This is a genomic window from Streptomyces luteolifulvus, from assembly GCF_008806595.1.
GTDB lineage: Bacteria > Actinomycetota > Actinomycetes > Streptomycetales > Streptomycetaceae > Streptomyces > Streptomyces luteolifulvus.
Window position 1 is genome coordinate 166,934 of sequence record NZ_VZRB01000012.1, and the last position, 54,625, is coordinate 221,558.

Here is a 54,625-nt window from a genome sequence, read left to right on the forward strand (position 1 = left end):
ACGACCTCGCCCACACGTCCCATGGCCTGGGAGTCGGAGGAGATGATCGAGATGGCGCCCAGGTCGTGGAGGATGTCCTCCGCCCCGATGGTGGACGGCCGGATCCTGGACTCGGCGAAGGCGAGGTCCTCGGGGACGGCCGGGTTGAGGTGGTGGCACACCATCAGCATGTCGAGGTGCTCCTCGGCGGTGTTGACGGTGAAGGGCCGGGTCGGGTTGGTCGAACTGGGCAGCACATACGGCTCGGAGACCACGGTCATGATGTCCGGCGCGTGTCCACCGCCCGCGCCCTCGGTGTGGTACGCGTGGATGCCGCGTCCGGCGATCGCGGCGAGCGTGTCGCCCACGAAACCGGCCTCGTTGAGGGTGTCCGTGTGGAGGGCGATCTGGATGCCGGTCCGGTCGGCGACGGTCAGCGAGGCGTCGATGACGGCGGGGGTCGACCCCCAGTCCTCGTGCAGTTTGAGGCCGAGCGCGCCGCCGCGGATCTGCGACAGCATCGCCTCGTGCGAGACGGTGTTGCCCTTGCCGAGCAGACCGAGGTTGAGCGGGTGATCCTCCATCGCCTCGAACATCCTGGCCAGGTGCCAGGGGCCGGGTGTCACGGTGGTCGCCTTCGAGCCCTCGGCCGGTCCGGTGCCGCCGCCGACCAGGGTCGTGATGCCGGCGGACAGCGCCTCGTCGGCGATCTGCGGGCAGATGAAGTGGACGTGCGCGTCGATGGCGCCCGCGGTGAGGATCCGTCCGTTGCCCGCTATCACCTCGGTCTCGGGACCGATCACCAGATCCGGGTGCACGCCGTCCATGGTGTCGGGGTTGCCCGCCTTGCCGATCCCGGTGATCCGGCCGTCGCGGATGCCGACGTCGGCCTTGACGATCCCCCAGTGGTCGACGATCACCACGCCCGTGACGACGGTGTCCGGAGTGCCGTCCGCACGCGTGGCACGCGCCTGGCCCATGGACTCGCGGATGACCTTGCCGCCGCCGAACACGGCCTCGTCACCGGCGAGTCCCGGCCCGCCGCAGCGGTCCTCCTCGATCTCGATCAGCAGATCGGTGTCGGCGAGCCGGATGCGGTCACCGGTCGTCGGGCCGAACAGGTCGGCGTAAGCGGCTCGGGAGATCTCAGGCATCGAGGGCACCTCCGGTCTCCCCGCGCAGGCCGGGGACGACGCGGGCGCCGGCGAGCGGGACGAGCTCGACGTCGACGGGGATGCCGGGCTCGAAGCGCACGGCGGTCCCGGCGGCGATGTTGAGCCGCTTGCCGCGGGCGGCGGCGCGGTCGAAGTCCAGACCGGGGTTGGCCTCGGCGAAGTGGTAGTGGGAGCCCACCTGGACGGGCCGGTCGGCGGCGTTGAGCACGGTCAGCCGGGTGACCTCACGGCCGTCGTTGCAGACGATCGGATCGTCCGCGAACAGGATCTCGCCGGGAATCATCGAGACCCCCTCAGACGATCGGGTCGTGGACGGTGACGAGCTTGGTGCCGTCCGGGAAGGTCGCCTCGACCTGGACGTCGTGGATCATCTCGGGGATGCCCTCCATGACATCGTCCCGGGTGAGCAGCTTGCGCCCGGAGGACATCAGCTCGGCGACCGTACGGCCGTCCCGCGCGCCCTCGAGGATGTGCGAGGTGATGAGCGCGACGGCCTCGGGGTGGTTCAGCCTGAGGCCGCGGGCCCGGCGCTTGTCCGCCACGTCGGCGGCCACGTGGATGAGCAGCCTCTCTTGCTCGTGCGGGGTCAGTTGCACGTCCCACCTCACAGTCCTCGCTCCGGACCGTGCGGGGTCCGGAATGCCGCAGCCCCGGGTCAAAGTCCCTGGTGGCGTGGATCGGCAGGCTAGTTGGGCGGGGTTTCGGTCACGTTAACCGAGCTGTGACCGCCACACGCGCGTTCACAGGTGCGTGGGCGCGTCCGGCATGCTCATCAGGGCCCGCAAGCCGTTGCGCAGGACGTCGACCGGGGTGGGGCCGAACAGGGACTGCTGTGCGAGGAAGCCGAGCACGGCGGCGATCATCGTGCGGGCGACGTCGTCCGGGGGCACGTCCGCCCGCATCATCCCGGCTTCCTGGTAGGCCTCGGCGACCCGTGCCCAGGCCTGACGCACGGCGCCGTATCCGTCCCGCAGGACGGCCGCCAGTTCGGAGTTGCGCAGTGTCTCCGTCCACACCTGGATGACGAGCCGCGGGAAGGCCGGCTCCCCGTCGACCTTCAGTGACTCCCGTGCCGCGAGCGTCCGGCCGAGGACCGAGGCGACGAGGAGGTCCGGCGGCGGGGGCGGGCTCTGCTGTGCCGCCTCCTCGAAGGCCGCACGGACCTGTCCGAGCACCTCGGCGACGATCGCGGCGATCAGCTCTTCCTTGCCACTGAAGTAGCGGTACACCGCTCCGGCAGACAGGCCGGCCTCCTTCAGCACGTCCTGCATGGACGTGGCATGGAAGCCGTTGCGGGCGAAGCAGAGCGCCGCGGCGTCCAGGATCTGCCGGCGGCGGGCGTCGAGGTGCGCCTGGGATACGCGTGCCATGCCCCCAATTTAAAACGAACGTTCCTTCTTGACAAGACGGGCCGGGCCGCCGCACGGTGGGAGCACACAAAAAACGAACGATCCTTCTTTTTGGCCGCGGGAGGAGAACCCCCATGTCCACCGCTTCCACCACCTCCACCAGGGCTCCCGCCCTGCGCGCGATCGCGGTCGTCGTCCTCGTCCCGCTCCTGGCGGCCCTGGCGCTGTGGGCCTTCGCCTGGCCGAGCGCCCGCACGGCACCCCGGGACGTGTCCCTCGGCGTGGCCGGCCCCGCCTCCGCGACGGCGCAGGTGGAGAAGCAGCTCCAGCAGCACGAAGGCGCCTTCGAGATCCACCGCTACGACGACGAGGCCGCGGCACGGAACGCGATCGAGGACCGGACCGTATACGGCGCGGTCGTCGTCACTCCGCAGGGTCCCGAACTGCTCACGGCGTCGGCCGCGAGCCCGCTCGTCGCCCAGATGCTGCGGCAGGCCGTGGCGGAGCAGGCCGCCGCTGACGGCACACAAGTGAAGACGGTCGACGTCATGGCCACCCCCGCGGCCGACCCGCGCGGCTCGGCCCTCGGCGCGAGCGTGCTGCCACTGGCCCTGGCCGGTCTGGCGGGCGGCGCGGCGGTGACCCTGCTGGGGCTGCGCGGCGTCCGTGCCGTGGCCGCGCTGACGGGCGCCGCCGCCCTGGTGGGCGTGATCGCAGCCGCGATCGCACACAGCTGGCTCGGTGCACTGACCGGCGCCTGGTGGGCGGAGGCCGGGGTGTTCGCACTGTCGACGCTGGCGGTGAGCGCCGCTGTCGCGGGCCTCGCCGCTCTGATCGGCACCGCGGGGATCGGCGTCATGTCGCTCGTCGTGATGTTCCTCGGCAACCCGTTCTCCGCGGCCTCCTCCGCCCCGCAGATGCTGCCGGAGCCGGTCGGGACGATCGGTCAGTGGCTGCCGCCGGGAGCGGGTGCGAGCCTGCTGCGCTCGGTGTCGTTCTTCGACGGTGCTGCGGGGACGGGGCCCCTCCTGACGCTCACTTGGTGGGCCGCGCTGGGGCTGGGCGCCGTACTGCTCGGCACCGCACTCAAGGCGCGTGCCACGAGCACGGAACCCGCCGCCGTGAGGGAACTGGCGACCGTGGGCTGACCCGGCCGACCGCGCCGAACCGGCCGCGCACCCCCGCCTCGGCGGACGGGGGTGCACGGTCGGTCGTTTCCCAGGCCGGCTACGCGGGACCCGACCCCCGATGGTGCGCCGTGATCCCGAAGCGCTGCTGTTCGCGGGGAGGGGACGCGACCTCGCGGACGGTGGAGACGGCGCTGACGACCTGGTCGTCGGCCGGCTGGTCGAGTTCCGCGAGTCGTTCGAGGTCGGCCGCGGAGACAAGGGCGACGAGGGGTTTGCCGTGGCGTGTCACGACGACGCGTTCACCGCCGTACACGACCCGGTTGATCAGGTCGGCGAGCTCAGCCCTGGCTTGCGTCACCGGAATCTCGTAGGCCATGCCCCCATCTTAACGTCATGTACGTCCTGTACATTTTTTACAGACGCCGAAGGAGGGGTAGCCATGACCCGACCGTCCGCCCGTCACGTCCTGCCCGAGTTCACCGAGCGCACGAGTTCCGGAGAGCGGACGCTCGACCCGTACGCGAAGCTGCTGGAGGAGCGGATCGTCTTCCTCGGGGCGCCGATCGACGACACCTCGGCGAACGACGTGATGGCGCAGTTCATGCACCTGGAGCACCACAGCCCGGACCGGGACATCTCGCTGTACATCAACTCTCCCGGCGGCTCGTTCACCGCGATGTCGGCGATCTACGACACGATGCGGTTCGTCGGCTGCGACGTGGAGACGATCTGCCTGGGCCGGGCCGGCTCGTCCGCGGCGGTGCTGCTGGCCGCCGGAACTCCGGGCAAGCGGTTCGCACTCCCCGGTGCGCGGATGGTGATCCACCAGCCGGCCCTGCCCGAGCCCGTGGAGGGACAGACCAGCGATCTTGCCATCCAGGCCGACGAGTTGACGCGTGTCCGCGCCCGCCTCGAGGAGTTGCTGGTACGGCACACGGGCCGCAGCCCGGAACAAGTCGGCGCGGACATCGAACGGGACATGATCATGGACGCGCAACAGGCGCTGGAGTACGGCCTGGTGGACCGGATCATCCCCAGCCGCAAGGCCTCCGGCACCGCGCCCGGCGCGAGGTGAGCCGCCCGATGCTGCCGCCGGAACTGCCGCCGCTGCCCGCCCTGACCCGCGCCGAGGGCGAGTTGATCGACCGATACCTCGATGTGATCGACCTGCTGGGCCGTATCAACCCCGCGCATCACGCGGACACCTACCGCGGACTGCGCGCGGCCCAGGCGCTGGTCGGCAAGGCGGCCGAACTGCGCGACGCACTGGAGCAGATGCACCGGCGGGGCGAGACCGAGTTGCACGCCCCCACGCTGGCGCGTGCGCTGCGTGTGCTGGACGGGGAGCGCCGAACGGCCCGCGTCACCGTGCCCTCGCGCTCGGACAGTTGAGGCATGCTGATCCGTTCCGGGCGATCCGTCAAGATGGCGGAGCGTCCGGAACCGCGTTGAAACGGACCAAATGACGTACCGCTGATTGGAGTAGACGCCCGTCCTTTTCAGGGGCCGCCGCACTTGCACAACACGCGTAGTCCGAGGGCGGAACGGGACACTCCGGTGCTGGTCCGGGGGTGCGCGACCCTCTCAACGCCCCTTCGAACACCAGGGTGTCCACCCGAACGGGTGAGTGGTGAGTAACAACACAAACCCCCGGTTCCGTTGGGCTTTCAGGCCATCTGTGAGTCAAGATCCCTGTCTGACGACAAGCCCCCGCCACAGCGGCGGGGCGGTCCGGGCGGACGCCGAGTCCTGCCGCCGCCCGGATGACCGGTCGACAGGAGTGGATCGGCAGGAGTGGAGGACCCAAGCACGACGGGTCGCCGGAACGGTCATCCCCGCAGGGGAGGTGCCGGGCCGAGCAGCCCTTGGGGTGAAGCCGCAGCCATGCGGCCGGGCAACTTCGCCAGCCCGAATCCGACAGGTCATCCTTCACAGGCGGCTGACGAAGGGTTGCGCATGACTGCGCTCAATCGTGTCCCGTCGCTCATGGTCCGGGCCGGTACGGCCTCGGCCCTCACCATCGCCGCCGTGGGCGGCTCGATCGTGGTCCCCGGTGTCGCCTCCGAAGCCTCGGCCGCGACGATGGCGACGAAGGCACTCCAGGTCGCGGCTTCGAAGAAGGGCTCGCCCTACAAGTGGGGCGCCACCGGTCCGCGGAGGTTCGACTGCTCCGGGCTCACGCTGTACTCGTACAAGAAGGCGGGCAAGTCACTGCCCCGTACGGCGGCCCAGCAGTACAACAAGACCCGCCATATCGCGGCCAGTAGCCGCAAGCGCGGAGACCTCGTGTTCTTCCACTCGGGCTCCAGCGTCTACCACGTCGGCATCTATGCCGGGAAGGGGAAGATCTGGCACGCCCCGAAGACCGGGGACGTGGTGAAGCTGCAGAAGATCTGGACGAGGAGCGTCTGGTACGGCCGGGTCAGCTGACTCTCCCGGGGAGGCGGCGGTCACCTGACAGACCCCGCCTCCCCGGGCCCTCAGGTCGTCGCGGCCTGTCCTACGGCTCCTGCTGCCCCGCCGCCGTCACCGGCTGCTGTCCGGCTGCCGCCGCCGGCTCGGCCGGTGCGGTCCACGGCAGTTCGATGGCGACCGTCTTGCCGCCCTCACGGGTCGGCCGCACTCTCAGCCTGCCGCCGCACTCCGCGGCCAGCCAGCGAATGATCACCATGCCACGGCCGTTGTCCTGCTGGACGGCGGCCGGCAGTCGTTTGGGGAACCGCGGATGGCTGTCGGTGACGCCGATGCGCAGCCGCTCGTCACGGTCGAGCTCGATGTCCACCGTGAAGGTGGGTGACTGACCGAAGGTGTGCTGTACGGCGTTGGTGGCGAGTTCGGAGACGATGAGCCGGATGGTGTACGCCAGTTCCGTGTCCCCGGGCAGCCCCCACTCCACCAGGGTGCCCGTCACGTAGGTGCGGGCCGCGGAGACCGAGGCGGGATTGCTCGGCAGAGTGACGGATGATTCCAGATGGTCTGCCATGGCGACGTCGTCCCTTTCCCACGGGACCGCAGTCCGACACGGAGCGGATGGTTCGAGTACGGTCCCGGACTGGTGCTTCGTCGCCAGACTGCCATTACCGGGCCGGTCACGGATGGCGATCCACCAAGATATGCATATATCTGTCGCTCAAAGCGGTGAACTCTGAGACGGAAGACCGTATTTGGGCGGCCCGGAAGGAGTAAGGAGTTGCGCATGCAGCACGGTCCCGCGGTGCGCCGGCGGAAGCTGGGTGCCGAACTGCGTGCGTTGCGCGCCGGTGCGGCCCTGACCAGCGGCGAGGCGGCCCGACTGGTGGGGTGGCACCAGTCGAAGGTGAGCCGGATCGAGACCGGCGCCAGCGGGGTGAAACCGGCCGATGTGCGGTTACTTCTCGACGCCTACGGTGTGACGGATTCCCAACTACGGGAGTTACTGCTGGTGTTGGCGAGTTCGGACGACGGCGGCGGACGGCATCACTGGTGGCACGCGTACCGCGGAGTGCTGCCGCCGACCTACCGGGACTTCATCAGCCTGGAGTCGCAGGCGAGCGCGATGCGCACACTGGAGACCTCCGTCGTCCCCGGGCTGCTGCAGACACCCGAGTACGCCCGGGAGGTGACCCGGGCCGCGGTGGACGGGCTGGACGACGAACGGCTGGACGCGCTGGTGGAGGTGCGGCTGGCCAGGCAGGACGTGCTGCGGGCTGCGCCTCCCCTGGCGCTGAGCGCCGTCCTGGACGAGGCGGTGCTGCGCCGGGAGGTCGGCGGTCCCGGAGTGATGGCGCGGCAGCTGGCTCGGCTGGTGGAGTCGGCGCGTCTGCCCCAAGTGCGGCTGCAGGTGCTGCCGTTCGCGGCCGGTGCCCATATCGGCGTGACCGGCCCTTTCGTTATCTTCTCATTTTCGCGCACTTCTGATCTGAATGTTGTTGTTCTCGACCACTTGACGAGTAGCCTCTACCTCGAACGGAAAGAAGACGTAGAGGTCTACAGCGAGGCCTTCAACGCTCTTCGGATCCACGCCCTTTCACCCGAGGACTCGTTGGAATACATCGCCGGGATAGGTGACGGCGCGTAAGGAGGCACCATGACCGCACCGCCTCGGAACGTACCCTCCAGCATCGCTCTGCACGGAGTGCGGTGGCTGCGCAGCAGCTACAGCACCGGAGCGAACAACTGCGTCGAGACGGCCCGCCCGCGGACCGGCCCGGGGGCCGGACTGCTCGCCGTACGCGACTCCAAGGACCCGGCCGGGCCCGCGCTGCTCTTCTCCCCCGAGAGCTGGGCGGGCTTCACGGCCGGGATCGGTTCAGATCACTTCTGATCATTTCGGTGCATGCAGCGGGGCCGTGTCACGCCGACTCATGGTCGCGTTGCGCCGATCACATGTACAGCGCGTTCGATCTGCGCCTCGGAGAGGTCCGCGCGGGCGGTCAGCCTCAGCCGTGAGATGCCGTCGGGCACGGAAGGAGGACGGAAGCAGCCCACGGCCAGCCCGGCCGCACGGCAGTCGGCCGCCCATCGCACGGCCCCCTCCGGGGACGGCGCGCGTACGGAGACCACCGCGGCGTCCGGACGTACCGCTTCCAGACCCGCAGCGGTCAGGCGGGCATGCAGTTCGCCCGCCACCGTGCGCGCCCGCGCCGCCCGCTCCGGCTCACGGCGCAGCAGCCCCAGGGCCGCCAGGGCCGCGCCCGCCGCCGCGGGGGCGAGGCCCGTGTCGAAGATGAACGTCCGTGCCGCGTTGACCAGGTGGTCGATCACCCGGGCGGGGCCGAGCACGGCTCCGCCCTGGCTGCCGAGCGACTTGGACAGCGTGACCGTCACGACGACGTCGTCGGCGCCCGCGAGCCCCGCCGCGTGCGGGGCGCCGCGGCCGCCGTCGCCGAGCACACCGAGACCGTGGGCGTCGTCCACGACCAGACCCGCCCCGTGCTCCCGGCACGCCTCGGCGAGCTCGGCCAGCGGGGCGGCGTCGCCGTCGACGGAGAAGACCGTGTCGGACACCGCGACGGCCGGGCTGTCATGCGTCTGGAGTGCCTTGCGCACGGCGTCCGGCTCGGCGTGCGTCACGACCTGTGTGGTGCCCCGGGCCAGCCGGCAGCCGTCGATCAGCGAGGCGTGGTTTCCCGCGTCGGAGACGATCAGCGACCCGTGCGGGGCGAGCGCGGAGACAGCGGCGAGGTTGGCCGCGTACCCGGAGGAGAAGACCAGGGCCGCCTCGAAGCCGCAGAAGGCGGCCAGCTCGCCCTCCAGCTCTGTGTGCAGTTCGGTGGTGCCGGTGACCAGCCGGGAGCCGGTCGCACCGCCGCCCCAGGTGCGCGCGGCGCGTGCCGCGCCCTCGGTGACCTCGGGGTGGCGGGCCAGGCCCAGGTAGTCGTTGCTCGCGAGGTCCAGCAGGGGCGAGTCGGCGGGGCGGGGGCGCAGGGTCCGTACGAGTCCGGCGCGGCTGCGCGCTCGCGCCTGCTCGTCGATCCAGCCGAACGCCATGGGTCCTCCGGGGGATTTGTAGGCAGTGAACAGACCCTAGCGGTACGTTTTGCGACCGAGGATGTGGCAATACCCACACGACCGACGGGCTCGGTTTGTCCGATCTCTCCTTGGCCGACGGCCTCCTTTAGGACAGGATCGGCTCTCATGGACCTGCTGAACACGCTGGTGGACAAGGGGCTTCGGCGCGAGGTGCCGACCCGCGAGGAAGCTCTTGCCGTCCTCGCCACTTCCGACGACGATCTGCTCGATGTGGTGGCCGCGGCCGGCAAGGTGCGCCGCCACTGGTTCGGCCGACGGGTGAAACTCAACTACCTCGTCAACCTGAAGTCCGGCCTGTGCCCCGAGGACTGCTCCTACTGCTCCCAGCGGCTCGGCTCCACCGCCGGCATCCTGAAGTACACCTGGCTCAAGCCGAACGAGGCGTCCGAGGCCGCCGCGGCCGGGCTGGCCGGCGGTGCCAAGCGGGTGTGTCTGGTGGCCAGCGGCCGCGGGCCGACGGACCGTGACGTGGACCGGGTCTCGGACACCATCAAGGCGATCAAGGAGCAGAACGAGGGCGTCGAGGTGTGCGCCTGTCTGGGTCTGCTCTCCGACGGCCAGGCCGAGCGGCTGCGCGAGGCGGGTGCCGACGCGTACAACCACAACCTCAACACGTCCGAGGCGACGTACGGGGACATCACGACCACGCACACCTACGCCGACCGCGTCGACACCGTGCAGAAGGCGCACGCGGCCGGTCTGTCGGCCTGCTCGGGCCTGATCGCGGGCATGGGCGAGAGCGACGAGGACCTGGTGGACGTCGTCTTCTCGCTGCGCGAGCTGGACCCGGACTCGGTTCCGGTCAACTTCCTGATCCCGTTCGAGGGCACCCCGCTGGGCCAGGAGTGGAACCTCACCCCGCAGCGGTGCCTCAGGATCCTGGCGATGGTGCGGTTCGTCTGCCCCGATGTCGAGGTGCGGATCGCGGGCGGCCGCGAGGTCCATCTGCGCACCCTGCAGCCCCTCGCCCTGCACCTGGCCAACTCGATCTTCCTCGGGGACTACCTCACCAGCGAGGGCCAGGCCGGCAAGGCCGACCTGGAGATGATCGCCGACGCCGGGTTCGAGGTGGAGGGCGCCGGCGAGGTGACGCTGCCCGAGCACCGGGTGACGGCCGGCGGCGGATGCGGGACGCACGAGGGCGCCGGGTGCGGGAGCCACTCCGGCGGCGGATGCGGGTCCCACGAGGACGCCGGATGCGGGTCGCACGAGGGGGGCGGTGTGTGCGGTTCCGCCGTCGCTGCCGCACCGGCCGCGCAGGTCAACGAGGCCCGTACGGATCTGGTCGCCGTGCGCCGCCGGGGCGCCGGGACGGATCTCGCGCCCAATGCCTGACCTGAGCGTGCCCGAGCTGCTGGAACTCGACCGGCGGCATGTGTGGCATCCGTACGGCCCCATGCCCGGCCGTCAGGAACCGCTCGTCGTGGAGTCGGCGAGCGGGGTGCGGCTGAGGCTCGCCGACGGCTCGGCCGAACTCGTCGACGGCATGTCGTCCTGGTGGTCGGCGATCCACGGCTACAACCACCCGGTGCTCAACGAGGCCGCGCGGGGACAGCTCGGGCGGATGAGCCACGTGATGTTCGGCGGGCTCACCCACGAGCCCGCCGTACGGCTTGCGAAGCTCCTTGTCGACATGTCGCCCGACGGTCTGGAGCATGTCTTCCTCGCCGACTCCGGTTCGGTGTCGGTCGAGGTCGCGGTCAAGATGTGCCTGCAGTACTGGCGCTCGCTCGGCCGCCCCGGGAAGCAGCGACTGCTGACCTGGCGCGGCGGGTACCACGGCGACACCTGGCAGCCCATGTCCGTGTGCGACCCCGAGGGCGGCATGCACGAGCTGTGGAGCGGGGTCCTCCAGCGCCAGGTGTTCGTGGACCCGCCTCCCGCCGAGTACGAGGAGTCGTACGCGGAGCAGTTGCGCGCGGCCATCGAGAAGCACGCCGGCGAACTGGCCGCGGTGATCGTCGAGCCGGTGGTGCAGGGCGCGGGCGGGATGCGGTTCCACTCCCCCGCCTATCTGCGGGTGCTCCGCGAGGCCTGCGACGCGCACGGCGTACTGCTGGTGTTCGACGAGATCGCCACCGGCTTCGGACGCACGGGCGCGATGTTCGCCGCGGAGCACGCGGCGGTGACGCCGGACGTGATGTGCGTGGGCAAGGCGCTGACCGGCGGATACATGACCATGGCGGCCACGCTGTGCACTTCGCGGGTCGCCGACGGCATCTCGCGGGGCGAGGTGCCGGTGCTGGCCCACGGCCCCACCTTCATGGGCAACCCGCTCGCAGCCGCCGTCGCCTGCGCCTCGATCGAGCTGCTGCTCGGCCAGGACTGGCTCGCGGAGGTCAAGCGGATCGAGGCGGGTCTGCGGGACGGGCTGGCGCCGGCGGCCGGCCTTCCGGGGGTGAAGGACGTACGGGTCCTCGGCGCGATCGGGGTGGTTCAGCTGGACCACAGCGTGGACATGGCGGCCGCCACCCGGGCGGCCGTGCGCGAGGGTGTGTGGCTGCGCCCCTTCCGCGACCTCGTCTACACGATGCCGCCCTACGTCACCGGCGACGAGGACCTGGCACGGATCGCGCGCGGGGTCTGTGCCGCCGCGCGGGAGGGATGAGCGGGAGTGATGAGATGCCGGTAGTGGTGATCACGGGCACGGGCACCGAGGTCGGCAAGACGGTCACGACCGCCGCCGTCGCCGCCGCGGCCCTCGCGGCCGGCCGTTCCGTGGCAGTGCTGAAGGCCGCGCAGACGGGTGTACGGCCGGACCAGCCCGGGGACGCCGACGAGGTCGTCCGGCTCGCGGGCGCCGTGACGGCGACCGAACTCGCCCGCTATCCCGAACCGTTGGCGCCCGCGACCGCCGCCCGGCGGGCCGGCCGGGCGCCGGTGCATCCGCAGGAGATCGCCGAGGCCGCCGCCAAGCTGGCCACCGAGCACGATCTGGTGCTCGTGGAGGGGGCGGGCGGGCTGCTCGTACGGTTCGACGCGGCGGGCGGGACACTTGCCGACGCGGCCGAACTGCTGGCGGCGCCCGTTTTGGTCGTGGCGTCCGCCGGTCTGGGCACCCTGAACACGACGGAGCTGACGGCGCGTGAACTCCGTGCCCGGCGGATCGACGTGCTGGGGATCGTGATCGGCAGCTGGCCCGACGCGCCCGATCTCGCCTCGCGCTGCAACCTCGCGGACCTGCCGGACGTGACCGGCGCTCCGCTGCTCGGCGCCCTGCCCGCCGGGGCCGCAGCGCTTCCCCCCGCCGGTTTCCGCACGGCGGCACCGCACTGGCTGGCGCCCCGCCTCGACGGCACCTGGGACGCGGAGGCGTTCCGGACACGCGAGGCGCCGTAGGCGCCCAAGGGGTCATGCGTCTCGCAGACCGGCATGAACAACGACCACGGCGTGTACGAACAGGTGCGCGACTTCGTCCAGTGAGGCGACGGCGGGGGGTGCGCGGGGTCCGTACGGGGGACAATCGCGGTAGGCCCGTCCTGCTAGGAGGTCCCCATGCCGCTACGGTTCCCCGGCTCCGGCAAGGTGGCGCGGGATCCCGTGCACCACCCGCTGTTCGCCCGGTACTACGCCCGTTTCAGCGTCAGCGCAGAGACACGGATGGGCGTGGGCAAGGTGCGCGACCGGCTGCTCGCCGGGCTGTCCGGCCGGGTGATCGAGATCGGCGCCGGCAACGGACTGAACTTCGCGCACTATCCGAGCGCGGTCTCGGAAGTGGTGGCGATCGAACCGGAGCGTCTGCTGCGGCAGTTGGCGGTGGACGCCGCCCTGCGCTGCGAGGTGCCCGTCGATGTGGTGCCCGGTGCCGCGGAGGCGCTGCCGGTCAAGAGCGAGGCCTTCGACGCGGTGGTGATCTCGCTGGTGCTGTGCAGTGTGCGGGATGTGCCGCGCGCGCTCGGCGAGGTGCGCCGGGTGCTGCGGCCCGGCGGGGTGGTGCGCTTCTTCGAGCACGGCAAGGGCGGCGGCCGGGTCATGCATCTCACCCAGCGCACACTGGACCGGACGCTGTGGCCGTATCTGAGCGGCGGGTGCCATCTGGCCCGGGAACCGGTCGCCGCGCTGCGCGACGCCGGGTTCGAACTGGGGCCCTACCGGCAGCTGCTCATTCCGGAGAAGGGACCGAAGATGCCCTCGTCGTACTGCGTGCTGGGCACCGCCTGGCGCCCCGGCACCGACGAGCGCTGATCACAGACTCCACTGCCGCAGTTCGCGCGCGATGTCCTCGACCGAGACCTCACCGCTCTTGACCAGGCGGGCCAGGTCCCGGACCTGTTCGGGCGAGGTGGCGACCTTCAGGCCGCCGGCCACGAGGTACGCGTACGCCACGGCGCAGGCGAAGAGGGCGTTGGAGCGCTCCAGCGCGGGGACGTGGATGAGGAGTTGGAGCAGCGCGGCGGCGCGCGCGTGCGGGCTGTCGTAGACGGGGACGTCGAATATCTCGGCCTGGTGGCGCGCGACGGCGGCGACTAGGGCGCCCCAGTCGCTGACCTGGGGGTCTCCCGGCGTGTTGTGTTCGGCGAGCATGAGGAGCCAGGCGAGGTCGATTCTGAGGCTGCTCAACGGTTCAGCGACGACCTTCGCGGGTGGCTTCCGCGCCGGGGGCGCGGTCGTCGCCGAACTCCTCGGCGAAGACGGCCTCGTACTGCTTCATGAAGTCGGCGGCGGCCTCCACGAACGTGTGCCCCACTTCCCCGGTGTCCTGTCTGACCAGCTCTTCGATGTAGCGGTTGACGCTCATGCCGCGGGCCAGGGCGCGCTCGCGGGCGGCGCGGGCCGTGCCCTCGTCCACGCGTACGTTCAGCTGGGTCTTCGCCATACCTCGAAGCTAGCGCGGAAGTGCTAGCACAGGCAAGAAGCCGCGGTGCCTGCACAGGCAAGAAGTCCTCCCAGGGGTGGATACCAGCTGTGGGGCCGATCACATTAGGCTCGGCCGAAGCGAGGAATCCGGACATCCGGAGCGAAGAACCACCGAGGAGGCCGTCTTGTCCACACCTGCTGCGGAGCACGCGCCGGGCCGCGCGTCGGCCGACGGCATCGCGGCCCGCGCCCGCGGTCTGACCAAGGCGTACGGCTCGGGCGAGACGGCCGTGCTCGCCCTGGACTCGGTGGACGTGGACATCGCGCGCGGCCGCTTCACCACGGTCATGGGGCCCTCCGGCTCCGGCAAGTCGACGCTGATGCACTGTCTGGCCGGGCTGGACACCGTCTCGGCCGGGCAGGTCTGGCTCGGCGACACCGAGATCACGGGGCTGAAGGAACGCGAGCTGACCCGGCTGCGCCGGGACCGGATCGGGTTCATGTTCCAGTCGTTCAACCTGATTCCCACACTGAACGCGGCCGAGAACATCACCCTGCCCATGGACATCGCGGGCAAGAAGCCCGACGAGAAATGGCTGGACCAGGTCATCGACACACTGGGGCTGCGGGACCGTCTCAAGCACCGGCCCGCCCAGTTGTCCGGAGGCCAGCAACAGCGCGTCGCGTGCGCCCGTGCGCTCGTCTCGCGGCCGGAGCTGATCTTCGCCGACGAGCCCACCGGCAACCTCGACTCACGCGCGGGGCTGGAGGTCCTCGCCTTCCTGCGCGAGGCCGTCGACACACTCGGGCAGACGGTCGTCATGGTCACCCACGACCCCGGCGCCGCCGCCCACTCCGACCTGGTGCTCTTCCTTGCGGACGGCCGGATCGTCGACGAGATGGAGCGGCCCACGGCGGAGGCGGTGCTGGAGCGCATGCGCCTTTTCACCGGGGGAAACCCCCAGACCCCCGGGTTCGATGTGATCCGCAGCCAGGTCGACGACGGCGCCGCTGCCGTCCGGGAGGACTGAACCGGTGCTGAAGGCAACGCTGAGGAGCTTCCTCGCGCACAAGGGACGGCTGCTGCTCTCCGCACTCGCGGTCGTCCTGTCCGTGGCGTTCGTCGCGGGCAGCCTGATCTTCTCCGACACGGTCTCCCGCACCTTCGACCGGCTGTTCGCGTCCACGGCGGCCGATGTGACCGTGGAGCCCCAGCAGGACCTCAAGTCACAGGTACCGACCGGCGCGGCCGAGACCGTGCCCGCCTCGCTCGCGGGCGAGGTGGCGAAGGTCGACGGCGTCGAGTCGACGCACGCGGACGTGTCCGTCGAGAACATCACGGTCGTCGACAGCGACAACAAGTCGGTCGGGCCGACCACGGGCGCCCCCACCATCGCCACGGACTGGTACCTCACCGACCGCAGCCCCGTGGAACTGACCTCGGGCCACGCTCCGCGCGGGGCCGGCGAGGCGCTGCTCGACGCGGACACCGCCGACAAGAAGCATGTCGAGATCGGCGACACGCTCACGGTGATGGCCCAGCCCGGCTCCTTCAAGGTCGAGATCGTCGGCATCGCCACGTTCACCACCACCAACCCGGGTGCGGCCCTGGTCTTCCTCGATCCCGAGACCGCCGCGTCGCAGCTCCTCGGCTCCGCGGACCGTGCCACCTCCGTCTCGGTGGATGCGGCGCCGGGCGTGAGCGACGCCGTACTCAAGGACCGGATCGCCGCCGGGATCGGCACCGGCACCTACGACGTCAAGACGGCCGACGAGCAGGCCGAGTCGTCCGCCGCCGACCTCGGCGGGTTCCTCGACGTGATCAAGTACGTCATGCTCGGCTTCGCCGGGATCTCCGTCCTCGTCGGTGTGTTCCTCATCGTCAACACCTTCTCCATGCTCATTGCCCAGCGCACCCGCGAACTCGGCCTGCTCAGGGCCCTCGGCGCCGACCGGCGCCAGGTGCGGCGATCGGTGCTCACCGAGGCGGTGCTGCTCGGCGTGGTCGGCTCCACGCTGGGGCTGGCGGCCGGCATCGGGCTCGCCTACGGCCTGATCAAACTCATGAGTGTGTTCGGCATGAACCTGAAGACCACGGAGATGGTCATCGGGTGGGCGACTCCCGTGTCGGCCTACGTCGTCGGCGTCGGCGTCACCTTCGTGGCGGCGTACCTCCCCGCCCGGAGGGCGGCACGTGTCTCGCCGATGGCCGCGCTCGCGGACGCCGAAATCGCGGGTGTGGGGCGGCCGTTGACGGTGCGTGCCGTGCTGGGCGCGATCGTCGGGGCGCTCGGCGCCGCCGCCCTCGTGGGCTGTGCCACCGCGACGAAGACGTCCACCTCGGCGTCCCTGCTGGGACTCGGCGTCGTGCTCACCCTCATCGCGACCGTGATCGCGGGCCCGCTGCTGGTGCGCCCGGTGATCCGGGTCCTCGGCGGTGCCTTCCCTGCGATCTTCGGCTCCATCGGCCGGATGAGCCAGCGCAACGCCCTGCGCAACCCCCGCCGTACGGGCGCCACCGCCGCCGCCCTGATGGTGGGCCTCGCCCTGGTGGGCGGGATGTCGGTGGCGAGCGCCTCGATGTCGCAGTCCTTCGACGAGCAGATCGACAAAACCCTCGGCGCCGACTTCATCGTCCAGAACACCAACTTCGTGCCGTTCTCGCAGGAGGTCACCGACCAGGTCCGCGGCACGGAGGGCGTCGGACTCGTCGTACGGCAGCGGTTCGCGCCGGTCGCCGTGACGCTGCCGGACGGCAAGCGGATCGAGACGACCGCTGCCGGCTACGACACCCAGGTCGACGACGTGGCCCGGGTGACGTACGCGGCCGGGGACACGGCGGCCGCGCTGGCGGACGGGAACATCGCGATGGACGCCGGCTTCGCGAAGGACCACGACGTACGCGTCGGCAGCGTGATTCCGGTGGAGTTCCCGGCCGGCCGGAAGACCGAGCTCAAGGTGAGCGCCCTCACCGACCAGGAAGGCGCGGAGGGCTTCGGCATGCAGGGCGGGCTGTTCTTCGGCATAGCCACGGTCGAGAGGTACATCCCCGGCGGCCAGGACTCCGCGCTGTACGTCAACGCGGCCTCCGGCACCGCCCCCGACCAGCTGCGCACCCGGCTGGAGCGGACACTCGACCCGTATCCGCAGGTCCAGGTCCGCGACCAGGCCGACTACAAGAAGCTGGTCCACGACCAGATCGCCGTGCTGCTCTATCTCGTCTACGCGCTGCTCGGGCTGGCGATCGTCATCGCGGTCCTCGGCGTGGTCAACACCCTCGCCCTGTCGGTCGTCGAGCGCACCCGGGAGATCGGGCTGCTGCGGGCCATCGGGCTCGGCCGGCGGCAGCTGCGCCGGATGATCCGGCTGGAGTCGGTGGTGATCGCGGTGTTCGGCGCGGTGCTGGGGCTCGGGCTGGGGCTTGTGTGGGGCGTGTGCACCCAGCAGGTGCTGGCCCTGCAGGGCATGAAGGCCCTCGCGATCCCCTGGGGCACGATCGTCGCCGTTGTGATCGGCTCGGCGGTGGTGGGGATCGTGGCTGCGCTGCTGCCGGCGTTGCGGGCGTCCCGTATGAATGTGCTGGCGGCCATCGCGCACGAGTGAGGAGCCCCGGCCGGCGTTCAAGTCGCCTGCCGCTGGGGAGAGTTCGTGCCGGGATCTTCCGCTTCGGCGGTATGGTCACGGAAAGCGTTCGCCAGGCAGGCCGGCGCTCTGCTTGGCTCTCCCCATGAGCGATCTCCACATCCGCCGCGCCACCCTCGGGGACATCGACACCGTGCTCCGGTTCTGGCGCGACGCCGCGGAAGGAACGAGCATCAGCGACGACCACGACGGAGTGGCCCGGCTGATCGCGACGGACCCCGAGTCCCTGCTCCTCGCGGAACGCCGGGGCCTCCTCACGGGAACCGTGATAGCCGGCTTCGACGGATGGCGATGCTCCGCCTACCGGCTGGCCGTCCACCCGGACCACCGCCGGCAGGGCATCGCCACCGCCCTGCTGGAGGCGGCGGAACAACGGTTCGCCGCGCTGGGCGGACGACGGGTCGACGCCATGGTCCTGGAAGTCAACGAGCGGGCCCACCACACGTGGTCCGCGAGCGGCTATCACCGCGAGGACCACTGGCGGCGCTGGGTGAAGCCCCTCGCCGACTGACCGGCTTTGCCCACCCTTTACCATTGAAGGACTGTTCGATCCTTCATGAAAGGTGTGAGCGTCCGCCCATGGGCGAGCCTCCCCGTACGCACCATCGCGCGTTCCTTCCCTCCCTGCCCGATCATGGGACGGAGGTGACCCGATGACCGAAGTGCTCCTCCTCCTGGTGGCGATCCTGCTCTCGCTGGCCTGCGGCGCCTTCGTCGCGGCGGAGTTCTCGCTCACGACGGTCGAGCGCAGCGAGCTGGAGCGGGCCGTGGAGCGCGGCGAGCGCGGTGCGGCGGGCGCCCTCAAGGCCGTACGGAATCTGACCTTCCAGCTCTCCGGGGCACAGCTCGGCATCACCGTCACCAACCTGATCGTCGGTATGCTCGCCGAACCGTCGATCGCCACCATGATCGCGGGCCCGCTGGAGTCGCTCGGCATCTCGCGCTCCACGGCGAACTCACTCGCCCTGGTGCTCGGTACGGCCCTGTCGACCGTGTTCCTGATGGTCGTCGGCGAACTGGTGCCCAAGAACTGGGCGATCTCCTCACCCCTGGCCGTCGCCAAGCGGGTGGGGAACCCGCAGCGCTGGTTCAGCGCCGCCTTCCGCCCCTTCATCACCCACCTCAACAACACGGCCAACCGCTCGGTGCGCCGATTCGGTCTGGAGCCCGCCGAGGAGCTGGCCTCCGCGCGCGGACCGCAGGAACTGGCGGCCCTGGCCCGGCACTCCGCCAGGGAGGGTGCCCTGGAGGCCGACACCGCCGAACTGTTCGTGCGGACGCTCAACCTCGCCGACCTGACGGCGGAGAACGTGATGACGCCGCGCGTTCAGGTCATCGCCCTGGACGCGCAGGCCACCTGCGAGGACGTGGCGAACGTGACACGGGCGACGGGCCTGTCCCGCTTCCCGGTCTTCCGCGGCAGCCTCGACTCCGTCGTCGGCACCGCGCACATCAAGGACTGTCTGGCGATGCCCGCAGAGCGGCGGACCCGCGTCCCCGTGTCCGAGGTGATGCGCGAGCCGCTGCTGGTGCCGGAGTCGCTCACCGTCGACCGGCTTCTCGACCGGCTGTCCGGCAAACGCACGATGGCCGTGGTGATCGACGAGTACGGCGGCACCGCGGGGGTGGCCACGCTGGAGGACATCGTCGAGGAGGTGGTCGGAGAGGTACGGGACGAGCACGACCCGCACGAGACACCCGACCTGGCGCCGGCCGGGACCGACGAGGACGGCCGCACGCTGTACTCCGCGGACGGCTCGGCCCGCATGGACCAGCTCGCGCGCGTCGGCCTCCGGGCGCCCGAGGGGCCGTACGAGACACTGGCCGGTCTCATCGCGACGCTGCTCGGCCGCATTCCGGCCGTCGGTGACCGCGTGGAGGCGGCCGGCTGGCGGCTCGACGTCGTGGATGCGTCGGGGCGCAGGGCCGCGCGTGTGGTCCTGCACGCGCCGCACGACCAGGACGAGCAGGGGGAGCGATGACCGCCGTACAACTGCTGATCGGCCTGGCGACCCTCGTCGTCAACGCCTTCTTCGTGGGCGCCGAGTTCGCGCTGATCTCGGTGCGCCGGAGCCAGATCGAGCAGCACATCGCCACAGCAGACAAAGCCGGCAAAGGGGCGCAGGGTGACCGGCGCGCGAAGAGCGTGCTGTGGGGCCTTGAGCACGTGTCCGCGCTGATGGCGGCCGCACAGCTCGGCATCACGCTGTGCACGCTGGTCCTGGGTGTGGTCGCGGAGCCGGCGATCGCGCATCTGCTGGAGCCGGTGTTCCACGCGATGGGCGTGTCCACCGGTGCGGGTCACGCCGTGTCCTTCGTGATCGCGCTGACCCTGGCCACGTATCTGCACATGCTGCTCGGCGAGATGGTGCCGAAGAACGTCGCGCTCGCCGAGCCGGTGCGCAGCGCGCTGCTGCTGGGCCCGCCGCTGGTGGCGCTGTCCCGGGCGCTGCGCCCGGTGATCTTCGCGATCAACGCGTTCGCGAACGGTGTGCTCAAGCTGCTGCGCGTCGAGGTCAAGAACGAGGTCACGGCCAGCTTCTCGGATGCCGAGCTGGCCCGGATCGTGCGGGACTCCCGCGAGGCGGGCCTCATCGACGACCGCGCGCGGGAGCGTCTGCACGACGCGCTGGAGCTGGGCCGCCGGCCCGTGCGGGACGTGGTGCTTCCGCTGGAACGCGTGGTCTACGCGCGCGTGGGCGTCACTCCGGAGGAGCTGGAGCGGCTGTCCGCCGAGACCGGGTTCTCCCGCTTCCCGGTGGTGGACGAGGCGCGTCGCATCGTCGGCTACCTGCATGTGAAGGACGCGCTGGACGCCTCCCCGCGGGACGTGCCGTTCCGCGTGGCGGACATGCGGCCGAGCGCCCGGGTCCGGGAGAGCACGCCGCTGGACGACGTCCTCACGGCGATGCGGGGCAGCCGCACGCACCTCGCGGCCGTGCTCGGGGACGACGGGCGGCTGGCGGGGCTGGTGACGATGGAGGACGTGCTGCGCGAGCTGTTCGGGCAGCGGGCGTAGGCGATCCGGCCCCGGGCCGACCGACCGCTGGGTATGCGCCTCGGGTTACCATCTCTGACGCCATGCAGACGCATCCCACGTACTCAAGCCTCGTCGCGGTCGGCGACTCCTTCACCGAGGGCATGTCGGACCTGCTGCCGGACGGTTCGTACCGCGGCTGGGCCGACCTCCTCGCCGGGCGGATGGCCGCCCGCACCCCCGGGTTCAGGTACGCCAACCTCGCCGTGCGCGGGAAGCTGATCGGGCAGATCGTCGACGAGCAGGTCGACGTCGCGGCCGCGATGGACGCCGATGTGATCACGCTGGTCGGCGGTCTCAACGACACCCTTCGCCCCAAGTGCGACATGGTCCGGGTGCGCGATCTGCTGACCCAGGCCGTGGAGCGGCTCGCCCCGTCCTGCGGGCAGCTGGTGCTGATGCGCAGCCCGGGCCGCCGGGGTCCGGTCCTGGAGCGCTTCCGGCCGCGCATGGAGGAACTGTTCGAGGTCGTCGACGACCTCGCCGAGCGGCACGGCGCGCTGGTCGTCGATCTGTATGGCGCCGCGTCGCTCGGCGACCCGCGCCTGTGGGACGTGGACCGGCTGCATCTGACGGCCGAGGGCCACCGCCGGGTCGCGGAGGCGGTGTGGCAGAGGCTCGGCTACCAGCCCGAGGACACCGAGTGGCACCTACCGATGCGGGCGACACCGCCGCCCGGATGGGCCGCCCGCCGGGTCGCCGATGCCCGGTTCGCCCGGCAGCATCTGCTGCCGTGGATCGGCCGGCGGCTCACGGGCCGGTCGTCGGGCGACGGACTGCCGCCGAAGCGGGGCGAGCTGCTGCCGTACGAGGGACCGGCGTAGGCCTCTCATGGCCACGCGGGTGATCAATGTCAGGGGCCGCCTCCACGACCTCGGTCCCCGGCTGGAACGCGCCCCCGACGTCGTCTACGTCGGCCGCCGCTGGACGATGGGCGGCTGGGACCTGCCCCGGCATCCGCTGTACAACCCTTTCGCGTACGACACCCCGACGAGGAAACGCGACGGGACGCGTGCCGAGGTCATGGCGAAGTACCGGGCGTATCTGCTGGAGCGGCCGGACCTGCTGGCCCTCGTGCCCGCGCTGCGCGGCAAGACCCTCGCCTGCTGGTGCGCACCGGAGCTGTGCCACGCCGAGGTGCTGGCGGAGCTCGCGGACGCGCCCGTACGCCCGTCGCGGCCGCCTTCGTAGGTTCCGCCAAACCACCCGGTGGCGCTGGCCTGCAGGAATCGCCAGTAGAATCCGTCTACGTGACTTCTGCGCCCGCCAAGCCCCGCATCCCGAACGTCCTCGCCGGACGCTACGCCTCCGCCGAGCTCGCCACGCTCTGGTCCCCCGAGCAGAAGGTGAAACTGGAGCGTCAGCTCTGGCTCGCCGTGCTGCGGGCCCAGAAGGACCTCGGGATCGAGGTGCCGGACGCCGCGATCGCCGACTACGAGCGCGTCCTCGACCAGGTCGACCTGGCCTCCGTCGCCGAGCGCGAGAAGGTCACGCGGCACGATGTGAAGGCGCGGATCGAGGAGTTCAACGACCTCGCGGGGCACGAGCATGTACACAAGGGCATGACCTCCCGCGACCTCACCGAGAACGTCGAGCAGCTGCAGATCCGGCTTTCGCTGGAGCTGATGCGCGACCGTACGGTGGCCGTGCTCGCGCGCCTGGGGAAGCTCGCGGGTGAGTACGGCGAGCTGGTCATGGCCGGCCGCTCGCACAACGTGGCCGCGCAGGCCACCACCCTCGGCAAGCGTTTCGCGACGGCGGCCGACGAGCTGCTCGTGGCGTACGGCCGGGTCGAGGAACTGCTCGGCCGCTACCCGCTGCGGGGCATCAAGGGTCCCGTCGGTACGGCGCAGGACATGCTGGACCTGCTCGGCGGGGACGCGGCCAAGCTCGCGGAGCTGGAGCAGCGCATCGCCCGCCACCTGGGCTTCTCGCAGGCGTTCGCCTCCGTCGGCCAGGTCTACCCGCGCTCGCTCGACTACGACGTGGTCACCTCGCTGGTGCAGCTGGCGGCGGCACCCTCGTCGCTGGCGAAGACCATCCGGCTGATGGCCGGGCACGAGCTGGTGACCGAGGGCTTCAAGCCCGGCCAGGTCGGCTCCTCCGCGATGCCGCACAAGATGAACACCCGCTCCTGCGAGCGCGTCAACGGTCTGATGGTGATCCTGCGCGGCTACGCCTCGATGACCGGCGAGCTGGCGGGCGACCAGTGGAACGAGGGCGACGTGTCCTGCTCGGTGGTGCGCCGGGTCGCGCTGCCGGACGCGTTCTTCGCGCTCGACGGTCTGCTGGAGACCTTCCTGACCGTGCTCGACGAATTCGGCGCCTTCCCGGCCGTCGTCTCCCGTGAGCTGGACCGCTATCTGCCGTTCCTCGCCACCACCAAGGTGCTGATGGGCGCGGTGCGCGCGGGCGTCGGCCGGGAGCTGGCGCACGAGGCGATCAAGGAGAACGCCGTCGCCTCCGCGCTCGCGATGCGTGAGCGGGGCGCCGAGCGCAACGAGCTCCTCGACAAGCTGGCCGCCGACGAGCGCATCCCCCTCGACCGCGCCCAGCTGGACGCGCTGATGGCCGACAAGCTGTCCTTCACGGGCGCCGCGGCCGACCAGGTCGCCGCCGTCGTCGGCCGCATCGAGGAGATCGTGAAGCAGCACCCGCAGGCCGCGGGCTACACACCCGGAGCGATCCTCTGACGCGCCTGACCCCGGCGGAACTGGAGGCCGCCCGCGACCGTCTGGTACCGGACGTGGCCGCGGACGGCCTCCGCGTGCTGTTCTGCGGTATCAACCCCGGTCTGATGACGGCGGCGACGGGCCACCACTTCGCCCGTCCCGGCAACCGGTTCTGGCCGGTGCTGCACCTGTCCGGGTTCACGCCCAGGCTCATGAAGCCGTCGGAACAACTGGAGTTGCTGTCGTACGGGCTCGGCATCACGAACGTGGTGGCGCGGGCGTCGGCCCGTGCGGACGAGCTGAGCGCGGAGGAGTACCGCGAGGGCGGCAGGCTGCTGGCGTCGAGGGTGACACGGCTGCGGCCGCGCTGGCTGGCGGTCGTGGGAGTCACCGCGTACCGGGCCGCGTTCGACGAGCGCAGGGCGCGGGTGGGCCCGCAGGAGCGGACGATCGGGGACACGCGCGTGTGGGTTCTGCCCAACCCGAGCGGGCTGAACGCGCACTGGACGGCGCAGACGATGGCGGAGGAATTCGGACGGCTGCGGGTGGCGTCCGAGGACTAGCGGGTCAGGGCGGGTCCACCTCGGTGACCACGGCGAGGAGTTGGAACGGGAGTTCCTTGTCCCACTGGGAGACGCCGAGGGCCACCCAACGGTCCGTCTGCGGCGGTCCCCACAGATGCAGGTTCGGCACATGCGCGCAGAGTGAGCCCCAGGGCTCGGGTATGTTCTCGCCGCCCGTCGACCGCTCGAAGACGCTCGCCAGGCTGATGGGGTCCGGTGGCCCCCAGCGCTCGGTCAACCGCTCGCTCAGGCCGTCCCTGTTGCACTCGTACTGTGTCTCCGTCTCCTCCCACTCGGTGCCGTCGTCCTCCCAGAAGTCGCCGCTCGTCAGTAATTCGGCTATGTGATAGCCGGGTCCCCCCGTGCCGACATCGGTCCTGCCGTGCTCCGCGGGGAAGTCCCGGGTGCACAGCAGGTCGACGGTGGCGAGCCAGTGCGCGATGTCCATGTGCTCCAGTAAACCCGCCACCACTGACAATTGGCGGGGCGTCAGTGGCTTTGTGGTGGATGGCGGGTTCAGGCGTCCCTGTGCGGGACGCTCCGCGTCTCCTCGGTGGCCACCTGCCCCGCCTTGTCGGGCCGGAACCAGGTGGGGTGCACCCGGAGCTCGCCGGGGTCCGCCGTGCCGAGTAGCATCCCGCCCATACGCGCACGAGCTGGGAGGACGGGACGTTGGGGCGGCTGACCGGCGGGGACCCCTCGCTGCTGCGAAGGATCAATTCCGCGGTGGTGCTGCACGCGCTGCGTGCCACGGACTGCGCGACGCTCACGGAGATCACCCGGGTGACCGGACTGTCCCGGCCGACCGTCGAAGGCGTCGTCGAGGGGCTCATCGAGGCCGGGCTCGTGGTGGAGAAGGCGGCCGAGGAGGGCGCGGCCCGCCGTCAGGGGCGGCCCGCGCGGCGGTTCCGGTTCCGCGCCGAGGCCGGCCACCTCCTGGGCCTGGAGGTCGGGGCGCACCGTGTCGCCGCGCTCCTGGCCGACCTGGACGGCCGTGTGATCGGCGCCGAGGCCCGGGACGTCGACGAGACGGCCTCGGCGGACCTGCGACTGGAGCTGCTGCACACCGCGGTGGCCGAACTGCTGCGCCGGGCCGGCGTGGCACGCGGCTCGCTGCGCGCTGTCGGGGTCGCCACGCCCGGGATCGTCGAGGCGGACGGCACGGTGCGGCTGGGCACCGCGCTGCCGGAGTGGACGGGGCTGCGGCTGGGCGAGCGGCTGAGCCGTTCCTTCAAGTGCCCGGTCCTGGTGGAGAACGACGCCAACGCCGCCGCCGTCGCCGAGCACTGGAAGGGCGCCGCCACCGAGTCGGACGACGTCGTGTTCGTGCTGGCCGGGCTGAGTCCGGGCGCCGGTGCGCTGATCGGCGGCCGGCTGCACCGGGGGTTCGGCGGGGCGGCAGGCGAGATCGGCGCGCTGCACCTGCTCGGCCGCGAGGCGACTCCCGAGACACTGCTGTCGACCACCGACGAGCCGCTGCACCCGCTCGACGAACAGGCGGTCGCGAAGGTCTTCGCGCAGGCGCGCGAAGGTGACCAGCGGGCCCGTGCGGCCGTCGAACGCTTCATCCAGCGGCTCGTCCACGACGTGGCGGCACTCGTCCTGGCCCTCGATCCGGAAGTCGTCGTCATCGGCGGCTGGGCCGCCGGACTGGACGGCGTGCTGGAGCCGCTGCGCGGGGAGCTGGCGCGGTACTGCCTGCGGCCGCCGAAGGTGGCCCTGTCGCTCCTCGGCGAGGCGGCCGTGGCGACGGGCGCGCTGCGGCTCGCGCTCGACCACGTGGAGGAGCAGCTGTTCGCGGTGGAGGGGACGGTGACCGGCCGCTGACGCAGGGGTGCCCCCGCAGGAGCTCCCTGCGGGGGCACGCACCGTGGGTGGTCAGGAGGCCCGGCGCTCCGGCCCCTCGTGGATCTCCACGCCGCCGGTGTCCCCGAAGGTCAGCCGGCAGGTGTCCGCGCGGTAGGTGGCGACGGAGACCGCGGCGACACGGCGGCCGGCGAAGAAGCGGGTCGTCACGACGAGTACGGGCGCACCCGGCAGCCGGTCCAGCTCCTTGGCGTCGTCCGCCCGCGCCGAGCCGAGCTCGACGGCGCTCTCCCGGCCCTCCAGCTCCAGATGCTGAAGCTCGCGCAGCACCGCACGCGCGCGTGCCGCGCCGGTCGGGGTTTCGATGGCGGGGAGATCGGGCACCGACTGCCCCGGAACGTAGAGCAGTTCGGCGGCGACGGGCTGGCCGTGGGTCGTGCGGGAGCGGCGCACGGTGTGCACGAGCGTGTTGCGGCCGGTCTCCAGCGCGTCGGCGACGGCCGCGGGCGGAGCCTCCACCGTGCTGTCGACGGGCTGCCAGACGGTGTCGCCCGCTCCCGGCCAGGCGTGCTGCTCGGCGCCGACGGCCACGCCCACGCGCGGCGGGGCGACGGTGGTGCCGACCCCGCGGCGCCGCTGCAGCCTGCCCTCGAGTTCGAGCTGTTCCAGTGCCTGGCGGAGCGTGGCGCGGGCGACACCGAAGCGGGCGGCCAGCTCGCGTTCGTTGGGCAGGATCTCGCCCACGCTGAACTCGGAGTCCAGTGCCTCGCTGAGCACGGTCTTCAGGTGCCAGTACTTCGGTTCCGGCACCGTTTCCAGCTGCGTGGTCCCCACCCTGTCCTCCGCGATCGCCGTGGTCCGGCAGCGTTTTAGCGCCCTTGTTTATTAAAGGTTGTTGCACTTCTCTGCGACCATAGGGCGGCCCCCACCCTTGGTCAAGACCAATCACCCCCGTCGCGGAACGGAGCCCTCGCCGGACGGCGCCGTGCCTCAAACGGCGCCCAGTGACCGCAGCTTGTCGGGGTTGCGGATGATGTAGAGGGACTGGATTCGCCCGTCCAGGACGTCCAGTTGGAAGACGCTGTCGGGCTTGTCCCCGGACAGGACCAGCAGTGCGGGCCCTCCGTTGAGCTCCAGGAAGCGGAACGACGGGGCCGGGATGCCCTTCCGTGTCGCGCCGACGATGAAGCGCCCCACCTTGTCGGCCGTCTCCAGGACCCGCAGCGGCGCCTTGGCCTTTCCGCCGCTGTCGCCGACCAGGCGCACGTCCGGGGCCAGCAGGGACATCAGGCCCTCGATGTCTCCCCCGGCCGCCGCGGCGAGGAACCGCTCCGTGAGGTCCCGGCGCTGGACGGGGTCGACCTCGTAGCGCGGCCGCCGCTCCTCGACGTGTTTGCGGGCCCGCCCGGCCATTTGCCGGACGGCCGCCTCGCCGCGCTCCAGCATCGCGGCGATCTCCGCGTACGGGTAGCCGAAGGCCTCCCTGAGCACAAACACCGCCCGTTCCAGCGGTGACAGCGACTCCAGTACGACGAGTACGGCGAGGGAGACGGAGTCGGCGAGGACGGCACGCTCCGCGGTGTCGGCCACGGTGTCCCCGAAGTCGGTCACATACGGCTCGGGCAGCCAGGGGCCGATATAGGTCTCGCCGCGTGCCTTGACCTGGCGCAGCCGGTCGACGGCCAGTCGGGTGGTGATGCGCACCAGGTAGCCGCGGGGTTCGCGCACCTCGGTCCGGTCGGCGCCGGACCAGCGCAGCCAGGCCTCCTGCACCACGTCCTCGGCGTCGGCGACACGCCCGAGCATGCGGTACGCGACGCCCAGGAGGACGGGACGGTGCTCTTCGAAGACGTCGATGTCGGTGGTCACAGCTCCATCCCAGCCGACGCACCCTGTCGTGTCCAGGCGGTATCGGTACGTACGGAGCAGAATGGCCCCGCGGACCGCCGGTGGCCGGCGGCCAGGGTTCCGGGAGGTGGCCATGCGGTACGCGGTACTGGGCACGGGCGAGGTGGGCCGCACGCTCGGCGGCAGGCTGGTGGAGCTCGGGCATGAGGTGATGCTGGGGTCGCGCACGAAGGACAATCCGGCCGCTCTGGAGTGGGCCCGGGGCGCGGGCCCCCGGGCGAGCGCCGGTACGTTCGCGGATGCGGCCGTGTCCGCCGACGTGGTCGTGATCGCGGTCGGCGGGCGGGTGGCGCTCGCCGCGCTGGAGGCGGCGGGGGCGGAGAACCTCGACGGGAAAGTCCTGATCGACGTCTCCAATCCGCTGGCGTTCGAGGAGGGGGAACTGCGGCTGTCCCCCGTCGGGTCGGACAGCGTGGGCGAGCAGATCCAGCGCGCCTTCCCGCACGCGCGCGTGGTGAAGAGCCTCAACACCGTCAACTGCAGGCTGATGGTGGAGCCGGCGCTGGTGCCGGGCGAGCACAATGTGTTCGTCTGTGGCGAGGACGCGGCCGCCAAGGAGCAGGTCACCGGTCTGCTCGGTGAGTTCGGCTGGCCGCCCGACCGCGTGCTCGACCTGGGCGGCATCCGCGCGGCACGCGGTGTGGAGATGTGGCTGCCCCTGTGGCTCAGCCTGCTCCAGCACGTCGGGCATGCGGAGTTCAACCTGGAGGTGCGCAGGGGCCGTTGACGGCCGTACGGCGGCGGGACCGGGAAGCAACTGGGGGCTACCCACCGGTAGCAATTGCTGACAAGCTGTCTACACGGCGTCCGCCCGTGCGCCCCAGACGAGGAGCACCCCCATGTCCGCCACCGTCTCCTTCAAGGTCCCCACGCCTCGGGGCCCGCAGCCCGTGACCGTGTCCTACGCGCGCGTGGGCAGCGGCGAACCGCTGCTCCTGCTCCACGGGATCGGCCACCACCGCCAGGCCTGGGACCCGGTGCTGGACATCCTCGCGGCCGAACGCGATGTGATCGCGGTGGACCTGCCCGGATTCGGCGCGTCCCCGGCCCTCCCGGACGGTCTCGCCTACGACCTCCCCACGACGACTGCCGTGTTCACGTCCTTCTGCGAGGCGCTGGAGCTGGAGCGGCCGCATGTGGCGGGCAACTCGCTCGGCGGACTGCTGGCCCTGGAGCTGGGCCGCGAGAAGGCCGTACGGTCCGTCACCGCTCTCTCCCCCGCCGGATTCTGGTCGGAGGCGGAGCGCCGCTACGCGTTCGGCATCCTGCTCACCATGCGGCACATCTCCCGGAGGCTGCCTGTGCCGCTGGTCGAGCAGCTGTCCCGGTCGGCGGCCGGCCGCACCGTCCTGACGAGCACGATCTACGCACGTCCGGCCCGTCGCTCACCCGAGGCCGTGGTCGCCGAGACGCTCGCGCTGGCGCAGGCCACCGGATTCGACCAGACCCTCCGGGCGGGCGGCAGCGTCCAGTTCACGGACGACCTTCCCGGAATCCCGGTCACCTTGGGCTGGGGCACGCGGGACTGGCTGCTCGTACGCCGGCAGGGAGTCCGCGCCAAGACGATCATCCCCCGGGCCCGGCTGGTGCGTCTGCCCGGCTGCGGGCACTGCCCGATGAACGACGACCCCGCGCTCGTCGCGCGCGTGATCCTCGACGGGAGCCGGTGACCGGCGCGACGCCAGGCTCAGCGCGCCGGACCCCAGGGCGACCCCGGCCCCCACGAGCGCGCTGCCCGCGGCCTGGGCGACCCCGTAGGAACCGGTGCCCACGAACGGCGCGGTACCGGCGGCCGCGACCGGGATGAGCCCGGAGAAGAGCGTGGCGCGCTCCGCGCCCAGCCGCTGCATGCCCATGTACCAGCACACGAAGCCTATGACGGTAACGACCGCCGCCTGCCACAGCAGCGCGGCGGTCTCGCTCGGGTCGGGCCGGCGCAGCCAGGCGGTGCCGTCCAGCAGCAGTCCGGCCGCCGCGGACTCGACGGCGGCGACGCCGCACACTGTGGCAGACAGCAGCCGTGGGCCCAGGGGACGCAGTACGGGCACGGCGAGGACGGCGAAAGCGACCTCACCGGCCAGCGCGCACCCGGAGAAGGCGATGCCCGCGGCGTCCGCGCGCCCCCAGCCCTGAACGATGAGGGCACCGGCGGCGACGAGCAACGCCCCGTACAGCACGGCACGTTGGGGCCGGCGCCCGTCCAGCAGCGGGACGACCACGGCCACGACCACGGGAGCGCAGCCCACGAACACGCCCGGGACGGCTGGTTCGGCCGTGCGTTCCGCGGCGAGGACGGCCAGATTGAAGCCGACCATGCCGACGCCGGCGAGCAGCGCCAGACGGAGCCGGTGGCGGAGCGGAAGCGCCCTCAGGCGGGCCGTCGCTCCCGCCCCGGCCAGCGGGACGAGCAGGACGAAGGCCAGGCCGTAGCGCAGAAACTGGCCGCCCGCGTACGGGTAGTCGCCGAGGACGCTGTTGGCGGTGAAGGACCCTCCGACGAGGACGCAGGCGAGCGCGGCGAGGAGGGCTCCACGCGTGGTGGTGGCGTTCATGCGAGGGACGCTAGGGAGGACAGCGGTCCGGTTTAAGGTCCATTTCCATGAGCCCATCGGAGACCAATTCTGCATCTGACCGGCAGCCGGGGCCGGACGGGCCCGACGCGTCCATGGCCTGGGAGCTTCTCCTGCCTGCCGCCTCGGCACCGGCACGCGCGCGTGGCCGCTCGCTCCAGGCGGCGCTGCGGGACGCGGTCCGCTCCGGGAGGCTCGCCCCGGACACCCGGCTGCCGTCCAGCCGGGACCTGTCGGCCGACCTCGGCGTGTCGCGCGGGCTGATCACGGAGGCGTACGAGCAGCTGACGGCCGAGGGGTATCTGCGCAGCGGCCGGGGATCCGGGACCTGGGTGGGCGGCGCCGCACGCGCCGCCCGTCCTCGCGCGCGAGACCTCGCGCCGCGCTCCCCGGGGACCCGGGCGGATTTCGTGGCCGGGACGCCGGACCTGTCGCTGTTCCCCCGCTCCGCCTGGGCCACTGCCCAGCGCGGGGTGCTGACGGAACTCCCGCACCACGATCTCGGCTACCCCGATCCGCGCGGCCTGCCTCAGCTGCGTACCGCCCTGGCCGGACTGCTCGCGCGCCGCCGTGGCGTGGTCGCGGACCCCGAACGGATCGTGGTCGTCTCCGGCGTGGCGCAGGCAACGGCACTGCTCGGATCGGTGCTCCACGCGCGCGGGATGCGCACCGTCGGCGTCGAGGACCCGGGCAGCCCCCACCACGACGCCCTCTACGCCTCGGCGGGCGTCACCACGGTGCCCCTGCCGCTGGACGACGAGGGACTCGCGCTCGGCCCGCTGCGGAGGTCGGGGGCGCGGGCCGTCATGACGACGCCCGCCCACCAGTTCCCCACCGGCATCGCGTACTCGGCGCGCCGCCGCACCGAACTGCTCGACTGGGCCCGGTCCGTGGACGGATTCGTCATGGAGGACGACTACGACGGCGACTTCCGCTACGACCGCGCCCCCGTGGGCGCACTCCAGGGACTCGACCCGGAGCATGTGGCCTACGCAGGATCGGTCAGCAAGTCCCTGGCCCCCGGGCTTCGGCTCGGCTGGCTGCTGGTGCCCGAGGCGCTGGCCGACGAGGTCGTCGAAAGCAAACGGACGATGGACCTGGGCCATCCCACGCTCGACCAGGCGCTGTTCGCCCGCTTCGTCGAGCGCGGCGACTACGACCGTCAGCTGCGCCGCTGCCAGCGGGCCTACCGAGAACGCCGCGACACCCTGGTCGCCGCGCTGGAGCAGCATTTCCCCGGCTCGGAGGTGTCCGGGATCGCCGCGGGTCTGCACGTCATCGCCGAACTGCCGCGACAGTACGGCCCCCAGCAACGGTTTCTCGAGCGCGTGGCGGCGGCCGGTGTGGCCGTACGTCCGCTGACGGACTACACACACGCGCGTGTCGGCGACCAAGGGACAGAAGGCGTACGGCTGGTCCTCGGATATGCGCACCTGGCGCCGACGCGGATCCGTGCGGGCGTACGGCTGATGGCCGCGGCCGTCTCCGGGTGACCGTCACCACGCGCAAGGACAGCTTCCGGGTCGCACGCCGGTTCCCTTCATCCCGCGGCCAGTTGTTCACTTCCGGTTTCCGTGTGCGCTGCGGCGCACCAGTAGGTGTGGCTCAGCACACTGGCCGGATCCCGTCCCTGGAGGCGCAGCCATGTCACTTCGTCCGTTCCCCGGCCGCCGCAGCGTGCTGCGCGGCTCCCTGGCCGCGTCGGCGGCCCTGACCCTGCCCGCCGCGGCCGGCGCCGCGCCGGCGTTCGCTCTGTCCGGGCGCCCCGAGGCGGGCTGGGGTGTGCAGACAGGCGACGTCACATGCGACTCCGGGCTGGTGTGGGTGCGGTCCGACCGCCCGGCCCGCATGATCGTCGAGACGTCGGCGACGGAGTCGTTCCGCAACCCGCGCAGATGGCACGGCCCGCTGCTCGGCGCGGACACCGACTTCACCGGCACGACCCGGCTGCGCGGACTGCCGGCGGGCGAGCAGATCCACTACCGCGTGCTGCTGGCCGACCCGGACGACCCGCGCCGTACCGGCGCGCCGGTCTCCGGCACCTTCCGTACGGCCTCCGCCCGGCGGCGTGAGGGCGTGCGCTTCGTGTGGTCGGGCGACCTGGCCGGGCAGGGCTGGGGCATCAACCCCGACCTCGGCGGCTACCGGATCTACAACGCGATGGCCGCGCTGGACCCGGACTTCTTCCTCTGCAGCGGCGACAACGTCTACGCCGACGGTCCGCTCCCGGGGTCCGTCGCCCTGCCCGACGGACGTACCTGGCGCAACATCACCACCGAGGAAAAGTCCAAGGTCGCCGAGACCCTGGCCGAGTTCCGCGGCAACTTCCGCTACAACCTGCTCGACGAGAACCTCAAGCGGTTCAACGCCCAGGTCCCCTCCATCGTCCAGTGGGACGATCACGAGGTCACCAACAACTGGTTCCCGGGCGAGATCTTCGCCGACGCCCGCTACACAGAGAGGAACATCGACGTCCTGGCCGCCCGCGCCCGGCAGGCGTTCTCGGAGTACTTCCCGATCTCGACCCTGCGCCGCCCCGACGGCCGGGTGTACCGGGTGGTCCACCACGGGCCGCTGCTCGACGTGTTCGTCCTGGACATGCGGACCTACCGCAACGCCAACTCGCCGGACAACCAGACGACCGACCCGCAGGGCATCCTGGGCCGCGAACAACTGGAGTGGCTGAAGCGCGAACTGGGCCGCTCCCGGGCGGTGTGGAAGGTGATCGCCTCGGACATGCCGCTCGGCCTGGTGGTGCCGGACGGCACGGACGGCAAGCCGAACATCGAGGGCGTCGCACAGGGCGACCCGGGCGCTCCGCTGGGCCGTGAGCTGCAGGTCGCCGAACTGCTGCGGTACATCAAGCACCGGCGGATCACCGGCACTGTGTGGCTGACCGCCGACGTCCACTACACCTCGGCGCAGCACTACCAGCCGTCGCGGGCGGTCTTCGCCGACTTCGAGCCGTTCTGGGAGTTCGTCTCCGGCCCGCTCAACGCGGGCGCCTTCCCGGCCAACGCGCTCGACAGCACCTTCGGCCCGGAGCGGGTGTTCGTGAAGGCGCCGGCCACGGCGAACGTCTCGCCCGCCGGCGGCTATCAGTTCTTCGGCGAGGTCGACATCGACGGCGGCAGCGGCGAACTGACGGTGCGGCTGCGCGAGCAGGACGGCACCGTGCTGTTCACGCAGGTGCTCCAGCCGGGCCGGGTCGGCCAGTAACACCCGTACGCTCACGGCTGCCGCGCACCGGTGCCGTCCCCCGGTGCGCGGCCCCGCGGCTTCGGCGTCCAAGCCTCCGCCGAGCGGACTGTTTTCGCAGGTCAGGCCGATTGTCAGTGGTCGCCTCTACGGTTTTTCCATGACGCGATCTTTGCAGGCCGTGGCCTATTGCCGACCCTCCGTGCTGGAGTCCGCAGCGGGCGGACAGCGCCTGGGGCTCGAGACCTCCCGGGGTGCGACGCCCTGCGGTGTCGAGGACCATCCGCGCTTTTTCGCGGGCTTCCTGACGTCTCCTCAGGCGTCCGCGGCGGGGCTGCTGGCGGTCGCCGACGTGGCAGCGGCCCGCTACTACCAACGCCAACTGCGTGCCTCGCTCGACCCGGTGGTGACCGGCAACGGCGACCGACTGCGGTTCGAGTCGTTCTCCGGCTGCGGCGGGGTGTACGCACGCCTCGATGTGCTGGAGCCAGGCCTCGACGGCGGCGAGGTGGGGCACGGCACCACGAATGTCGACGTCAACAACCCGCTGCGCGAGGCCCTGTCGAGGATCGGCACGGACGACCCGCTTCATCTCCGGGTCGGGCCCGAGGAGTTGGCGGTCACCACGCTGGACGGCCCGGTCGTGGAGAAGAAGGTGCCGCTCCCGGACCGCTGGCTGCGGGGCTTCGCCGAGGCCCAGGTGATCGCCGCCGGCTTCGACCTGCGGGCGGAACTGCCCGCCGCCGAGGCCGTGCGGTTCCTGCGCGCCCTGCCCCGCGGCGGAGCACGCGGGACGGCAGCCCCGCGGTGGGTGGTCCCCGCGGGCCGTTCGCTGCGGCCGACCACCCGGGCGGTGCCCGGCGCGGTGTGTCTCCCCGGCTCGGAGCGGCTGACGGCGCTCCAGCGGGTGCTGCGGCACGCGACCGCCCTGCGGGTCTACGGCCCCTCGGTCGGCTCGGCGGCGGCCGCGGCCAGTGCCTGGGAGGTCGTCCTGCCGGGGATGCGGCTCACCCTGACCCTGTCGCCGGACGCCTCACGCGGATTCTCCGGCGAGGGCGGTGTCCTCGACGCGCTCGCCACCGACGAGGCCGCCGCGGACGCCGAGCTCGTCTCGGTGCTGCTCGCCTGGGAGCCCCGCATCGACGTCGCGGACCTCGCCGCCGCCTCGGGCCTCACCGCCGAGCGCGTCCGCGCGGCCCTGATCCGCCTGGGCACCTCGGGCCGTGTCGGGTACGACACCGCGGAGGCGGCCTACTTCCACCGCGAGCTGCCGTACGACGCCGACCGCGTGGAGCGCCACAACCCACGCCTGCGCTCGGCCCGGGCACTGGTGGCCGCGGGCGCGGTGGCCCTGGACGGCACGGTTGGGACGGTGACGGCCGAGGACGGGCATGTGCACCGGGTGCGGGACGAGGCGGGGGTGCTCAGCTGCAGCTGTCTGTGGTGGGCGAAGTACCGGGGCGGGCGGGGGCCGTGCAAGCACGCCCTGGCGGTGCGGATGGTGCGGCGGGGCACCGCAGTGGATCAGGACATGGGACGAGTCGACGGGGGTGCGCGATGAGTGCGCTGGCGGAATGGGTACGGGCGGGGCGTACGGCCGACGTGGTGGGTCTGCTGGACGGGATGACGGATGCGGAACGGCGGGCGCACGTACCCGAGTTGAAGGCGCTCCGCAAGGAGCTGAGGGCGGAGCCGTGGAGCGCCGGGTCCCGGCGCGCCTACCCGGCCCTGCATGCGGCCGGTGCGGCGTGCCAGACCGGTGCGGCGGGGGTGGCGGCCTGGCTCGCGGCCATGGACATGCGCTGGTCGCAGGCGTCACCGGGGCTGGTGATCCATCTCCTCGGCGACCGCGCCCCGGAATGGCTCGCCGATGTGACGCACCGGCTCGCGGAGCGGCCGGAAAGTGCGAACGTCTCCTACGAGCTGATGGCAGGCCTGGTACGCCTGTCGGGCTGCCCGGTGCCGACGACGGACGCCTACGTCCGGGGATGGGTGAGCCACATCGGCAGTACGTGGCAGCGGGGAGACACTGTGCTCGACCGTCTTCGCCGGGATCCGCATCTGTCGGAGCTGGTGGCAGCGCTCTTCGTGACCGACGACATCGGCAGCCGCCTGGAATGGATGCCCGCCGAGGGGCCGAACAGCTGGACCGAAGCCCTCGCGCGTCTCACCACCGAGGGCATGCTCGACCGCGGGGCCACGATCGACGCCTGTGTGGCGCGGCTGCTGCGCGGCGGCGGTTCGAGTGATCTCCGTTTGTTCCTGCGCCTTTTGAAAACTCTCGACCTCACCCGTGACGAGGAGAGGCAGCGCACGGCCGACTGGCTGGCGCTGGCCTCGGACGCGGTCTCGGTGGTGGCTTCGCACGCCCAGTCCGTGCTGGGCGCGCTGGCCCTGGACGGCGGGCTTTCCCCGCGTCAACTGGCCGAGATGTCCGGCGCGGTTCTGTTCCGCACCGAGAAGAAGCTCGTACGGGCACAGCTCGTGCTGCTGGGCAAGGTGCTGACACGGGAGGCTTCCGCCGCCGAGGAGTTGCTGCCCGCTGCCGCGCTGGCCTTCGGACACGGGGACTCGGACGTGCAGGAGCGGGCGCTCAAGCTCGTCGAGCGACATGCCGGAAAGGTCGGGAGCAGGGACGTCCGGGCGGAACTCGCCACAGCCGTTGAGCAGTTGATCCCGACGCTGCGCGCCCGTGCGACCCGGACACTGGGCGCGGCCCCGGTGGCCGCGGAGCCGGCGGTCTACGAAGAGGTGCTCCCGCCCGCACCGGAGAGGTGGCGACTGGCGCCACCGCCCGAGTCGGCTGCCGAACTGGCCGAAGAGGTGGGGGCATGGCTGGCGTCCGGCGGGGACGTTGCCGCGTTCGAGCGCACGCTGGACGGGCTGATGCGCCACGCCCACCGGGACCGGGACAGCCTCGTGGAAGCCCTCGGCCCCGTGGTGGGACGTCTGTGGTGGGCCACCGCCGATCCTCAGCACGTCAGATGGAACGACCACTTCAGCGACCGGCCGCACGGCCTCGACCTCGTCCTCGCGACGCTGCTGGGCCGCATCAGCGTCGATGCCTTGCATGTCGAAGGGCGGCGCGGGAGGCCGACGTCCGAGTGCGTGCACAGTGCCCTGTCCCGCGCCTTCTACGCCCGGATCCGGGACGTGGCGCACCGGATCCACACCGACCCGCTGCCGTTCCTGCTCTCCACCCCCACCTGGAACACGGGTCTGCTCGATCCGGACGAGCTGGTGACACGCCTCGACACCTACCGGCAGCTGGGGGCGCGACCCTCGGCGACCGACTTCGCGCAGGCGCTGCTGCGGGTCGGACGGCAGGACCGCGGGTCGGCCGCGGCAGCGGCAGAGCGAGCAGCGAAGCTCGGCACCGCGGAGGGAACGTGGCTCGCCCGGTGGCTCACCGCCGACGGCCCGGCCCTGCCCCGGGATCGGCGACGGACTTCCGGCGCCCGCATCCTGGTCGAGTTCGGGGAACTCCCGGAGCTGCAGGAGGACTTCCCCGAGGAGTTCCGGCCACTGGGCCGGCCGGTGAGTGTCTTCAGGGAGCACTGGCACTGCTACCACTGGGACCCTGCCGTTCGGCAGCATTGGCTGGCCCTGCTCCCCGAGCGCCGGGAACTCGTGGCCGCGCGCATCCTGCGGGACCTGTCGACCGTTGCCGTGGAGGACACCCGAGGCGAGGCCGCCGTACTGCCCCTGCTCGCCGAAGGCGACGGTGAGGCAGGCGAGGCCGTCCATCTGTGCCTGGCGTACGGGCTCGGGGCGCGGTATCCGGAGGACCGGCTCGCCGCGGTGGACGCGCTGCTCGTGCTGGCGGCGCGGGGACAGCTCGACACGGCCCGACTCGGCGCCGGCCTCGGGCAGTTGGTGCGCCGCGGGGCCGTCAAGCCGCTGCGGCTCGCCGAGTCGGCGCGGACGGCGGCGGCCACGGGGGCGAACGCCACCATCTGGGGGATGCTGCGGCACACCCTGCCCGTCCTGCTCGCCGATCTGGCCACCGACGGAACTGCCGTGGCCGCCCGTGGACTCGGCGAGCTGATAGGGGTGGTTGCGGAGTGCGCGGAACGGTCCGGGGCACGGGGAGAGCTGCCCCATCTGGCACAGGCGGCGGCCCGGCGCGGCTCGTCCCGGCTGGTGGCGCAGGCCCGTCGGCTGCAAGGCACACTGACGGTGGAGGTGGCGGCGTAAACCATCGAAATTTCAATAAATGGTGCATAGCAATGCTTTACCGGCCGGTCACAAAGCGTTCGTGATCACGCAACACCGTTCCTTCACAGTGGTTGTATGACTCGAGAGATATCTGAAGTGACACGTGCGAAGCACGGGCGTCCGGCGCGGCACTGGCGGCAGCAGGTGAGCGAACTCGCCGCAGGCTTCCACACATGGTGGTCACGACGCCACGGTCAGGCACCGCCGGTGGGCGATACCGATGCCCGGCCCCTGCCGGCGGGGCAGCAGGCCGGGCCGTCCCAGGGATCGTCGGCGACTCCCCACGCCGCGGCCGGGGAGCGCATGTTGTGGCGCGTGCGCACGACCGTGCAGGACGAACCGGGGTCGCTGGCCGCACTGTGCACCGCCCTCGCCGGGCGGCGGGTGGACATCCTGAGCCTGCAGACCCATCCGCTGGCCGACGGCACGGTCGACGAGTTCCTGCTCCGCGCTCCCGCCGAACTCGACGCCACTGAGCTCACCCGGACGGTGTCGCTGGCCGGCGGTGCCGACGCATGGGTCGAGCGGGCCGACGCCCACGACCTGGTGGACGCCCCGACCCGGGTCCTCGGTCTCGCCGCGCGCATGGCCCTGGATGCGTCGGAACTGCCGCTGGCGCTCCGGCAGTTGCTGGGCCGGTGCACCATCCGTTCGCTGCCCGCCACGCCGGTCGGCGGCGGCCGGGCGCCTCAGGCCGTGCCGGTGGAGGGCGTTCTGGAGGACACCGTGATGCGGCTGCGGGCGCCGGAAGGCGGCGTGATCACCGTGGAGCGGCCGTATCTGCGGTTCACGCCGACGGAGTTCGCCCGGGCGCGGGCGCTGGTGGAGCTGGACACCCGGCTGGGTCCGCGCGTTCCGCACAGCCAGGATGTGCTGACGCTGCCCGAGGGCAACGCGATCACGGTGCGCCGGGCGGACACCGGCGACCACGAGGCCGCGAAGGCGATGCACGACCGGTGCTCGTCGCGGACGCTGTCCATGCGCTACCACGGACCGGTCGGCGACGCCGACCGCTATCTGAACCACCTGCTCAGCCCGCGCTTCGGCCGGACGCTCGCCGTGCACACCACCTCCGGCCGCGTCGTCGGGCTCGGTCATCTGCTGTGGGACGGGGACGAGACGGAGGTCGCGCTGCTCGTCGAGGACGACTGGCAGCAGCGGGGCATCGGCACCGAACTCCTCGGGCGTCTGGTGGCGATGGCGGTGGAAGCCGGCTGCGAGAGCGTCTATGCCGTGACGCAGGCGTCGAACACCGGCATGGTCGCCGCCATGCGCGGCCTGGGCCTGCCCCTCGATTACCAGATCGAGGAGGGCACCCTGGTCATCACCGCCCGCCTGGACACGGTCCCGGTCGCGTCGACGCGGTCGCACGAGGTGCCGCAGGAGCGGTCCGGCGAGCGGATCGCTCGGGACTAGGACCAGTCCGGCGGACAGGTCCTAGTCCCTCCCCCGGACACGGACAACGGCCGACTCCGGCACGGCACATGGCGAGCGGCCCGGCGGAACTCCCTGCCGGGCCGCTCGTCGTCCGGTGCCGCCCCCCGTTCGGCACCGGACCTCCGGACACTGCCCACCGGCTCCCGCGCCCAGCCACCGGTCAGACGCTGCTCACCGGCTCCCGCGCCGCGGCCGGGATCGGCAGTGCGGCTCGCTGCCCCAGCGCGCGGTCCAGGTCGGCCCACAGGTCCTCGACGTCCTCCAGGCCCACCGAGAGCCGCAGCAGCCGGTCGCTCACGCCTGCGCCCCGGCGGTCGTCGGCGTCCACGATGCGGTGGCTGATCGAGGCGGGGTGCTGGATGAGGGTGTCGACGCTGCCGAGGCTGACGGCGGGCGTGACGAGACGGACGCCGCCGATGACCTCGTGCGGGTCGCCCGCGACCTCGAAGGCGACCATCGCGCCGCCGATGCGCGGGTAGTGGACGCGGGTGACGCGCGGATCGGCCACGAGGCGGCGGGCGAGTTCGGCGGCGTTCGCGGAGGCGGCCCGCACCCGCACCGGCAGCGTCGACAGGCCACGGAGCAGCAGGTATCCGGCGAGCGGATGCAGGACGCCGCCGGTCGCGAACCGGACCTGTCGCAGCCGCCCGGCGAACTCCTCGTCGCAGGCCACGACACCCGCCATCACGTCTCCGTGGCCGCCGAGGTACTTGGTGGCGCTGTGCAGCACCAGGCGCGCCCCCTGTTCGGCGGGCCGCTGCAGCACCGGGGTGGCGAAGGTGTTGTCCGCGAGCAGCGGCACCGAGCCGCAGGCGTGGGCGACGGCACGAAGGTCGAGTTCGGCGAGGGTCGGGTTCGCCGGGGACTCCACCAGCACCAGGCCGGTGTCCGGGCGCAGCGCGTCCGCGATGCCGGCCGGGTCCACCCAGGTCACCTCGGAGCCGAGCAGGCCGGCGGTCAGCAGGTGGTCGCTGCAGCCGTACAGGGGACGGACGGCCACGACGTGGCGCAGGCCCATCGAGGCCCGTACCAGCAGGACGGCGCTGAGCGCGGCCATACCGCTGGCGAACGCGACCGCGGACTCGGTGCCCTCCAGGCGGGCCAGGGCCGCCTCGAAGCGGGCGACGGTCGGGTTGCCCAGCCGTGCATAGACGGGCGGACCGTCCGGCTCGGCGCCGGTGGTGGCGAAGGCGTCGATGCGGGCGGCCTCGCCGCGGCTGTCGTACGAGGGGTAGGTCGTGGACAGGTCGATCGGCGGGGCGTGCAGGCCCTGACGGGCCAGATCGTCCCGGCCGGCGTGCACGGCCTCGGTGGCCAGTGCTCGCGATGCGGTGCGTACGCCGTCGTACGACGCGGAAGCCGTGCGTGCGTCGGGGTACGACGCGGAAGCGGTGCCTGCGTCGGGGTACGACGCGGATGAGATGTGCGCGTCGTGGTGCGACGCGTCCCTGCGCGCTGAGTCCATGGGCGGAAGAGTGAACACCGGCCGAGGTGCGGGATGCGAACGCCGTGTTACGTTCGGGCCATGGCCGAATCCGTCGTACTGGATCCGGTGGACCTCCATCTGCTGCGGCTGCTGCAGAACGACGCCCGGACCACCTACCGTGACCTCGCCGCGCAGGTCGGCGTGGCTCCGTCCACCTGCCTGGACCGAGTCACCAGGCTGCGCCGCGCCGGCGTGATCCTCGGCCATCAGCTGCGACTGGATCCGGCCAAGCTGGGGCGAGGCCTCGAGGCGCTGCTGTCCGTGCAGGTCAGACCGCACCGACGGGAGCTGGTGGGACCGTTCGTGGAGCGGATCCGGGCGCTGCCGGAGTCACGGACGGTCTTCCATCTCACCGGGCCGGACGACTACCTCGTCCAAGTCGCTGTCGCGGACATGGCAGACCTGCAGCGGCTGGTTCTCGACGAGTTCACGTCACAGCGGGAAGTGGCCCGGGTGGAGACCCGGTTGATCTTCCAGCAGTGGGACTGCGGCCCCCTGCTACCGCCTTCGCCCTCGGCTCAATCCAAGTGACGCACGGCACCCCTCGTACGAGGATGGTGTGCATGTCAGAGACCAACAGCCCGCTGCCCCGCGGGGTCGCCGACGCCTATGTCGACGACCTCATCGCCCTCGACCCGGTCACCGGTACGTACCTCGGTGTGAAGGAGAGTTCGAGCAGACTCCCCGACACCTCGCCCGCCGGTCAGGAGGCGCTCGCGGAACTGGCGCGGACCACGCTCGCCCGGCTCGACGAGGCCGAACGCCGCCCCGGCGCGGACAGCGACATCGAGCGCCGGTGCGCCCGTCTGCTGCGCGAGCGGCTCACCGCGGAACTCGCCGTGCACGAAGCCGAGGAGGGGCTGCGCGCGGTCGGCAACATGTCCACGCCCGCGCACTCGGTGCGCGAGGTCTTCACCGTCACACCCGCGCAGACGGACGAGGACTGGGCGGCGATCGCCGAGCGGCTGCGCGCGGTGCCGGCCGCGCTGGCGGGCTACCGGGAGTCCCTCGCCCTCGGTCTGGAACGCAAGCTGTACGCGGGCCCGCGCCCGACCGCCACGTTCGTCGAACAGCTCACGGAGTGGTCGGACGACGGCACCGGCCGCGGCTGGTTCGAGGACTTCGCGTCGGCGGGCCCCGAGGCGCTGCGCGCGGAGCTGGACGACGCCGCCCGCGGGGCGACCGCGGCCGTGGTGGAGCTGCGGGACTGGATGCGCGACGTGTACGCCCCGACGATCGAAGGGGCGCCGAACACGGTGGGGCGCGAGCGCTACGCCCGCTGGTCGCGCTACTTCAACGGTACGGATCTGGACCTGGACGAGGCGTACGCGTACGGCTGGGCCGAGTACCACCGGCTGCTCGCGGAGATGCGCAAGGAGGCGGCGAAGGTCCTGCCGGACGCCGAGACGCCGTGGGTGGCGCTCGCGCACCTCGACGAGCACGGCCGGCACATCGAGGGGGTCGACGAGGTCCGCGAGTGGCTGCAGGGCCTGATGGACCAGGCCATCGAACAGCTCGACGGCACACACTTCGACCTCGCCGAGCGGGTGCGGAAGGTGGAGTCGTGCATCGCCCCGCCGGGCAGCGCGGCGGCGCCGTACTACACGCCCCCGTCGGAGGACTTCTCCCGCCCCGGCCGCACCTGGCTGCCCACGATGGGGCAGACCCGCTTCCCGGTCTACGACCTCGTCTCGACCTGGTACCACGAGGGCGTCCCGGGCCATCACCTCCAGCTCGCGCAGTGGACGCATGTCGCCGGGAACCTCTCCCGCTACCAGGCCACGGTCGGCGGGGTCAGCGCCAACGCCGAGGGCTGGGCTCTGTACGCGGAGCGGCTCATGGACGAGCTGGGCTTCCTCACGGACGCGGAGCAGCGGCTCGGCTACCTCGACGCGCAGATGATGCGGGCGGCCCGTGTCATCGTCGACATCGGCATGCATCTGGAGCTGGAGATCCCGGCGGACTCCCCGTTCCACCCGGGCGAGCGCTGGACTCCCGAGCTGGCCCAGGAGTTCTTCGGCGCGCACAGCAGCCGTCCCGCGGACTTCGTGGAGAGCGAGCTCACGCGTTACCTGACGATCCCCGGTCAGGCGATCGGCTACAAGCTCGGCGAGCGCGCCTGGCTGCTGGGCCGCGAGAACGCCCGCAAGCGGCACGGCGACGCGTTCGACCTGAAGGCCTGGCACATGGCCGCCCTCTCCCAGGGCTCCCTGGGCCTGGACGACCTGGTGGACGAGCTGTCCCACCTCTGACGGCACGTCGGTATCGGCGGGCGGCGTCCGGTGCTCAGCGCCGGACGCCGCCCCGCACACGATGATCGGCGCCGGGGCGGCCGGACCGGGCGGCCGTCACCATCCGACCCCGCCCACGCCGCACGCCTTCCCCGGCCCAGATCACCCCGCCGATCCCCCAGGGTTCACCCCGGCAGGCGTCGGAGTTGTACGAGGCCCAGCCAGGTCTCCGGGCCGGGCTGGACCTGGGCCGCGCGGACCGCGTACGGGCCCGGGGGCAGTGCGACCCTCACATGGTCGGCCCGTGTCGAGTCGTGGCCCGGCCAGGCCGCGTCGAACAGCACCACCGTGCCGGGCACGTCCCAGCGCACCTCCTGTTCCCACTCCGCAGTGGCGAGGGCGGCGGGGACACCGGCCAGCAGTTCGTCCTCGGAGTCGGCGGCGCACCACCGTACGAAGGTGTTGTGGTCGGCGAGATAGGAGGTGGAGGCGGGCTCGTCGCCGAACACCAGGGCCGCGCTGTCGCCGACGGGCAGCAGCCCGACGTGGTCCTCAATCTCGCAGGCCCGGTCGTAGTCCGAGGCCGTCTCGTCGCCGTCGGCCCCCGCCCAGAACGGAAGCACCGTCTCCGGTACTGCGATGAGCGGCCCGCCGCCCGACTCCACCCACTCCACCGCGCCCGGCTCCGCGTATCGCACCATGGCGCAGAACCTACACGCACCGCCTCCGCGCGCCCGAGGCCTCCCCGTACCTCCGCCTCCGCGCGCCCGAGGCCTCCCCCTACCTCCGCCTCAGCAGCCGCAGTTCTGCGCGTCGACCGGTGCCGTCAGCGGATCGGCGGCGCGGCGCTCGCGGCCTTCCCAGGTCTCGTACGCGAAGCCCTCGCGCGCCCAGTACTCGAAGCCGCCGAGCATCTCCTTGACCTGGTAGCCGAGTTCGGCGAGCGCGAGGGCGGCGCGGCTGGCGCCGTTGCAGCCGGGTCCCCAGCAGTACGTCACGACCGGCACGGACCTGTCGAGGAACCGCTCGGCCTGTCCGGGGATGAGCGCGGTCGGCAGATGGACCGCGCCCGGGATGTGGCCCTGTTCCCAGGACTCGGTGGACCGGGAGTCGAGGACGACGAAACCGGGGTCGCCGCCCGCCGCCAGCGCGGCGGCGACATCGGAGACGTCGGCGTGGAAGGCGAGACCGGCGCGGAAGTAGGCGGCCGCCTCGGCCGGTGCCGCGGGGGCGACGCGCAGGACGGGGTTGGCGGCGGTCGTGGTGATACTCATGGTCTGGCCCTCTCACCCACGGTGTCGTTCGGTTGGGACGACCAGAAATCTACGGTCGCCGATCACCTTCCAGAAGGGACGATCCCCGGCCCTTTCCTTGCCTCGCCGGGGAATCCCCTGTTATCTCTCGGGGATGACCGCGTATTCCCCGGACGCCACCGACTGGCGCATCCTCGATGTCCTGCAGCGCGAGGGCCGGGCCAGCTTCGCGGAGCTGGCCCGTGCCGTCTCGATGTCCGCGAGCGCGGTCACCGAACGGGTGCGCCGGCTGGAGGAGGAGGGCGTCATCCGGGGATACGCGGCCGTCGTGGACCCGGAGCGGCTCGGGCTGCCGGTCCTGGCGTTCGTCCGTCTTCGGTATCCCAACGGCAATTACAAGCCGTTCCACGACCTGGTCGCCGCCACCCCCGAGATCCTGGAGGCGCACCATGTCACGGGCGACGACTGCTTCGTCATCAAGGTCGCGGCCCGTTCGATGCGGCATCTGGAGGAGGTGTCGGGCAGGATCGGCGCGCTGGGCTCGGTGACCACGAGCGTCGTCTACTCGTCCCCGCTCCCCCGGCGTCCCCTCGGCCGGTGAACTCAGCCGGAGCCCCGCTGCCGCAGCACCGAGCCCGACCTCCCCTTCACGACCTCCAGCTGTGCGTGGATGCGTCGGCGCAGATCGGCGACATGGCTGACGATGCCGACGCTGCGGTCGCGTTCGCGCAGTGAGTCGAGCACGTCGAGGACCTCGTCCAGGGTCTGGTCGTCGAGACTGCCGAAGCCTTCGTCGATGAAGAGCGTGTCCAGCCGGACCCCGCCCGCCTCGTCCGTGACGACGTCCGCGAGTCCGAGGGCGAGCGCCAGGGAGGCGAAGAAGGTCTCGCCTCCGGACAGCGTGGCCGTGTCGCGCTCGCGACCGGTCCAGGCGTCGACGACGTGCAGTCCGAGACCGCTGCGACCGCGACCGGTCCGGTCGTCCGAGTGGACGAGGGTGTAGCGGCCGGACGACATGCGCCGCAGCCGCACGGTCGCGGCGGCGGCCACCTGCTCCAGACGGGCCGCCAGCACATACGACTCCAGGCGCATCTTGCGTTCGTTGTCCGCCGAGGTGCCCGCGGCGAGTGCGGCCAGGCGGGCCACGCGGTCGTACTCCACCCGCAGCGGCGCCAGCCGTCGTACGCCGGCGAGGGAACGGGCGGAGAGCCGGTCGAGTTCGGTGCAGCGGCGGGCGGCCGCATCGCGCGCGGAGGCGGCTTCGCGCAGCCACCGGCCGGCGGCGGCCGCAGTCCGCTCCGCCGAGTCGAGGTCGGCGGGCGGCTGCTGGGCCGCCGCCGCGGTCTCGGCCTCGGCGAGGACCGCGCGTACGGCGGCCTCCTCCGACTGCCAGGCGTCGAGGCGCCGTTGGAGGTCGCGGTGGGCCGCGTCGTCCAGCAGGGCGTCGGACGCGGCCCGGGGTGTGTCGAAGCCGGCACGGAAGGCTGCGTCGGCGAGGCGGGCGTCGGCCTCCTTGAGGCGCTGGGCGGTGTCCTCGGCGGCGCGTGCGGCCTCGGCGGCGTCGGTGAGGAGGGCGACGCGCCGCTCCAGCTGGGAGGCTCGTCCGGCCACGCTGTCCGCGGTGCCGCGCGCCTCGGTCAACTCCGTTTCCAGGGCGGCCCGTTCCCGGTGCAGCGCGTCACGGCGAGCGACCCGGGAGGCGGTTCGTACGGCGGCCTGCTGCTGGGCCGCGACGCGCCGTTCGCGTTCCTGTTCGGCCTGCCGCAGCCGTTCGTTCGCGGTGTGCAGCGCGGAGGCCCCGCTTCGGGCCTGCGCGTACAGTCGCTCCAACTCATCGGCCCGGGCGGCGAGTTGTTCGGTGGACGTGTCACCAGCCTCGCCTTCGGCTGCGGCCAGGGCCCGCTGTACGACGCCGAGGCGCCGCTCGGCCTCGGCGCGCTGTTCGTCGGCCTGCTGGTGGGCGGCCAGCGCGCGCTCCTCGATCTCCCGGTCGACGTGCCCGGCGTCCTTGCGCGCGGGCGCCGGGTGCTCGGCGGCGCCGCAGACCGCGCACGGTTCACCGTCGGTGAGCTGCGCGGCCAGCTCGGCCGCGATGCCGTTCAGCCGCTGCTCCTTGATGTCCAGCCACGCGGCGCGCGCCTTCAGAGCATGCTCCGTCGCGAGGATCACCTGCCGCTGGGCGTCCTCGGTGTCCCGTGCGAACTGGTCGCGCTGCCGGGCGGCGGCGAGCCGCTTGCGGGCGGGCTCCCGCTGCACGTCCAGCTGTTCGGCCCGGGTGGCAGCCTCCTGGGCGGATTCGACGCCGCTCTGAAGTCCGGTGCGGATCTCCTCCCATCCCGCGAGCCAGGCCTCGGACTCCTGCAGGATGTCCTCGTCGGCGCGCTCCTGACGGTCCAGACCGGCGCGTTCCTGAGCGAGTTCGGACAGCCGCTGTTCGGCACGGCGGGCCGACTCCAGGCCGCCCAGCTCTTCGGCCGCCCGGCGTGCGGCGGCTGCGAGCCCGACGGCACCCGCATCGACGAGGCGGGCACGCGGCCCTTCAGACGCACCCGAGCCCACCGCTCCGTCGTCGGCGGCCAGTCCGGCGGCACCGGCACCGGCATCGACGAGGCCGGCACGCGGCCCTTCAGACCCACCCGAGCCCACCGCTGCGTCGACGAAGACACTCCGCAGCAGCGCACGCGCATGTGCCTCCGCCCCGGCGGCCCGCCGGTGTTCCGTCTCGACGGTGTCCCGCAGGTCCAGCGCGGGGGCCACCGCCTCGGCCTTGCGGCCGCGTTCCATGCGCGCCTGCGCCTCCCGGTGGGCGTCGGCCCGCGCCTCCATCCGCGCGGCGCGCTCCCGCGCCTCGGCGAACCTCCGCTGCAGCCGCGCCACTTCGCGTACGTCGGTGAGGGCACGCTCGGCGGCGAACTGGGCTGACTCGGCCGCCGTGAGCCGGCAGTGGGCCACGGTCAGCTGTTCGCGGGCGGTGCTGCGGGCGACGGCGGCGGCGCTCATGACAGCCTCGGCCAGTCCCGGCTCGCCGGGCGTCAGCTCCGGCAGCTCCATGGTGCCGCCCGCTGCCTGCTGCATACGGTGCGCGTCGGCCAGCAGATCCGCGTCCCCGTCGCGCACCTGGGCCTCGGTCGTGCGCCGTCGGTCGGCGAGGCGTTTCTCGGCCTCGGCGAAACGGCGGGTGTCGAACAGGCGGCCCAGCAGCCTGCCGCGCGCCTCGGCGTCGGCGCGCAGGAAGCGGGCGAATTCACCCTGCGGCAGCAGCACGACCTGGCAGAACTGTTCCCTGCTCATGCCCAGCAGTTGGGTGATCTCCTCGCCGATCTCCTGGTGGGAGCGGCTGAGATCCTTCCAGGCGCGGGCGATGGCGTCGTACTCGCGAAGCCATGACTGTGCCTTGTCCACAGTCGTCCCTGGACCGCCCTTCTTCTTGGGGCGCTCCCAGGGCGGTTGCCGGGTGACCTCCAACCGGCGGTCCGCGACGGTGAGTTCGAGGCGGACCTCGGTGCGGGCGCCGGCCGCGGCGTGGTCGCTGCGCAGGGACAGCCCCTGGCCGCTCTGCCGGGCACCGGGCACCGAGCCGTAGAGCGCGTAGCAGACGGCGTCCAGGACGGACGTCTTACCCGCGCCCGTCGGCCCGTGCAGCAGGAAGAGCCCGGCCGCCGACAGGTCGTCGAAGTCGACGGTCTGGGATCCGCCGAAAGGGCCGAAGGCGGTGACGTCCAGCCGGTGCAGCCTCATCGCGCCACCTCGCGCAGGGTCTCGTCCGCGCGAACCGCGTCGAACGCGTCCCGCAGCACGTCCTGTTCGTGCTCGTCGGGTCCGGCGCCGCGCACATGGGCCACGAAGTCCTCGGCGATCTGCTGGTCGCTGCGGTCGGCGAGCCGCCCGGCGTACGACACGTCCGGATCGTCCGGCGCCCGTTCGGGTTCGAAGACGAGGCTGAGGGTGTGCGGAAAGCGCTCGGTGAGCCGGGCCATGGGGTCGGCGGGACGGACGGGATCGGTGAGCGTCGCCTCCACCCACGCCTGCGTGTGCCGGTCCAGCTCCGCGTCGGCGAGCAGGTCCTCCAGCGTCCCCCGGATCCGGGCCAGGGCGCGCGGCACCGGACAGTCGACGCGTTCGGCGGTGACCGAGCCGTCGGCGCCGAGGTCGACGAGCCACATGCTCTTGCGGTGGGCGGCCTCCGAGAAGGAGTACGGCAGCGGGGAGCCGGAGTAGCGCACGCGCTCGGTGATGGTCTGACAGCCGTGCAGATGCCCGAGTGCCACGTAGTCGACGCCGTCGAAGACCCCCGCTGGCACCGCGGCGACCCCGCCGACCGTGATGTCCCGTTCACTGTCGCTGGCCTCACCGCCGGTGACGAAGGCGTGCGCGAGGACGACGGAGCGGGTGCCACGCGCGCGTGTGGCGAGATCGGCCCGGACGCGGTCCATGGCGGCGGCGAGGACGGCCTCGTGCCCGGGCTTCGCCACGCCGAACTCCTCCTTCACCAGGGCCGGTTCGAGGTACGGCAGTCCGTAGAAGGCGACGTCGCCGTGGGCGTCGGCGAGCACGACCGGTGTGCCGCACGCGGACGGCTCGGTCCGCAGATGGATACCCGCGCGGTCGATGAGACCGGCGCCGACCCCGAGGCGACGCGCCGAGTCGTGGTTGCCGGAGATCATCACCGTGGGCACGCCGAGGGCGGCGAGCCGGTGCAGGGCGTCGTCGAACAGCTCGACCGCGGCGAGCGGCGGGACCGCCCGGTCGTACACGTCCCCCGACACGACCACCGCGTCCACGCCGTGCTCGTGCACGGTGGTGACGAGGTGACCGATGAACTCGGCCTGGGCCCCGAGCATGTTGACCCGGTGGAACGCCCGGCCGAGATGCCAGTCGGAGGTGTGCAGCAGTCTCATGATCCCCGAGACTAACGGCCGGGTCTGACATCACGGGCGGTTACTCCCGTATCGACCCGTCATGAGCGCCCCGCCAGTGGGGCGTTACGCCCTTCTTGCCCGGAGTGTCATATGTCTCGTGCGCGGAGTGTCATGCGTCTCCGTATGCCTCCCCGCCCAGTTCGAACCCCGCCGTCCCGGCGGTCAGGTCGGCGAGCCACGCCCGGAACGCGTCGACGTCGGCGTCCGGCAGCCCGATCTCGATGGTGACCACCTCGCCGTAGCGCACGTCCCGCACCTCACGTCCGGTGGCCCGCAGGTCGTTCTGGACCTTGCCGGCGCGCTGGTGGTCGAGCGTCACGGTGGCCAGGCGGAAGCGGCGGCGGGTGATGGTGCCGAGGCTGTCCAGGGCCTCGCCGACGGCCCCTCCGTACGCCCGGATGAGTCCGCCCGCGCCGAGTTTGACCCCGCCGTAGTAGCGGGTGACGACGGCCACGACGTACCGCATCTCGCGGCGCAGCAGCATCTGGAGCATGGGGACGCCGGCGGTGCCGCCCGGTTCGCCGTCGTCGCTCGCCTTCTGGACCGAGGCGTCGGCGCCGACGACGTAGGCGAAGCAGTTGTGGGTGGCGTCCGTGTGCTCCCTGCGGACCGCGGCGATGAACTCCTGGGCCTCCTGCTCGGTGGCCGCCGGGGCGAGCGCGCACAGGAAGCGGGAACGGTTGACCTCGGTCTCGTGCACACCCGCGCGCGCGACTGTGCGGTACTCGTCCTGCATCGGGCCAGCTTATGCGGAGTGTCAGCGCCCGCCGCCGCGGGAGGTGCGGGCGACGATGTACGGGACACCCGCTCGTCGTCGCCCGCACGTCCGACCGCCCCCAGGGAGAACACCGCATGACCGGCACCAGGGGGCGGCGCGCAGGCGCTGACGGGCACGGGGAGCCGGCCTCGGCCACATCCCGCTTGCGGGCCTGGCTGCTGGAGGGCCTGAGCGAGCGGACGGCCCGCCATCCCGGCCCGCACGCCACCCCGCAGGAAGGGCACGCGGGGCACAGGTGGTGGCGGGTCATGTGCCTCACAGGCGTCGACTACTTCTCCACCCTCGGCTACCAGCCGGGCATCGCCGCGCTCGCGGCCGGTCTGCTGTCCCCCCTCGCGACCCTGGTGCTGATCGCGCTGACGGTGTGCGGGGCGCTGCCGGTCTACCGCCGGGTGGCGCACGTGCTGCTGGCCCTGCGTGACCGCACGGGCCGGGTCCCGCACGCCTACTTCGACTGGACGGAGGGCAGCCCCGTCAGTCACCTCGTCCGCTTCCTGGTGTTCGGCCAGGGCGAGACGGCGCCGGTGACCCGCGAGGTGCTGCGCCGCGCGGAGCCCGATCCGGAGCGGCGGCCGCGGATTCACGTGGGCCAGGGTCTGGCGTCCGGCTCAGGTCGGCTCACGTCGGCTCACGTCGGCTTCGATCTGCGGCGCCCGCCGATGAGCGACCCGCGGCCCACGCGTGATCCGAACGACAGACGGGCAGGCCCTGGTTCACGACTTCTTGCCGCGTGGCACGATCACGCTCGTCAGCAGGGCCGTTCCGGGGGCGAGGCTCTGCCAGGACGGGCCGCGCCAGGCCAGGACGGCGATCGCCGCGGTCGGGAACTTCGTGCGGACCTCGTCGAGCGCGTCGTCGAGGCCGTCCCCGGCGAGTTCGAGGACGAGTTCCTCCAGGCCGGGGTTGTGCCCGATCAGCAGCAGCGTCTCGACTTCGCGGGGCGCGCCCTGCACGACGTCCAGCAGGTCGGCGGCGTCGGCGGCGTACAGGCGGTCGTCGAACCGTACCGGAGGCGGGGTGCCCCACTGGGCGGAGGCCAGGTCCCAGGTCTGGCGTGCGCGTACGGCGGTGGAGCACAGCGCGAGATCCGGCAGGCAGTCGGCCTCGGCGAGCGCACGGCCCGCGGCCGGGCCGTCCCGGCGCCCGCGTGGGGCGAGCGGGCGCTCGTGGTCGGCGACGCCCTGCGGCCAGGCGGACTTGGCGTGCCGCAGCACGGCCAGTCGCCGCAGCGGGCCCGCTCCGGAGCGCGCGATCATCCCGGCGCTCCCAGGTCGCGCGTGAGGTCGAGGCCGAGGAGCCGGTCGGCGTACGCGTAGGTCTCGAAGCGGGCGCCCTCCGCCAGGTCCGACGTCTCCACCCGGCCCAGTACCCGCAGTACCTCGGACACGTTCAGATCGTCCTCCCAGGCCGTACGGAGCCGGCCGCGCACCTCGTCGGGAACAGGCCGTGACGGCCGGCGCGCCCAGTCGGCGACCGCCTGACGCCAGCGTACGAGGGTTTCCCGGGCCTCGCTCAGGGACGCCGCGTCGAGCCGCAGGGGTGTGCCATGGGGCCGGGTGAGCAGGGCCAGCCGCAGCACGGCGGGGTCGGATCCCGCGGACAGACCGGGCACCGCCGACGGGCCGGACGTCTCCGCGTGGACCGGCGCCACGGCCACCCGCACACCGTCGGGTGCGGCCGCGCCCTCCCCCGCCACGTGGATGACCTGGGCCTCGCCCAGACCGGCGCCCATCTCGCGGCTGTCCTCGAAGGGCCGGATGCCGAGGGCCGCGGCGCCCGCCCGGAGTTCCGGCTGTTCCCGCTCGGCGGTGAGCAGCGACCAGACCGGTGTGCCGCCGAGTTCCAGGGCGCGGACGAGCAGGTCCGCGACCAGCAGGACGCGCAGGGCGCCGGCGTCGAAGCCCGGGGCATGGGCCTCGACACGGGTCAGGCCCCGGCGTGCGGGGGCGGGATCGAGGGACTCGCCGGTTCGGGCGTCGATGATGCGCAGCACGGGGTGAGCGTAGGCGGGCGGACGGCCCGGTGCAGGCAGGTCCGGCGAGTTCCGGACATGTGGCGGGATCGAACGGGCGAGGCAGTCGGGACCGAACCCTGTCGGCTCGGGGGAATCACCGTCCGCTGTCCGCCGTTGTCGCCCACGACAGCTTTCTCCGAGCAGCACGAGGAGACCGACGGTGTACGGCGACGAGGCAACGATCCACAAGATCCTCACCGGACTGGGCGACACCTGGGCCGTGGTGGGCCTGTCGTCGAACGAGCGGCGCGCGGCGTACGGCGTCGCCAAGGTGCTGCAGCGCTTCGGCAAGCGCGTCGTCCCCGTCCATCCCAAGGCGGAGACGGTGCACGGGGAGCAGGGCTATGCCTCGCTCGCCGACATCCCCTTCGACGTGGATGTCGTCGACGTCTTCGTCAACAGCCACCTCGCCGGACCGATCGCCGACGAGGCGGTGGCGAAGGGCGCCAAGGCGGTCTGGTTCCAGCTCGGGGTCATCGACGAGGACGCGTACGACCGCACCCGGGCGGCCGGCCTGGAGATGGTGATGGACCGCTGCCCCGCCATCGAGATCCCCCGGTTGGGATAGGACGGCGAGAGGCCCGTGTCAGGGTCCTGCCGGCACGCGCCGTGCCCCGACATAATGCTCGGATGGCCTCTGCCTCCCCGCACTCGCCCGACCCCGACTCCGGTGCCCCACGGCACTCCGATCGTCGTCGTGGGGGCCGGGCCGGCCGGGCTCACCGTCGGCAACATCCTGCGGGCCGCCTCCGCCGAGTGTCTGGTCCTGAATCGGAGACGCGCGAGTTCATCGAACAGCGGCCCCGGGCGGGCGTCCTGGAGGAGTGGGCCGTGCGCGGGCTGCAGCGGCGGGGCCTCGCGGAGAGGCTGCTGGAGCGGGCACAGGCCCATTCGGAGTGCGAGTTCCGCTTCGCCGGGGAGCGGTACCGGTTCGGGTACACCGAGCTGACGGGGCATCATCACTTCGTCTACCCGCAGCCGCTGCTGGTGACGGACCTGGTGCGCGAGTACGCCGACGTCCGCGGCGGCGACATCCGCTTCGGCGTGCGCGACGTCCGGCTGCACGGCCTCGACACCGACCGGCCGTCGGTGTCGTACACCTGCACGGAAACCGGTCGACGGGACGTCGTGCACACCGACTTCGTCGCCGGCTGCGACGGGGCACGCGGGGTGACGCGAGCGTCCCTGCCCCCGGAGCGTGTCCATGTCTCGCGGCACGACTACGGCATCGGCTGGCTGGCGCTGCTCGCCGAGGCACCGCCCTCCAACGACTGTGTCGTCTTCGGCATCCATCCCGACGGCTTCGCCGGGCACATGGCCCGCAGCCCCGAGGTGACCCGCTACTACCTCGAATGCCCGCCCGGCGACGATCCGGACAACTGGCCGCACGAACGCGTCTGGGCCGAACTCCGGCAGCGGCTCGCGGCGGCGGGCGCCCCTCCGCTCACGGAGGGCCGGCTGATCGAGAAGCGCGTCCTCGACATGCACAACTACGTGGTCGAGCCGATGCGGTTCGGCCGGCTGTTCCTGGCGGGCGACGCCGCCCATCTCACGGCACCCATCGCGGCGAAGGGCATGAACCTCGCGCTGCACGACGCCTTCCTGCTGGGCGACGGGCTGGCCGCGTGTGACCGAGGGCGAGACCGGCGGGCTGAACCGCTATTCGGAGGCCTGTCTGGGCCGGGTGTGGGACTACCAGGAGTTCTCACAATGGCTCTGCGAGGTGTACCACGGCACATCGTCGGGCGACCCGTACCGCGCGGGCACGACCCGCGCCCGACTGCGTCGCGTCTTCGGCTCCCCCGCCGCGGCGGCCGCGTTCGCCGAGCAGTACCTCGGCAAGGACTCCGCCCGCCGACCGGAGGGCCGTCGCGTCAGTCGTGCAGCGGCCGGTCGCTGATCCGGTGGTCGGCCACCTTCAGCGCCTCGGCGACCAGACGGCGCAGATGTCCGTCCCGGAGTGAGTAGACCACCCGGCGCCCCTCCTTGCGCGTGGTGACCAGCCCCGCGAGACGCAGACGTGCCAAATGCTGACTGACCGCGGGCCGCGCCGCCCCGCAGGCCTGGGTGAGCGTCGTGACATCGGCCTCGCCGCCGCTCAGCGCGTGCAGCAGGGCGAGGCGGGTGCGGTCGCCGAGCAGGGCGAGCAGTTCGGCGGCAAGCGCGAACTGTTCCTCGCCCGGGGTGCGCGGGTGCGCATCATGTGCAGGTGACAGGTGCATGCGTGCGCTCATACGCACATAATGGCGTCGTGGGCGCCTGCCGTCCACCCTCGTACCGGAAGGGGATCCAGGTGAGCCACCAGCACCCTGAGCACGCGCACGAGCACGACCACCCGCACCCGCATGCACCGGCTCCGCTCCGCCACCGCCTCACCCACCTCCTCACCCCCCACTCCCACGAGACCGCAGACAAGCTGGACCCGGCCCTGGAGACCTCGGCCCGCGGGATACGCGCCCTGTGGGTGTCGCTCGCGGTGCTCGGGGCGACGGCTGTGGCGCAGGCCGTCGTGGTCGTCCTGTCCGGTTCGGTGGCGCTGCTCGGCGACACGGTGCACAACGCGGCGGACGCGCTGACCGCCGTCCCGCTCGGCATCGCCTTCGTACTGGGCCGGCGGGCGGCGACGCGGCGCTTCACCTACGGCTACGGGCGGGCCGAGGACCTGGCCGGGATCGCGATCGTGCTGACCATCGCCGCGTCCGCGGCCTTCGCGGCATGGACGGCGGTCGACCGGCTGCTCGATCCCCGCCCGCTCACCCACATTCCGGCGGTCGCGGTGGCCGCGCTCGTCGGCTTCGCGGGCAACGAGTGGGTGGCGCGCTACCGGATCCGGGTCGGCCGCGCGATCGGCTCGGCCGCGCTGGTGGCGGACGGTCTCCACGCCCGTACCGATGGATTCACCTCACTGGCCGTACTACTGGGCGCGGGCGGCGCGGCACTGGGGTGGCAACT

Annotated in this window: 54 protein-coding genes, 3 pseudogenes and 1 riboswitch (2 of these 58 cut by a window edge); of the genes and pseudogenes, 34 read left to right on the forward strand and 23 right to left on the reverse strand. The window is 72.2% G+C overall.

All coding sequences use genetic code 11. From position 1 onward, the window contains the following. The 4 genes from F7R91_RS19455 to F7R91_RS19470 form a co-directional block, all read right to left on the reverse strand. A protein-coding gene (locus F7R91_RS19455; protein ID WP_150950332.1) for an urease subunit alpha crosses the window boundary here: on the reverse strand, positions 1-1,133 show its 5' portion. 589 nt of this gene lie to the left of the window's left edge; the window shows 1,133 of its 1,722 coding nt (coding positions 1-1,133); its start codon is at positions 1,131-1,133; its stop codon lies beyond the left edge, outside the window. Continuing rightward, positions 1,126-1,437, reverse strand: coding sequence for an urease subunit beta (locus F7R91_RS19460; RefSeq protein ID WP_150950333.1), 312 nt, complete (start codon positions 1,435-1,437; stop codon positions 1,126-1,128). Before F7R91_RS19460 ends, F7R91_RS19455 begins: the two co-directional genes overlap by 8 nt. A 10-nt stretch (positions 1,438-1,447) precedes the next feature. Beyond that, complete coding sequence (locus tag F7R91_RS19465) at positions 1,448-1,750, reverse strand: urease subunit gamma (RefSeq protein ID WP_150950334.1); 303 nt, start codon at positions 1,748-1,750, stop codon at positions 1,448-1,450. A gap of 144 nt (positions 1,751-1,894) precedes the next feature. Then, positions 1,895-2,524, reverse strand: coding sequence for a TetR/AcrR family transcriptional regulator (locus F7R91_RS19470; protein WP_150950335.1), 630 nt, complete (start codon positions 2,522-2,524; stop codon positions 1,895-1,897). 113 nt (positions 2,525-2,637) lie between these two features. On the opposite strand from F7R91_RS19470, the gene F7R91_RS19475 reads away from it, so the two are divergent. Beyond that, positions 2,638-3,651 carry an ABC transporter permease gene (locus F7R91_RS19475; protein WP_150950336.1) on the forward strand — a complete coding sequence of 338 codons (1,014 nt, stop codon included), beginning with the start codon at positions 2,638-2,640 and terminating at the stop codon, positions 3,649-3,651. A 79-nt stretch (positions 3,652-3,730) separates the two neighbouring features. On the opposite strand, the gene F7R91_RS19480 is transcribed toward F7R91_RS19475, so the two are convergent. Continuing rightward, positions 3,731-4,009: a type II toxin-antitoxin system Phd/YefM family antitoxin gene (locus F7R91_RS19480; RefSeq protein WP_150950337.1), complete on the reverse strand. Its 279-nt coding sequence runs from the start codon at positions 4,007-4,009 to the stop codon at positions 3,731-3,733. A gap of 63 nt (positions 4,010-4,072) precedes the next feature. Between F7R91_RS19480 and F7R91_RS19485 the strand changes: the two genes are divergently transcribed. From F7R91_RS19485 to F7R91_RS19495, 3 genes are all read left to right on the forward strand, one after another. Next, entirely contained in the window at positions 4,073-4,708 is a 636-nt protein-coding gene (locus F7R91_RS19485) for an ATP-dependent Clp protease proteolytic subunit (RefSeq protein WP_150950338.1), read from the forward strand. Between the two features lie 8 nt (positions 4,709-4,716). After that, on the forward strand, positions 4,717-5,025 hold the full coding sequence (locus F7R91_RS19490; RefSeq protein ID WP_150950339.1) for a hypothetical protein: 309 nt from the start codon (positions 4,717-4,719) through the stop codon (positions 5,023-5,025). Positions 5,026-5,441: 416 nt separating this feature from the next. Further along, positions 5,442-5,586, forward strand: a riboswitch (cyclic di-AMP (ydaO/yuaA leader). Positions 5,587-5,589: 3 nt separating this feature from the next. Further along, on the forward strand, positions 5,590-6,063 hold the full coding sequence (locus tag F7R91_RS19495; RefSeq protein WP_150950340.1) for a C40 family peptidase: 474 nt from the start codon (positions 5,590-5,592) through the stop codon (positions 6,061-6,063). Positions 6,064-6,133: 70 nt separating this feature from the next. On the opposite strand, the gene F7R91_RS19500 is transcribed toward F7R91_RS19495, so the two are convergent. Next, complete coding sequence (locus tag F7R91_RS19500) at positions 6,134-6,616, reverse strand: ATP-binding protein (RefSeq protein WP_150950341.1); 483 nt, start codon at positions 6,614-6,616, stop codon at positions 6,134-6,136. Between the two features lie 213 nt (positions 6,617-6,829). On the opposite strand from F7R91_RS19500, the gene F7R91_RS19505 reads away from it, so the two are divergent. Together F7R91_RS19505 and F7R91_RS19510 are read left to right on the forward strand one after the other, a co-directional pair. Then, the gene (locus F7R91_RS19505; RefSeq protein WP_150950342.1) at positions 6,830-7,690 is read left to right on the forward strand and encodes a helix-turn-helix domain-containing protein; all 861 of its coding nucleotides are present in this window, start codon (positions 6,830-6,832) and stop codon (positions 7,688-7,690) included. A gap of 9 nt (positions 7,691-7,699) precedes the next feature. After that, positions 7,700-7,936 carry a DUF397 domain-containing protein gene (locus F7R91_RS19510; protein WP_150950343.1) on the forward strand — a complete coding sequence of 79 codons (237 nt, stop codon included), beginning with the start codon at positions 7,700-7,702 and terminating at the stop codon, positions 7,934-7,936. A gap of 38 nt (positions 7,937-7,974) precedes the next feature. On the opposite strand, the gene F7R91_RS19515 is transcribed toward F7R91_RS19510, so the two are convergent. Beyond that, entirely contained in the window at positions 7,975-9,102 is a 1,128-nt protein-coding gene (locus F7R91_RS19515) for an 8-amino-7-oxononanoate synthase (protein ID WP_150950344.1), read from the reverse strand. 147 nt (positions 9,103-9,249) lie between these two features. On the opposite strand from F7R91_RS19515, the gene bioB reads away from it, so the two are divergent. The 4 genes from bioB to F7R91_RS19535 all read left to right on the forward strand — a co-directional run bounded on the left by bioB (position 9,250) and on the right by F7R91_RS19535 (position 13,329). Further along, positions 9,250-10,479: a biotin synthase BioB gene (bioB, locus tag F7R91_RS19520; RefSeq protein ID WP_150950345.1), complete on the forward strand. Its 1,230-nt coding sequence runs from the start codon at positions 9,250-9,252 to the stop codon at positions 10,477-10,479. Beyond that, the gene (locus F7R91_RS19525) at positions 10,472-11,752 is read left to right on the forward strand and encodes an adenosylmethionine--8-amino-7-oxononanoate transaminase (protein ID WP_150950346.1); all 1,281 of its coding nucleotides are present in this window, start codon (positions 10,472-10,474) and stop codon (positions 11,750-11,752) included. Before bioB ends, F7R91_RS19525 begins: the two co-directional genes overlap by 8 nt. A gap of 14 nt (positions 11,753-11,766) precedes the next feature. Next, positions 11,767-12,483 carry a dethiobiotin synthase gene (gene bioD / locus F7R91_RS19530; protein WP_150950347.1) on the forward strand — a complete coding sequence of 239 codons (717 nt, stop codon included), beginning with the start codon at positions 11,767-11,769 and terminating at the stop codon, positions 12,481-12,483. Between the two features lie 156 nt (positions 12,484-12,639). Next, positions 12,640-13,329 carry a class I SAM-dependent methyltransferase gene (locus F7R91_RS19535; protein ID WP_150950348.1) on the forward strand — a complete coding sequence of 230 codons (690 nt, stop codon included), beginning with the start codon at positions 12,640-12,642 and terminating at the stop codon, positions 13,327-13,329. Here F7R91_RS19535 and F7R91_RS19540 read toward each other — a convergent pair whose 3' ends face one another. Continuing rightward, on the reverse strand, positions 13,330-13,704 hold the full coding sequence (locus F7R91_RS19540; protein ID WP_150950349.1) for a fic family toxin-antitoxin system, toxin component: 375 nt from the start codon (positions 13,702-13,704) through the stop codon (positions 13,330-13,332). 4 nt (positions 13,705-13,708) lie between these two features. Beyond that, entirely contained in the window at positions 13,709-13,960 is a 252-nt protein-coding gene (locus F7R91_RS19545) for a toxin-antitoxin system HicB family antitoxin (RefSeq protein WP_150950350.1), read from the reverse strand. 166 nt (positions 13,961-14,126) lie between these two features. Between F7R91_RS19545 and F7R91_RS19550 the strand changes: the two genes are divergently transcribed. The 9 genes from F7R91_RS19550 to mug all read left to right on the forward strand — a co-directional run bounded on the left by F7R91_RS19550 (position 14,127) and on the right by mug (position 23,855). Further along, positions 14,127-14,972, forward strand: coding sequence for an ABC transporter ATP-binding protein (locus F7R91_RS19550; protein WP_150950351.1), 846 nt, complete (start codon positions 14,127-14,129; stop codon positions 14,970-14,972). Between the two features lie 4 nt (positions 14,973-14,976). Further along, on the forward strand, positions 14,977-17,544 hold the full coding sequence (locus F7R91_RS19555) for an ABC transporter permease (protein WP_150950352.1): 2,568 nt from the start codon (positions 14,977-14,979) through the stop codon (positions 17,542-17,544). Between the two features lie 124 nt (positions 17,545-17,668). After that, positions 17,669-18,094, forward strand: coding sequence for a GNAT family N-acetyltransferase (locus tag F7R91_RS19560; RefSeq protein WP_150950353.1), 426 nt, complete (start codon positions 17,669-17,671; stop codon positions 18,092-18,094). Between the two features lie 142 nt (positions 18,095-18,236). Continuing rightward, complete coding sequence (locus tag F7R91_RS19565; protein ID WP_150950354.1) at positions 18,237-19,565, forward strand: hemolysin family protein; 1,329 nt, start codon at positions 18,237-18,239, stop codon at positions 19,563-19,565. Further along, complete coding sequence (locus tag F7R91_RS19570) at positions 19,562-20,602, forward strand: hemolysin family protein (RefSeq protein ID WP_150950355.1); 1,041 nt, start codon at positions 19,562-19,564, stop codon at positions 20,600-20,602. Before F7R91_RS19565 ends, F7R91_RS19570 begins: the two co-directional genes overlap by 4 nt. Positions 20,603-20,664: 62 nt before the next feature. Further along, complete coding sequence (locus F7R91_RS19575) at positions 20,665-21,444, forward strand: SGNH/GDSL hydrolase family protein (RefSeq protein WP_150950356.1); 780 nt, start codon at positions 20,665-20,667, stop codon at positions 21,442-21,444. Positions 21,445-21,451: 7 nt separating this feature from the next. After that, a complete protein-coding gene (locus F7R91_RS19580; protein ID WP_150950357.1) occupies positions 21,452-21,811 on the forward strand; it encodes a DUF4326 domain-containing protein in 360 nt (119 codons plus the stop codon). 59 nt (positions 21,812-21,870) lie between these two features. Then, positions 21,871-23,313, forward strand: a complete 1,443-nt coding sequence (gene purB / locus F7R91_RS19585; RefSeq protein WP_150950358.1) for an adenylosuccinate lyase — start codon at positions 21,871-21,873, stop codon at positions 23,311-23,313. Continuing rightward, positions 23,310-23,855, forward strand: a complete 546-nt coding sequence (mug, locus tag F7R91_RS19590) for a G/U mismatch-specific DNA glycosylase (protein WP_150950359.1) — start codon at positions 23,310-23,312, stop codon at positions 23,853-23,855. Before purB ends, mug begins: the two co-directional genes overlap by 4 nt. A 4-nt stretch (positions 23,856-23,859) precedes the next feature. Here mug and F7R91_RS19595 read toward each other — a convergent pair whose 3' ends face one another. Both F7R91_RS19595 and F7R91_RS43825 read right to left on the reverse strand, forming a co-directional pair. Further along, the gene (locus F7R91_RS19595) at positions 23,860-24,303 is read right to left on the reverse strand and encodes a hypothetical protein (protein ID WP_150950360.1); all 444 of its coding nucleotides are present in this window, start codon (positions 24,301-24,303) and stop codon (positions 23,860-23,862) included. Positions 24,304-24,371: 68 nt separating this feature from the next. After that, positions 24,372-24,500, reverse strand: a complete 129-nt coding sequence (locus tag F7R91_RS43825) for a hypothetical protein (protein ID WP_269144749.1) — start codon at positions 24,498-24,500, stop codon at positions 24,372-24,374. Between the two features lie 27 nt (positions 24,501-24,527). On the opposite strand from F7R91_RS43825, the gene F7R91_RS19600 reads away from it, so the two are divergent. Then, positions 24,528-25,682 (forward strand): ROK family transcriptional regulator, encoded by a 1,155-nt coding sequence (locus tag F7R91_RS19600; protein WP_150950361.1) that lies wholly within the window; start codon positions 24,528-24,530, stop codon positions 25,680-25,682. Positions 25,683-25,733: 51 nt separating this feature from the next. Here F7R91_RS19600 and F7R91_RS19605 read toward each other — a convergent pair whose 3' ends face one another. Together F7R91_RS19605 and F7R91_RS19610 are read right to left on the reverse strand one after the other, a co-directional pair. Then, complete coding sequence (locus F7R91_RS19605; protein ID WP_150950362.1) at positions 25,734-26,495, reverse strand: GntR family transcriptional regulator; 762 nt, start codon at positions 26,493-26,495, stop codon at positions 25,734-25,736. Positions 26,496-26,651: 156 nt separating this feature from the next. Continuing rightward, positions 26,652-27,530: an RNA polymerase sigma-70 factor gene (locus tag F7R91_RS19610; RefSeq protein ID WP_150950363.1), complete on the reverse strand. Its 879-nt coding sequence runs from the start codon at positions 27,528-27,530 to the stop codon at positions 26,652-26,654. 112 nt (positions 27,531-27,642) lie between these two features. Between F7R91_RS19610 and F7R91_RS19615 the strand changes: the two genes are divergently transcribed. Beyond that, positions 27,643-28,296 (forward strand): NADPH-dependent F420 reductase, encoded by a 654-nt coding sequence (locus F7R91_RS19615; protein ID WP_150950364.1) that lies wholly within the window; start codon positions 27,643-27,645, stop codon positions 28,294-28,296. 112 nt (positions 28,297-28,408) lie between these two features. Next, positions 28,409-29,239 carry an alpha/beta fold hydrolase gene (locus tag F7R91_RS19620; RefSeq protein ID WP_150950365.1) on the forward strand — a complete coding sequence of 277 codons (831 nt, stop codon included), beginning with the start codon at positions 28,409-28,411 and terminating at the stop codon, positions 29,237-29,239. A gap of 93 nt (positions 29,240-29,332) precedes the next feature. Here F7R91_RS19620 and F7R91_RS19625 read toward each other — a convergent pair. After that, positions 29,333-30,196, reverse strand: a pseudogene (locus F7R91_RS19625) (EamA family transporter); the annotation flags it as partial. Here F7R91_RS19625 and pdxR point away from each other — a divergent pair. The 5 genes from pdxR (at position 30,169) to F7R91_RS19650 (ending at position 38,971) form a co-directional block, all read left to right on the forward strand. Further along, entirely contained in the window at positions 30,169-31,632 is a 1,464-nt protein-coding gene (gene pdxR, locus F7R91_RS19630; protein WP_150950366.1) for a MocR-like pyridoxine biosynthesis transcription factor PdxR, read from the forward strand. The pseudogene F7R91_RS19625 and the gene pdxR sit on opposite strands and share 28 nt — an antisense overlap. A 151-nt stretch (positions 31,633-31,783) precedes the next feature. Next, the gene (locus F7R91_RS19635) at positions 31,784-33,358 is read left to right on the forward strand and encodes an alkaline phosphatase D family protein (protein WP_150950367.1); all 1,575 of its coding nucleotides are present in this window, start codon (positions 31,784-31,786) and stop codon (positions 33,356-33,358) included. A 139-nt stretch (positions 33,359-33,497) separates the two neighbouring features. Further along, complete coding sequence (locus F7R91_RS19640; protein ID WP_150950368.1) at positions 33,498-34,898, forward strand: SWIM zinc finger family protein; 1,401 nt, start codon at positions 33,498-33,500, stop codon at positions 34,896-34,898. Continuing rightward, positions 34,895-37,534, forward strand: a complete 2,640-nt coding sequence (locus tag F7R91_RS19645; protein WP_150950369.1) for a DUF7824 domain-containing protein — start codon at positions 34,895-34,897, stop codon at positions 37,532-37,534. Before F7R91_RS19640 ends, F7R91_RS19645 begins: the two co-directional genes overlap by 4 nt. 96 nt (positions 37,535-37,630) lie before the next feature. Beyond that, positions 37,631-38,971, forward strand: coding sequence for a GNAT family N-acetyltransferase (locus tag F7R91_RS19650; RefSeq protein ID WP_150950370.1), 1,341 nt, complete (start codon positions 37,631-37,633; stop codon positions 38,969-38,971). 181 nt (positions 38,972-39,152) lie between these two features. Here F7R91_RS19650 and F7R91_RS19655 read toward each other — a convergent pair whose 3' ends face one another. Continuing rightward, a complete protein-coding gene (locus F7R91_RS19655) occupies positions 39,153-40,457 on the reverse strand; it encodes a trans-sulfuration enzyme family protein (RefSeq protein ID WP_408056045.1) in 1,305 nt (434 codons plus the stop codon). 60 nt (positions 40,458-40,517) lie between these two features. Between F7R91_RS19655 and F7R91_RS19660 the strand changes: the two genes are divergently transcribed. Beyond that, positions 40,518-41,009 (forward strand): Lrp/AsnC family transcriptional regulator, encoded by a 492-nt coding sequence (locus F7R91_RS19660; protein ID WP_150950371.1) that lies wholly within the window; start codon positions 40,518-40,520, stop codon positions 41,007-41,009. A gap of 32 nt (positions 41,010-41,041) precedes the next feature. Further along, positions 41,042-42,730 (forward strand): DUF885 domain-containing protein, encoded by a 1,689-nt coding sequence (locus F7R91_RS19665; protein ID WP_150950372.1) that lies wholly within the window; start codon positions 41,042-41,044, stop codon positions 42,728-42,730. 164 nt (positions 42,731-42,894) lie between these two features. Here the strand turns inward: F7R91_RS19665 and F7R91_RS19670 are convergent, their stop codons facing one another. Then, positions 42,895-43,410, reverse strand: a complete 516-nt coding sequence (locus tag F7R91_RS19670; protein WP_150950373.1) for an immunity 21 family protein — start codon at positions 43,408-43,410, stop codon at positions 42,895-42,897. 90 nt (positions 43,411-43,500) lie between these two features. Beyond that, the gene (locus tag F7R91_RS19675; RefSeq protein WP_150950374.1) at positions 43,501-43,983 is read right to left on the reverse strand and encodes a rhodanese-like domain-containing protein; all 483 of its coding nucleotides are present in this window, start codon (positions 43,981-43,983) and stop codon (positions 43,501-43,503) included. 133 nt (positions 43,984-44,116) lie between these two features. Between F7R91_RS19675 and F7R91_RS19680 the strand changes: the two genes are divergently transcribed. Then, positions 44,117-44,563: an Lrp/AsnC family transcriptional regulator gene (locus F7R91_RS19680; RefSeq protein ID WP_150950375.1), complete on the forward strand. Its 447-nt coding sequence runs from the start codon at positions 44,117-44,119 to the stop codon at positions 44,561-44,563. A gap of 2 nt (positions 44,564-44,565) precedes the next feature. Here F7R91_RS19680 and F7R91_RS19685 read toward each other — a convergent pair whose 3' ends face one another. The 3 genes from F7R91_RS19685 to F7R91_RS19695 all read right to left on the reverse strand — a co-directional run bounded on the left by F7R91_RS19685 (position 44,566) and on the right by F7R91_RS19695 (position 49,617). Further along, entirely contained in the window at positions 44,566-47,700 is a 3,135-nt protein-coding gene (locus tag F7R91_RS19685) for an AAA family ATPase (RefSeq protein WP_150950376.1), read from the reverse strand. Then, positions 47,697-48,860 carry an exonuclease SbcCD subunit D gene (locus F7R91_RS19690; protein ID WP_150950377.1) on the reverse strand — a complete coding sequence of 388 codons (1,164 nt, stop codon included), beginning with the start codon at positions 48,858-48,860 and terminating at the stop codon, positions 47,697-47,699. Before F7R91_RS19690 ends, F7R91_RS19685 begins: the two co-directional genes overlap by 4 nt. A gap of 130 nt (positions 48,861-48,990) precedes the next feature. Next, a complete protein-coding gene (locus F7R91_RS19695) occupies positions 48,991-49,617 on the reverse strand; it encodes a YigZ family protein (RefSeq protein WP_150950378.1) in 627 nt (208 codons plus the stop codon). Between the two features lie 116 nt (positions 49,618-49,733). Here F7R91_RS19695 and F7R91_RS42780 point away from each other — a divergent pair. After that, positions 49,734-50,057 (forward strand): annotated as a pseudogene (locus F7R91_RS42780) (amino acid transporter); the annotation flags it as partial. Between the two features lie 315 nt (positions 50,058-50,372). Here the strand turns inward: F7R91_RS42780 and F7R91_RS19705 are convergent. Together F7R91_RS19705 and F7R91_RS19710 are read right to left on the reverse strand one after the other, a co-directional pair. Continuing rightward, positions 50,373-50,915, reverse strand: a complete 543-nt coding sequence (locus F7R91_RS19705; RefSeq protein ID WP_150950379.1) for a SixA phosphatase family protein — start codon at positions 50,913-50,915, stop codon at positions 50,373-50,375. Continuing rightward, positions 50,912-51,652 carry a cysteine--tRNA ligase gene (locus tag F7R91_RS19710; RefSeq protein WP_225320695.1) on the reverse strand — a complete coding sequence of 247 codons (741 nt, stop codon included), beginning with the start codon at positions 51,650-51,652 and terminating at the stop codon, positions 50,912-50,914. Before F7R91_RS19710 ends, F7R91_RS19705 begins: the two co-directional genes overlap by 4 nt. Positions 51,653-51,833: 181 nt before the next feature. Between F7R91_RS19710 and F7R91_RS19715 the strand changes: the two genes are divergently transcribed. Further along, positions 51,834-52,241 (forward strand): CoA-binding protein, encoded by a 408-nt coding sequence (locus tag F7R91_RS19715; protein ID WP_150950380.1) that lies wholly within the window; start codon positions 51,834-51,836, stop codon positions 52,239-52,241. 54 nt (positions 52,242-52,295) lie between these two features. After that, positions 52,296-53,641 (forward strand): annotated as a pseudogene (locus F7R91_RS19720) (4-hydroxybenzoate 3-monooxygenase). Here the strand turns inward: F7R91_RS19720 and F7R91_RS19725 are convergent. Beyond that, positions 53,548-53,907 carry an ArsR/SmtB family transcription factor gene (locus F7R91_RS19725; protein ID WP_161065441.1) on the reverse strand — a complete coding sequence of 120 codons (360 nt, stop codon included), beginning with the start codon at positions 53,905-53,907 and terminating at the stop codon, positions 53,548-53,550. The pseudogene F7R91_RS19720 and the gene F7R91_RS19725 overlap by 94 nt on opposite strands. Before the next feature lie 59 nt (positions 53,908-53,966). Here F7R91_RS19725 and F7R91_RS19730 point away from each other — a divergent pair, with 59 nt between their 5' ends. Beyond that, positions 53,967-54,625: the 5' portion of a cation diffusion facilitator family transporter gene (locus F7R91_RS19730; RefSeq protein WP_150950381.1), read on the forward strand. It continues 388 nt past the right edge of the window; the window shows 659 of its 1,047 coding nt (coding positions 1-659); the start codon lies at positions 53,967-53,969; its stop codon lies off the right edge, out of view.

Bases quoted from the DNA above. Each gene is read 5' to 3' on its own strand.
- F7R91_RS19660 (WP_150950371.1), top strand. From the start codon at position 40,518: ATGGCCGAATCCGTCGTACTGGATCCGGTGGACCTCCATCTGCTGCGG.
- F7R91_RS19705 (WP_150950379.1), bottom strand. From the start codon at position 50,915: ATGATCGCGCGCTCCGGAGCGGGCCCGCTGCGGCGACTGGCCGTGCTG.
- F7R91_RS19565 (WP_150950354.1), top strand. From the start codon at position 18,237: ATGACCGAAGTGCTCCTCCTCCTGGTGGCGATCCTGCTCTCGCTGGCC.
- F7R91_RS19675 (WP_150950374.1), bottom strand. From the start codon at position 43,983: ATGAGTATCACCACGACCGCCGCCAACCCCGTCCTGCGCGTCGCCCCC.
- F7R91_RS19595 (WP_150950360.1), bottom strand. From the start codon at position 24,303: ATGGACATCGCGCACTGGCTCGCCACCGTCGACCTGCTGTGCACCCGG.
- F7R91_RS19475 (WP_150950336.1), top strand. From the start codon at position 2,638: ATGTCCACCGCTTCCACCACCTCCACCAGGGCTCCCGCCCTGCGCGCG.
- F7R91_RS19615 (WP_150950364.1), top strand. From the start codon at position 27,643: ATGCGGTACGCGGTACTGGGCACGGGCGAGGTGGGCCGCACGCTCGGC.
- F7R91_RS19485 (WP_150950338.1), top strand. From the start codon at position 4,073: ATGACCCGACCGTCCGCCCGTCACGTCCTGCCCGAGTTCACCGAGCGC.
- F7R91_RS19680 (WP_150950375.1), top strand. From the start codon at position 44,117: ATGACCGCGTATTCCCCGGACGCCACCGACTGGCGCATCCTCGATGTC.
- F7R91_RS19480 (WP_150950337.1), bottom strand. From the start codon at position 4,009: ATGGCCTACGAGATTCCGGTGACGCAAGCCAGGGCTGAGCTCGCCGAC.
- F7R91_RS19640 (WP_150950368.1), top strand. From the start codon at position 33,498: ATGACGCGATCTTTGCAGGCCGTGGCCTATTGCCGACCCTCCGTGCTG.
- F7R91_RS43825 (WP_269144749.1), bottom strand. From the start codon at position 24,500: ATGGGCGGGATGCTACTCGGCACGGCGGACCCCGGCGAGCTCCGGGTG.
- F7R91_RS19670 (WP_150950373.1), bottom strand. From the start codon at position 43,410: ATGGTGCGATACGCGGAGCCGGGCGCGGTGGAGTGGGTGGAGTCGGGC.
- F7R91_RS19545 (WP_150950350.1), bottom strand. From the start codon at position 13,960: ATGGCGAAGACCCAGCTGAACGTACGCGTGGACGAGGGCACGGCCCGC.
- F7R91_RS19655 (WP_408056045.1), bottom strand. From the start codon at position 40,457: ATGGACTCAGCGCGCAGGGACGCGTCGCACCACGACGCGCACATCTCA.
- F7R91_RS19515 (WP_150950344.1), bottom strand. From the start codon at position 9,102: ATGGCGTTCGGCTGGATCGACGAGCAGGCGCGAGCGCGCAGCCGCGCC.
- F7R91_RS19690 (WP_150950377.1), bottom strand. From the start codon at position 48,860: ATGAGACTGCTGCACACCTCCGACTGGCATCTCGGCCGGGCGTTCCAC.
- F7R91_RS19725 (WP_161065441.1), bottom strand. From the start codon at position 53,907: ATGAGCGCACGCATGCACCTGTCACCTGCACATGATGCGCACCCGCGC.
- F7R91_RS19505 (WP_150950342.1), top strand. From the start codon at position 6,830: ATGCAGCACGGTCCCGCGGTGCGCCGGCGGAAGCTGGGTGCCGAACTG.
- F7R91_RS19665 (WP_150950372.1), top strand. From the start codon at position 41,042: ATGTCAGAGACCAACAGCCCGCTGCCCCGCGGGGTCGCCGACGCCTAT.
- F7R91_RS19650 (WP_150950370.1), top strand. From the start codon at position 37,631: ATGACTCGAGAGATATCTGAAGTGACACGTGCGAAGCACGGGCGTCCG.
- F7R91_RS19470 (WP_150950335.1), bottom strand. From the start codon at position 2,524: ATGGCACGCGTATCCCAGGCGCACCTCGACGCCCGCCGCCGGCAGATC.
- F7R91_RS19510 (WP_150950343.1), top strand. From the start codon at position 7,700: ATGACCGCACCGCCTCGGAACGTACCCTCCAGCATCGCTCTGCACGGA.
- F7R91_RS19525 (WP_150950346.1), top strand. From the start codon at position 10,472: ATGCCTGACCTGAGCGTGCCCGAGCTGCTGGAACTCGACCGGCGGCAT.
- F7R91_RS19580 (WP_150950357.1), top strand. From the start codon at position 21,452: ATGGCCACGCGGGTGATCAATGTCAGGGGCCGCCTCCACGACCTCGGT.
- pdxR (WP_150950366.1), top strand. From the start codon at position 30,169: ATGAGCCCATCGGAGACCAATTCTGCATCTGACCGGCAGCCGGGGCCG.
- F7R91_RS19560 (WP_150950353.1), top strand. From the start codon at position 17,669: ATGAGCGATCTCCACATCCGCCGCGCCACCCTCGGGGACATCGACACC.
- F7R91_RS19495 (WP_150950340.1), top strand. From the start codon at position 5,590: ATGACTGCGCTCAATCGTGTCCCGTCGCTCATGGTCCGGGCCGGTACG.
- F7R91_RS19645 (WP_150950369.1), top strand. From the start codon at position 34,895: ATGAGTGCGCTGGCGGAATGGGTACGGGCGGGGCGTACGGCCGACGTG.
- F7R91_RS19500 (WP_150950341.1), bottom strand. From the start codon at position 6,616: ATGGCAGACCATCTGGAATCATCCGTCACTCTGCCGAGCAATCCCGCC.
- F7R91_RS19695 (WP_150950378.1), bottom strand. From the start codon at position 49,617: ATGCAGGACGAGTACCGCACAGTCGCGCGCGCGGGTGTGCACGAGACC.
- F7R91_RS19460 (WP_150950333.1), bottom strand. From the start codon at position 1,437: ATGATTCCCGGCGAGATCCTGTTCGCGGACGATCCGATCGTCTGCAAC.
- F7R91_RS19635 (WP_150950367.1), top strand. From the start codon at position 31,784: ATGTCACTTCGTCCGTTCCCCGGCCGCCGCAGCGTGCTGCGCGGCTCC.
- bioD (WP_150950347.1), top strand. From the start codon at position 11,767: ATGCCGGTAGTGGTGATCACGGGCACGGGCACCGAGGTCGGCAAGACG.
- F7R91_RS19685 (WP_150950376.1), bottom strand. From the start codon at position 47,700: ATGAGGCTGCACCGGCTGGACGTCACCGCCTTCGGCCCTTTCGGCGGA.
- F7R91_RS19490 (WP_150950339.1), top strand. From the start codon at position 4,717: ATGCTGCCGCCGGAACTGCCGCCGCTGCCCGCCCTGACCCGCGCCGAG.
- F7R91_RS19570 (WP_150950355.1), top strand. From the start codon at position 19,562: ATGACCGCCGTACAACTGCTGATCGGCCTGGCGACCCTCGTCGTCAAC.
- F7R91_RS19620 (WP_150950365.1), top strand. From the start codon at position 28,409: ATGTCCGCCACCGTCTCCTTCAAGGTCCCCACGCCTCGGGGCCCGCAG.
- F7R91_RS19575 (WP_150950356.1), top strand. From the start codon at position 20,665: ATGCAGACGCATCCCACGTACTCAAGCCTCGTCGCGGTCGGCGACTCC.
- F7R91_RS19535 (WP_150950348.1), top strand. From the start codon at position 12,640: ATGCCGCTACGGTTCCCCGGCTCCGGCAAGGTGGCGCGGGATCCCGTG.
- bioB (WP_150950345.1), top strand. From the start codon at position 9,250: ATGGACCTGCTGAACACGCTGGTGGACAAGGGGCTTCGGCGCGAGGTG.